Source organism: Halanaerobium sp. ST460_2HS_T2, assembly GCF_003337665.1.
In the GTDB taxonomy this organism is placed as follows: Bacteria; Bacillota; Halanaerobiia; order Halanaerobiales; family Halanaerobiaceae; genus Halanaerobium; species Halanaerobium kushneri.
Genome location: NZ_QPJF01000007.1, coordinates 57672 through 115342 on the forward strand (window position 1 = coordinate 57672; position 57671 = coordinate 115342).

52 protein-coding genes and 1 riboswitch (2 of these 53 cut by a window edge) are annotated in these 57671 nt (G+C 34.4%); of the genes, 8 read left to right on the forward strand and 44 right to left on the reverse strand.

What is annotated here, in order from left to right; genetic code table 11:
• Positions 1–843, forward strand: partial view of an MBL fold metallo-hydrolase gene (locus tag DFR80_RS04810; protein WP_076545562.1) — the 3' portion only. 273 nt of this gene lie to the left of the window's left edge; only the last 843 of its 1116 coding nucleotides appear in the window; the start codon falls outside the window, past its left edge; the stop codon is at positions 841–843.
• 22 nt (positions 844–865) lie between these two features.
• Positions 866–1084 (forward strand): DUF3006 domain-containing protein, encoded by a 219-nt coding sequence (locus DFR80_RS04815; protein WP_076545563.1) that lies wholly within the window; start codon positions 866–868, stop codon positions 1082–1084.
• 73 nt (positions 1085–1157) lie between these two features.
• On the opposite strand, the gene DFR80_RS04820 is transcribed toward DFR80_RS04815, so the two are convergent.
• Together DFR80_RS04820 and DFR80_RS04825 are read right to left on the reverse strand one after the other, a co-directional pair.
• Positions 1158–1670, reverse strand: a complete 513-nt coding sequence (locus tag DFR80_RS04820; RefSeq protein ID WP_076545564.1) for a hypothetical protein — start codon at positions 1668–1670, stop codon at positions 1158–1160.
• Between the two features lie 11 nt (positions 1671–1681).
• A riboswitch (cyclic di-GMP riboswitch) is annotated at positions 1682–1757 on the reverse strand.
• A 164-nt stretch (positions 1758–1921) separates the two neighbouring features.
• The gene (locus tag DFR80_RS04825; protein ID WP_114489346.1) at positions 1922–3283 is read right to left on the reverse strand and encodes an alkaline phosphatase; all 1362 of its coding nucleotides are present in this window, start codon (positions 3281–3283) and stop codon (positions 1922–1924) included.
• 288 nt (positions 3284–3571) lie between these two features.
• On the opposite strand from DFR80_RS04825, the gene DFR80_RS04830 reads away from it, so the two are divergent.
• Complete coding sequence (locus DFR80_RS04830; protein WP_114489347.1) at positions 3572–4147, forward strand: hypothetical protein; 576 nt, start codon at positions 3572–3574, stop codon at positions 4145–4147.
• Positions 4148–4315: 168 nt separating this feature from the next.
• Here DFR80_RS04830 and DFR80_RS04835 read toward each other — a convergent pair whose 3' ends face one another.
• Positions 4316–5143 (reverse strand): aldo/keto reductase, encoded by an 828-nt coding sequence (locus tag DFR80_RS04835; protein WP_076545567.1) that lies wholly within the window; start codon positions 5141–5143, stop codon positions 4316–4318.
• Positions 5144–5444: 301 nt separating this feature from the next.
• On the opposite strand from DFR80_RS04835, the gene DFR80_RS04840 reads away from it, so the two are divergent.
• On the forward strand, positions 5445–7112 hold the full coding sequence (locus DFR80_RS04840) for a S8/S53 family peptidase (protein WP_158537682.1): 1668 nt from the start codon (positions 5445–5447) through the stop codon (positions 7110–7112).
• 34 nt (positions 7113–7146) lie between these two features.
• On the opposite strand, the gene rihC is transcribed toward DFR80_RS04840, so the two are convergent.
• The 32 genes from rihC to DFR80_RS05000 form a co-directional block, all read right to left on the reverse strand.
• On the reverse strand, positions 7147–8061 hold the full coding sequence (rihC, locus tag DFR80_RS04845) for a ribonucleoside hydrolase RihC (RefSeq protein WP_114489349.1): 915 nt from the start codon (positions 8059–8061) through the stop codon (positions 7147–7149).
• 67 nt (positions 8062–8128) lie between these two features.
• Positions 8129–8890 (reverse strand): nitroreductase family protein, encoded by a 762-nt coding sequence (locus DFR80_RS04850; RefSeq protein WP_084566189.1) that lies wholly within the window; start codon positions 8888–8890, stop codon positions 8129–8131.
• A 21-nt stretch (positions 8891–8911) separates the two neighbouring features.
• Positions 8912–12151: an SNF2-related protein gene (locus DFR80_RS04855; protein ID WP_114489350.1), complete on the reverse strand. Its 3240-nt coding sequence runs from the start codon at positions 12149–12151 to the stop codon at positions 8912–8914.
• 4 nt (positions 12152–12155) lie between these two features.
• Complete coding sequence (locus DFR80_RS04860) at positions 12156–12587, reverse strand: DUF86 domain-containing protein (RefSeq protein ID WP_114489351.1); 432 nt, start codon at positions 12585–12587, stop codon at positions 12156–12158.
• Positions 12580–12972, reverse strand: a complete 393-nt coding sequence (locus DFR80_RS04865; protein ID WP_114489352.1) for a nucleotidyltransferase domain-containing protein — start codon at positions 12970–12972, stop codon at positions 12580–12582. Before DFR80_RS04865 ends, DFR80_RS04860 begins: the two co-directional genes overlap by 8 nt.
• 82 nt (positions 12973–13054) lie before the next feature.
• On the reverse strand, positions 13055–13960 hold the full coding sequence (locus DFR80_RS04870; RefSeq protein WP_114489353.1) for a nucleotidyl transferase AbiEii/AbiGii toxin family protein: 906 nt from the start codon (positions 13958–13960) through the stop codon (positions 13055–13057).
• On the reverse strand, positions 13957–14562 hold the full coding sequence (locus DFR80_RS04875; protein ID WP_114489354.1) for a type IV toxin-antitoxin system AbiEi family antitoxin domain-containing protein: 606 nt from the start codon (positions 14560–14562) through the stop codon (positions 13957–13959). The genes DFR80_RS04870 and DFR80_RS04875 overlap by 4 nt, the downstream gene beginning before the upstream one ends.
• Positions 14563–14727: 165 nt before the next feature.
• A complete protein-coding gene (locus DFR80_RS04880; RefSeq protein WP_114489355.1) occupies positions 14728–15387 on the reverse strand; it encodes a lipopolysaccharide assembly protein LapB in 660 nt (219 codons plus the stop codon).
• Between the two features lie 18 nt (positions 15388–15405).
• Positions 15406–16482: a Fic family protein gene (locus tag DFR80_RS04885; RefSeq protein WP_114489356.1), complete on the reverse strand. Its 1077-nt coding sequence runs from the start codon at positions 16480–16482 to the stop codon at positions 15406–15408.
• A gap of 116 nt (positions 16483–16598) precedes the next feature.
• Positions 16599–16793: a YwbE family protein gene (locus DFR80_RS04890; RefSeq protein ID WP_076545577.1), complete on the reverse strand. Its 195-nt coding sequence runs from the start codon at positions 16791–16793 to the stop codon at positions 16599–16601.
• Between the two features lie 97 nt (positions 16794–16890).
• Positions 16891–17901 carry a zinc-binding dehydrogenase gene (locus DFR80_RS04895; protein WP_114489357.1) on the reverse strand — a complete coding sequence of 337 codons (1011 nt, stop codon included), beginning with the start codon at positions 17899–17901 and terminating at the stop codon, positions 16891–16893.
• 122 nt (positions 17902–18023) lie between these two features.
• A complete protein-coding gene (locus DFR80_RS04900; protein WP_114489358.1) occupies positions 18024–18974 on the reverse strand; it encodes an AEC family transporter in 951 nt (316 codons plus the stop codon).
• A gap of 123 nt (positions 18975–19097) precedes the next feature.
• On the reverse strand, positions 19098–20897 hold the full coding sequence (locus DFR80_RS04905) for an L-fucose isomerase (protein WP_114489359.1): 1800 nt from the start codon (positions 20895–20897) through the stop codon (positions 19098–19100).
• Between the two features lie 94 nt (positions 20898–20991).
• Positions 20992–21426: an L-fucose mutarotase gene (fucU, locus tag DFR80_RS04910; RefSeq protein WP_076545581.1), complete on the reverse strand. Its 435-nt coding sequence runs from the start codon at positions 21424–21426 to the stop codon at positions 20992–20994.
• Between the two features lie 148 nt (positions 21427–21574).
• On the reverse strand, positions 21575–22516 hold the full coding sequence (locus DFR80_RS04915) for an ABC transporter substrate-binding protein (protein WP_076545582.1): 942 nt from the start codon (positions 22514–22516) through the stop codon (positions 21575–21577).
• 58 nt (positions 22517–22574) lie between these two features.
• Complete coding sequence (locus tag DFR80_RS04920) at positions 22575–23546, reverse strand: ABC transporter permease (protein WP_076545583.1); 972 nt, start codon at positions 23544–23546, stop codon at positions 22575–22577.
• A 24-nt stretch (positions 23547–23570) separates the two neighbouring features.
• Positions 23571–25067: a sugar ABC transporter ATP-binding protein gene (locus DFR80_RS04925; RefSeq protein WP_114489360.1), complete on the reverse strand. Its 1497-nt coding sequence runs from the start codon at positions 25065–25067 to the stop codon at positions 23571–23573.
• A gap of 52 nt (positions 25068–25119) precedes the next feature.
• Positions 25120–26112 carry a LacI family DNA-binding transcriptional regulator gene (locus DFR80_RS04930; RefSeq protein WP_076545584.1) on the reverse strand — a complete coding sequence of 331 codons (993 nt, stop codon included), beginning with the start codon at positions 26110–26112 and terminating at the stop codon, positions 25120–25122.
• A gap of 433 nt (positions 26113–26545) precedes the next feature.
• Entirely contained in the window at positions 26546–27217 is a 672-nt protein-coding gene (locus tag DFR80_RS04935; protein WP_114489361.1) for a transaldolase family protein, read from the reverse strand.
• Between the two features lie 14 nt (positions 27218–27231).
• Positions 27232–27741, reverse strand: a complete 510-nt coding sequence (gene rbsD, locus DFR80_RS04940) for a D-ribose pyranase (RefSeq protein WP_076545586.1) — start codon at positions 27739–27741, stop codon at positions 27232–27234.
• 100 nt (positions 27742–27841) lie between these two features.
• The gene (locus DFR80_RS04945) at positions 27842–28804 is read right to left on the reverse strand and encodes an aldo/keto reductase (RefSeq protein ID WP_076545587.1); all 963 of its coding nucleotides are present in this window, start codon (positions 28802–28804) and stop codon (positions 27842–27844) included.
• Between the two features lie 85 nt (positions 28805–28889).
• Positions 28890–30416: a xylulokinase gene (gene xylB / locus DFR80_RS04950; protein ID WP_114489362.1), complete on the reverse strand. Its 1527-nt coding sequence runs from the start codon at positions 30414–30416 to the stop codon at positions 28890–28892.
• Positions 30417–30473: 57 nt separating this feature from the next.
• Positions 30474–31391 (reverse strand): ribokinase, encoded by a 918-nt coding sequence (rbsK, locus tag DFR80_RS04955; protein ID WP_199505776.1) that lies wholly within the window; start codon positions 31389–31391, stop codon positions 30474–30476.
• Between the two features lie 15 nt (positions 31392–31406).
• Positions 31407–32372: an ABC transporter permease gene (locus DFR80_RS04960; RefSeq protein ID WP_076545589.1), complete on the reverse strand. Its 966-nt coding sequence runs from the start codon at positions 32370–32372 to the stop codon at positions 31407–31409.
• Between the two features lie 23 nt (positions 32373–32395).
• Positions 32396–33892, reverse strand: a complete 1497-nt coding sequence (locus tag DFR80_RS04965) for a sugar ABC transporter ATP-binding protein (RefSeq protein ID WP_233493726.1) — start codon at positions 33890–33892, stop codon at positions 32396–32398.
• Between the two features lie 33 nt (positions 33893–33925).
• On the reverse strand, positions 33926–34594 hold the full coding sequence (gene deoC, locus DFR80_RS04970; protein ID WP_076545590.1) for a deoxyribose-phosphate aldolase: 669 nt from the start codon (positions 34592–34594) through the stop codon (positions 33926–33928).
• A gap of 123 nt (positions 34595–34717) precedes the next feature.
• Entirely contained in the window at positions 34718–35725 is a 1008-nt protein-coding gene (locus DFR80_RS04975; RefSeq protein WP_199505778.1) for an ABC transporter substrate-binding protein, read from the reverse strand.
• Between the two features lie 278 nt (positions 35726–36003).
• Positions 36004–36729, reverse strand: coding sequence for a GntR family transcriptional regulator (locus tag DFR80_RS04980; RefSeq protein WP_369862606.1), 726 nt, complete (start codon positions 36727–36729; stop codon positions 36004–36006).
• Positions 36730–36848: 119 nt separating this feature from the next.
• Positions 36849–37394, reverse strand: coding sequence for a 6-phospho-3-hexuloisomerase (gene hxlB, locus DFR80_RS04985; protein ID WP_076545592.1), 546 nt, complete (start codon positions 37392–37394; stop codon positions 36849–36851).
• Positions 37395–37398: 4 nt separating this feature from the next.
• A complete protein-coding gene (gene hxlA / locus DFR80_RS04990) occupies positions 37399–38061 on the reverse strand; it encodes a 3-hexulose-6-phosphate synthase (RefSeq protein ID WP_076545593.1) in 663 nt (220 codons plus the stop codon).
• Between the two features lie 221 nt (positions 38062–38282).
• Positions 38283–38927: an HAD family phosphatase gene (locus DFR80_RS04995; protein WP_076545594.1), complete on the reverse strand. Its 645-nt coding sequence runs from the start codon at positions 38925–38927 to the stop codon at positions 38283–38285.
• A gap of 45 nt (positions 38928–38972) precedes the next feature.
• Positions 38973–41663 carry a cation-translocating P-type ATPase gene (locus tag DFR80_RS05000; protein ID WP_114489364.1) on the reverse strand — a complete coding sequence of 897 codons (2691 nt, stop codon included), beginning with the start codon at positions 41661–41663 and terminating at the stop codon, positions 38973–38975.
• 200 nt (positions 41664–41863) lie between these two features.
• Between DFR80_RS05000 and DFR80_RS05005 the strand changes: the two genes are divergently transcribed.
• The 4 genes from DFR80_RS05005 to DFR80_RS05020 are packed head-to-tail and all read left to right on the forward strand — an operon-like array spanning position 41864 to position 46662.
• Positions 41864–42634: an outer membrane lipoprotein-sorting protein gene (locus DFR80_RS05005; RefSeq protein WP_114489365.1), complete on the forward strand. Its 771-nt coding sequence runs from the start codon at positions 41864–41866 to the stop codon at positions 42632–42634.
• A gap of 44 nt (positions 42635–42678) precedes the next feature.
• Positions 42679–43749 (forward strand): hypothetical protein, encoded by a 1071-nt coding sequence (locus tag DFR80_RS05010; protein ID WP_114489366.1) that lies wholly within the window; start codon positions 42679–42681, stop codon positions 43747–43749.
• Between the two features lie 17 nt (positions 43750–43766).
• Entirely contained in the window at positions 43767–46067 is a 2301-nt protein-coding gene (locus DFR80_RS05015) for an RND family transporter (RefSeq protein WP_076545598.1), read from the forward strand.
• Position 46068: 1 nt separating this feature from the next.
• A complete protein-coding gene (locus DFR80_RS05020) occupies positions 46069–46662 on the forward strand; it encodes a TetR/AcrR family transcriptional regulator (protein WP_076545599.1) in 594 nt (197 codons plus the stop codon).
• Positions 46663–46829: 167 nt separating this feature from the next.
• Here the strand turns inward: DFR80_RS05020 and DFR80_RS05025 are convergent, their stop codons facing one another.
• The 9 genes from DFR80_RS05025 to DFR80_RS05060 all read right to left on the reverse strand — a co-directional run.
• Complete coding sequence (locus DFR80_RS05025; RefSeq protein ID WP_076545600.1) at positions 46830–48098, reverse strand: dicarboxylate/amino acid:cation symporter; 1269 nt, start codon at positions 48096–48098, stop codon at positions 46830–46832.
• Between the two features lie 176 nt (positions 48099–48274).
• Positions 48275–49597, reverse strand: a complete 1323-nt coding sequence (locus tag DFR80_RS05030) for an amidohydrolase (RefSeq protein ID WP_076545601.1) — start codon at positions 49595–49597, stop codon at positions 48275–48277.
• A 28-nt stretch (positions 49598–49625) separates the two neighbouring features.
• The gene (locus DFR80_RS05035; protein WP_076545602.1) at positions 49626–50090 is read right to left on the reverse strand and encodes a hypothetical protein; all 465 of its coding nucleotides are present in this window, start codon (positions 50088–50090) and stop codon (positions 49626–49628) included.
• Complete coding sequence (locus DFR80_RS05040; protein WP_076545603.1) at positions 50090–50950, reverse strand: DUF3100 domain-containing protein; 861 nt, start codon at positions 50948–50950, stop codon at positions 50090–50092. The genes DFR80_RS05035 and DFR80_RS05040 overlap by 1 nt, the downstream gene beginning before the upstream one ends.
• A gap of 379 nt (positions 50951–51329) precedes the next feature.
• A complete protein-coding gene (locus tag DFR80_RS15555) occupies positions 51330–52871 on the reverse strand; it encodes a TIM-barrel domain-containing protein (protein WP_327077775.1) in 1542 nt (513 codons plus the stop codon).
• Positions 52872–52880: 9 nt separating this feature from the next.
• On the reverse strand, positions 52881–53699 hold the full coding sequence (locus tag DFR80_RS15560; protein ID WP_199505780.1) for an alpha-glucosidase domain-containing protein: 819 nt from the start codon (positions 53697–53699) through the stop codon (positions 52881–52883).
• Positions 53700–53716: 17 nt separating this feature from the next.
• Positions 53717–54496 carry a hypothetical protein gene (locus DFR80_RS05050; RefSeq protein WP_076545683.1) on the reverse strand — a complete coding sequence of 260 codons (780 nt, stop codon included), beginning with the start codon at positions 54494–54496 and terminating at the stop codon, positions 53717–53719.
• Between the two features lie 5 nt (positions 54497–54501).
• Positions 54502–57174 (reverse strand): TIM-barrel domain-containing protein, encoded by a 2673-nt coding sequence (locus DFR80_RS05055; protein ID WP_076545682.1) that lies wholly within the window; start codon positions 57172–57174, stop codon positions 54502–54504.
• A 107-nt stretch (positions 57175–57281) separates the two neighbouring features.
• On the reverse strand, positions 57282–57671 hold the 3' portion of the coding sequence (locus DFR80_RS05060; protein ID WP_076545681.1) for a sugar ABC transporter substrate-binding protein. The gene runs 867 nt beyond the window's last position; the window shows 390 of its 1257 coding nt (coding positions 868–1257); its start codon lies off the right edge, out of view; it ends in the stop codon at positions 57282–57284.

Consider the following 57671-nt stretch of genomic DNA (forward strand, 5'->3'; position numbering starts at 1 on the left):
CATGCTGATCATATAGGGGGGCTGGTTGATATAATTAACAGCTTTGAAGTGAAAACTGTACTGGACAGCGGTAAAATACATACATCTCAAACTTATGAGAACTATCTGCTCAAAATCGATCAGGAGAATATTAATTTTAAAACACCCCGACGTGGGGATCAATTTGAAATTGGTGAAAGTAAAATTACATTTCTTCATCCTGAGGAATCATTAGAGAATTATAGTTTAAATAATTCCTCGCTGGTCTTTGTACTTGAATATGATACCCAGAAATTCTTATTTACTGGAGATATAGAAAAAAAAGTTGAAAATAAACTGCTGTCTGAATATCCTGAACTTCAGGTGAATTTGATCAAGGTACCTCATCATGGAAGTAAAACTTCCGGTTTAAAAAGCTGGATTAACAGTTTAGAACCTGAACTGGCAGTTATTCAGGTAGGGGCTGATAATCATTATGATCATCCAGCAGCAGAGATTGTGGAACTTTATCAAAAATTAGGAGCCCGGGTTTACAGAAACGACTTAAATGGTAATATTGTAGTTACAGCTGATGGAAACAATTATACAGTCAAAGTTGATCAAATTACTGATCTAAAAAATAGCAAAACTTATTCCGAAACTAAATCAGCTGCTGCTGAGAAATATAACAGTTTAATTAATATTAATACAGCCAGCGAAACTAGTTTAGACAGGCTCTGGGGTATTGGACCGGCAACAGCCGCAAAGATAATCAGTTATCGAGAAAAGAATGGCTATTTTAAAAAAATTGAAGAAATTAAAGAAGTCGATGGTATTGGTGAAGAAAAATTTAAACACTGGCAGAACAAAATTACTGTAAATTAAAAAATAAAGAAAGGATGATTTGATGAAGGTAACTGTTGATAAAATTGAAGCAGAAAAAGCAAGATTATTGATTCGCCCGGAAGAAAAGTTAGACTTTTATCTTCCCTTAAGTGAGCTACCAGAAGGAACTGAGGAAGGAAGTATTTTAAATATTGAATTTGAACTCAACAAAAATGAAAAAAAGGCTGCCCAAAAAAGAGTAGGCAACCTTTTAAACAAACTGAAAAACAAAAATAATTGATTTAATATAATACCTCCAGGTAGAAAGTCTAACTAAAAGAACTATCTACCTGAAGGTATTTTGATTACTTATTTTAGTATAAAACAGGAGTAATACTGTGTCTTAAATCAAGTTCCAAATTATTAACTGAAGCTCTATAATCAGGATCTAAAATAAACTTTAAATCAAAACTTATCTGTCTGACACCTTTTTCTCCTCTAAATTTAGCTGTGGTTGAATTCAATTTTTGCCACTCAAAATCACTTTGATCAGCTTTTTTTATCATAACAGTGGTATTTAAATTTCTATTATTTAACCGGAGATACCAATCAGCATTACTTAGAATTTCAATACTTAATCCATCTTCGATAATGATTTCTCTACTTCCACTGTAATTTGCCATCAAAAAAGTATAGTCGATATCAGCTTTATCAACTACTTCTACTCTCTGAAAAACCGGAATCCTGGCTTCAGTCTGAACACTTCGTTCAATTAAATTCTTCTTTTTAGCAGCAGCTTCAACATAATCAGTAGTAAGAAAAAAATTCAGAAATAAAATCATAAACATTAAACTAATTCCACTTATCACTCGAAATTTAAGCTTCATTTTATCCTCCTTTTAGCAGCCGGCTATCTCAAATTGAGATCCTCAGCTTTGTGTCCTTACCTCACGATAAGTTTACCTTTATTAAAAAGAGTTTCTAACTCTTTATTAACCTTAATTATATCAAGATTAGTAAATTTTTGTCAAGTTATAATTTCTGACAGCAATCTTATATAGTTATAAAATTTAAAAGTGGCAGATTAGAATCTGCCACTTTTGAGTAAAACTATTATTTTATAGATTATCTATTTATTTTACGGACGCATTGCTTCAAATAGTACTTTGGAGAATTCAGTATTTTGGATAACTCCATTGAAATCTTCAGTCTCAGGTCCAAAAGCGAAAATTGGAACTGAATTAAGTGTATGTCCACCAGTATCAGATTTTGCCCGTACATCTGCAGCAACTACGCCAACATTATTTTTTTCAGCAATAATTGATCCGATTTGCCAGCCTACTTTATATTGATAATAAAGTGAACCATCATCTTCATTTACAATATTACTATTAAACTCTCTAGCTTCTTTTTCAGTTAATTCAAGATTAGCATATTCTTTAAATACGCGCTGAATACTATCAATTGTATATGCATTTCCAGATTCAGTTTCAACTAATTTACCAGCCATATATTCCGGAGAGACTTCAATATTCATTAGAGCTTCTTTATTAATAGGTTCAGTTACAGAAAATCCTAAAGTTTCATGGTCTGCAACAACAACCACCATTGTATTCCCATTTTCTCTGGCCCAGTCAACAGCATATTTTATGCTTGCATCAAAATCAAGAGTTTCTGCTACAACTCCCGGTACATCTGCTGCATGAGCTGCATGGTCAATTCTTGCTCCTTCTGCCATCAAGAAAAATCCATCTTCATCTTCAGAAAGAACATCAATCGCTTTTGTAGTCATTTCTAAAAGACTTGGTTCTTTTGAATCTAGATCATCACGATCCTTGATATAATTCATATAAGAATCATTAAACAGGCCAAGCACTTTACCATTCATTGGCATTACTCTTTTTAATTGTTCCTTATCTGTTACATACTGATAACCCATTTTTTTAGCCTTTGCTATTAAATCTTCGCCGGCTTCTTCTTTCATAAAATCTTCTCGTCCACCACCAAGAACAACGTCTACATCGTTATCTAAAATCTGTTTTGCAATTTCTCCCCCCATACCGCGATCTTTAACAGAGGCAGCAAAAGTAGCTGGAGTAGCATCTGTAACCATATTGGTACTTATAATCCCTGTCGCTTTGTTTCTTACTTCAGCAAAATCCAATACAGAATCCAACTCTGCTCCATTTTTATTCATAGCCACAGCACCATTGTATACTTTATTACCTGTAGCCATCGCTGTACCAGCGGCAGCAGAATCAGTAACCCCTTCTGTAGAACTGGTCATCATAAGACCAACATTGGGCATCTTCATCATTTCAAGTTTATAATCCTTGTCTCCAGCCATATATCTAGTCATGTCCATCTGGCCGATTCCCATACCATCACCAATCATTAAAATGATATTCTTTACCTCAGCCTGAGCCGCTGCAGTAAAAACAAGAGAAAAAATCAGAAATAATGAAGCTACCACCATTAATCTTTTTGACTTTTTAAGCATAAATCTTAACTCCTCCTTTAAAAATTTTAGTTTGTCAGACGACTGATGTCTGTCTATTATATTTTATTCAATACAAATATTAAAAATCCTTCTTTATTTTCAGATTTTTTCATTTATTCTGATTAAATATTCTTTTTGAATATTTTTTTCTGATAATAATTCAAATTTAATCTTGTGAAACTATTGACAAGTAATAACTTAAGTGCTATAATTTTTATTGTGATATATATAACATAACAATTTATATTTTCACATCTTATATCTAAAAATTTATTAGGGGGTAAAAAAATGAAAAAAAGTTTAGTTATCTCAATGATTCTGGTTTTAGTCTTAGCATTCTCAGGAATGGCTTTTGCTACAGCCCACACTCTTAATGTTGTTGGTGGAGGAGAAAAGCAGGAAATCTCTACCGGCAGGACAATTGATGATTACGTAAATTCTTTATTAGAATTAGCTGATGCTGATGAAGCTGGGGATATCTTCTATCCAGAAAGAAATGAAGTTAAGTACCCATTTGTACCTCTTTACAAAGAGGGAGAACTTATTGGTTATGGTAGCTGGGTAAATACAATTATCTATTCTCATCCAGAAGATTTTATTGCTGTAATTGGTATGGCAAATAATTCTAAGACTGAAGAAAGCATGGCGGTAATCAAAAAATGGAAACCTCTTGATGCAAATGACCATCATCCAGAAATGAAGCAGGAAGAGTTTTTAAGCAGATATTATGGTTTAAGTCTTAAAAGTTCATTTGATCCAGAAGTAGACATAATTTCTGGTTCTACTATTTCATGTCACACATTCTACTTTGAAATGAAAAATATGCTGCTCGTTTTTGAAAACTTTGGTCCTGAAGCAGAATAAATTTTAATTAACTTAACTAGCCCACTTTTCAATAAAGTGGGCTTTTTCTAAGAATATATTTCACTCCATAGTAAAATTCTTTTCAATAAAAAAAGATATTAGAGAGCAGCAAAAACCGCCCATCTAATATCCAATCTAAAGCAATATTTAAGCTCTTATTTAAAATATTTAGGAACTAATTCCATAGGTTTCATCATCAAGAGTGATCATGTAAACTCTTTTCTCTGTATCAATATTATCAATTTTTGCCATATCATCTGCTTTGAGTTCCCAATCAAAGAGCTCTAAGTTTTCAGCAATGTGAGCTTTACTTTTTGATTTAGGAAGTGGTACAATTCCCTTCTGCAGTTCCCATTTTAGGACAATCTGAGCAGGTGATTTATCATATTTATCAGCAAGCTCTAAAATTGTCTCATCTTTTAATACCTCAGTTCTGGCAAGTGGTGCAGATGCTTCAAGAATAACGTCATTTTGATCACATACTTCAAGCAGTTCTTTTTGATACAACCAGGGATGAAATTCAACCTGATTGACAGTAATTGGTACCTGAGTAATCTTTAAAGCAACTTTTAATTGATAAACCGAAAAATTACTGACTCCAATATTTTTAACCAGACCTTCATCAGATAAATACTTCATTGCCTGCAGAGTTTCTCTTAAAGAGATAGCAGGATTTGGCCAGTGAATTAAATAAAGGTCCAGATAGTCAGTTCCTAATTTTTTTAGAGATCTTTTACAGGCCTTAATAACACTTTCATAATTTAAATTAGATGGTAAAACTTTTGAAGTAATAAATAACTCATCTCGGTCATAATTTTTTAACACTTCACCAATTCCAGCTTCATTATGGTAGCCCTCAGCAGTATCAATGTGATTATAACCTTCCTTAAGAGCAATTTCAACTTTTTCTCCCACATTTTCTTCTGCAATATCCCAGGTTCCATAAGCAATTACTGGAATCTCATCACCTGTCTTCAATTTGCGTGTTGGAATCATCTTTATTCCTCCTTTAAATTTCTTGTCTTTTTAAAACTAATCCACGTCCTTAAATTTTCAAAAATTTTCTTTCCTATTATATTATATTAAAGATAGTAAACCGATTTCCTTGTTTGGTTTTTAATTTTTTTATATTAATCATTTGATTTAATCTATGTTATAATTAGTCTAGCTAATACTGAAAGGAGGAACTGCTATCAAAAAACCACTGATTTTTCTATTAATTATCCTGGTTATCTTTATTACCTCCTTTTTTCTAAAAGATAAGTTATTGAGCAGCAATTCGGTTAAAATATTTATTTTGGATTCTGAAGTTGAAAAAGAATTTCTCAATAGTCCTGCTCTTAAAATTCAGCCAAATAGCTCTCACGGAAGCAAGGTAGCAGCCATCATCCGCAGTCAGAGTCGGGTCGAAATCAGATCTTTTTCGGCAGAAAATATTATCAAACGAATTGATAAAAACAGTTATTTAAATGCTCTAAATAAGATTTATAATTACACCAGACTGCATCCAGAAGAAAAAATTGTGGTCAATATCAGTCTCGGTTTTGAAGAGAGTGAGTTTCAGACAGAAATCATTAAGCAAATAACGGCTCTTAATAATATTGCTCTGATTGCAGCTGCCGGAAATGATAATAGACAAAAGCTCAGTTATCCTGCTCTTTTTAATAAAGTTACTGCAGTTGCTGCCCTGGAGAATAACAAAAAAATGATGGGCTCAAATTATGGTAGCAAAGTTGATTTTTCGGCTCCTGGGGTTATCGAAATCACTCAGAGAGATTATCTTCCTGCTTTAAATTACAGCCGTACTTATAAAATTAGTGGAACTTCTTTTGCTGCTCCTCAACTTACTGCTCTGCTGGCCAATCTTTTAAGCCTAAGGCCGGAGCTTAGCATTGAAGCCGGTCTAAAAATAATTGAAGATACTACTGCTGAAATTAATGATCCCCTCTTTGTGGAGGAAAAACTTGGAGCCGGCAGAATTAATAGCTTTAAAGCTTTAAGCCAGGCCAGCGGCCTCTATCTCTTGCTGCAGTTAAGTATCTACTTTTCTTTATTCCTTGCCATCCTGTTATTTTTCTATCTCTGCTGGCAGAAATATGGTCTGAGCGGAGTTTTCATCTTTTTAATTTGCTCAATCCTGGCCTATTTACTCCAGCCCCTACTGCTGCTTTTCTACTATCAGTTTGGGCTTTTAAAAATTATTATCTTTCTGGCAGTGCTAGTTCTGCTGTATTATCTCCTGCTCAAATCAATTTCTTTTTACATTAAGCAGAGTCATAACTTTTCTTTAATTATAAAACTGGCACCTTATTTAAATCAAAATTTACAAAAACAGGTGAGAGCTGGATTAAACAGACTTCTCAAGCAGGAAAATCATGAGCAGACTTTAGAATTTGAAGCAATGATTAAGAATCATTTGAGACACTGCAGCTCCAGTAAAAAATGCACCATTTATTTAAAGCTGGCAGCCCTGCTCAATCCAGTTCCGGTAGATTTGATTATTAAGAAAGCAGTTAGATTTAATCTCAATTCTAAATTAATAGCAGAAGAACTGGAAAAGCAAGAAAACTATAAAAAGCAAAAATCAATTATCAGTGCAGAGCTTTTAAAATTAATTATTGAAGCTCCTTATCCAGTCAAAAAGAAATCAGCAGTGGTGGCAGTTGATTTAGCTGAACCGACAGTTTTAGTTCCTCTAAAAAATCTGCTGCTTAAAAGAAATGAGCTGAATCTTAGTTCTGAAGCCCAGTATTTTCTGCTTGATATTCTGGGGATATTTGGTACTGAGGCTTCTGATCTGGCTGAGCTGCTGGAAGAAATAATATCAAAGAGCAGTGATCCCTGGCTTAAATATCATGCTCTTCATGCTTATACTAAAATTGCTGTTGATAGGGAAAGCTATCAGAAATTTATAGAAAAAATGAAGACAGAAGAAAAAGAGCCAGTAACCCTGGCTCTTGACTAATAATAAAATATCCAATTTTGACTTCTCTAAATATTTATTTTAACTTCGAAATCTCAGCAGTCACCCAGTCTCTAAATTTCTGCTGATCAATATCAACAGCCAGCTTAACATTCTTTTTCTCACTATAGCGAGAATAAAGATCGGCAACAGTAGTACCTGCAGCCGGACCATCTAAAGCCACCTCCAACTGAGTTTTTTGATAATCAAAAATCTCGGGTTCTAACAGATAGCAGATTGTACAGATATCATGCATCATTAAACCCGGACCATAAATATCTCCACCTCGATAGTGGCTAAAAAGTGAATGTAGCATCTCTCCGGCTTCTCCAAGTTCTTTGATTTTTTCAATATCAGCCTTACTCAAAAGAGCTCTGGTTGTAACCCGAAGTCCAAAAATAGTAACCGGCAGACCTGAGTTAATCACCATCTGTGCTGCATGGGGATCAACCTTAATATTAAATTCAGCTGCTGTATTGGTATTACCGCCAATTGTGGAACCGCCCATAATTACAATTTCCTCAATCTTGTCTTTGACCTCTGGATACATGCTGAGCAGTAAAGCAGCATTGGTCAGCGGACCAATTGTAATTAAGGTAACCTTATCCTTACTCTTTAAAATCATTTCCTTCATAGCAACTGCTGAGTGCTGAGGCAGAACATGACGTTCACTTGTAGGAAAATCATAGCCGTTCATCCCTGTTTCTCCATGAAATTGACTGGCATCCTCATATTCTCTCAGCAGAGGCAGAGAATTACCGCGGGCCAGAGGAGTATCTTTTTCAAAAAAATCTAAAATCTTTTTTGCATTTTCTGTTGTATAATCTAAATTAACATTTCCAGCAACTGTGCTTAACATTAAAACTTCAAGCTCAGGATTATTTAAGGCAATGCTCAATGCTGCCGCATCATCTATCCCCGGATCTGTGTCAATAATAATCTTTCTTTTCACTAAATCATCTCCTGTCAACTAATTCTATATTTTTTGCTAGCAGAATTTAATCTTATCAAAACTAAGTCTATATTTTAACTGTACCTAAATAATTATATCCCTCTACCAAAGCAGGATCATAGGAATACTTTTCAAATTTAAATTTATATCCATGCTCTTCGGCCGCCAGCCAGAGGTGAGATAATGTAATACCCATATCAATTCTATTCATTTTTTCATAAAAAAACTTTTTGATAAAATTGGGTTGATGTTGAAAAACATGAATTTGTTTCGCCCCTACTTTAAAATACCAGGGCTGACCATTTGTGGCCGAAGGAGCAAGTCTGGCCGCCTCTAGAAGATCATAGTAATCACTACCTGATTTTATTTCTGAAAGTGTTTTGCGCTCAAAATCTTCAATCGAATCTCTGTGATTATCTTCAGCAGCTCTACCAAAAACTAAAGTAATTACATATTCTAGATCGGAGTCTGCAATAATTTCTTTTTTTGGCTTGGCCATTCCAAACCAGCAGCTGCCAAGATTATTTGCTGCCAGATAAAGATCAAGCTGCTGCAGAATAAAGCCGGCATTTAAAAGGTAATCTCCCTTTTCTTCTGAAAAAAACTGCAGATAGTGGGGGGCCTTAATTGGAATCAAACTTTTAACCTGATCTGAATCGACAATTTGGGCTTCAAAGTTAATTTCTGAATCTAAAGCTTTTGCCTCATTTAAGAAATCCATAATAGACTGAAGTTGATCACCACTTAATTTATCCTGGTGGTACTTTCTAATTGATTTCCGCTTAAATATTGTCTGATAAAGTTCTTCTTTAGAAATAAGTTCTTCCATATTCTGCGCTCCTCATTATTTTTATTTGTAAGATAATAAGTCCTGAATATCTTCCCAGCTGATAGCTTTAATCGGATTGACATTATTTTCAATAACATTATCAAATAGGTCCTGTTTGCGCTGCTGCAGTTTTAACATCTTTTCTTCCACAGTTCCCCGGGTAATTAGCTTATAAACCATTACCCTGTTTTGCTGACCGAGGCGGTGAGCACGATCTGTTGCCTGTCTTTCAACCATCGGATTCCACCAGGGGTCAACATGGACCACCATATCGGCTGCCGTCAGATTTAAACCAACTCCTCCAGCCTTAAGACTGATTAAGAAAACATCGATTTCCGGGTCATTGTTGAATTCCTTTACCCGCTCCATTCTGTTTCTGGTTGATCCGTCAAGATAACGGTAGTTAATACCCTGCTGATCCAAATCATTTCTGATCAGCTTCAGCATTTTTACAAACTGGCTGAAAATAATCAGCTTGTGACCCCCACTTAAAGCATCACTGAGCAGTTCCCGCAGCGCCTCCAGTTTACCGGAATTATGAGCTTTTCCTTCATCTCCCAGCACCAGTGATGGATGATTGCAGATCTGTCTTAGTTTTGTCAGAGCAGCCAGCACATTAATTCTGGACTGATTAAAACCTCTTTCAGCCACAGTCTGCTCCAGTTCTCCTCTAACTTCAGCAAGTACTGTCTGGTAACTGTCTTCCTGGAGCTGGGTCATACTGACAGGATGAACATTAATTATTTTTTCCGGCAGTTCTTTTAAAACCTCTTCTTTGCGTCGGCGCAGAATAAAGGGAGCAACTCTTTCTTTTAGCTCCTTTAACTTGTCTTTTTCATTATTTTTGCTGATCGGAGTTATAAATTCTTTTCTAAAATAGCTGTAGTTGCCGAGATAACCGGGCATCAGATAGTCAAAAATCGACCAGAGCTCTTCAATTGAATTCTCCAGTGGAGTACCGGTCAGGGCCAGCCTTGCTTCTGCTTCAATATTTTTTACAGCTTTTGCCCTTTTAGTGCGGTGATTTTTGATATGCTGGGCCTCATCTAAAATTGAAATAGAAAAAACTTTTCCCTCAGCATTTAATTCCTCCACATCTCTGCTGATCGTCGAATAGGAAGAAATAATCAGATCGTAATCGCTGAAATTATCCCGCATCTTAACCCGCTCGGAGGGTGTTCCATAATAAACAAGGGTTTTTAAATCATCAAAAAATTTATCCGATTCTTCCTGCCAGTTATAAATTAAAGTCCGGGGACATAGCACCAGCGCTGGTTTTTCCGTCTTCAAACTTTTTAAGAGAGTCAGCATCTGCAGAGTTTTACCAAGTCCCATATCATCTGCCAGAATACCGCCGAAGCGATATTTGTGCAGAAAGCGGAGCCAGTTATAACCGTTTTTCTGATAGTCACGCAGTTTATCTTTGACTTCAGTCGGAATTTCTCTTTCTTTAACGACCTTGGTTCCGCTGATCTCAGCTTCCAGCTCATTAAAAACTCTATTTCCTTTAAATTGAATTCCGCTCTTTTCGACCAGATTTTTGTAATATAGAAGATTATGATAGGGGGCTCTGTAGCCTTCATCCCTGGCTTCAGCATCGCTCAGCATCTGCTCAACCTTTTCTTCTTCGGCTCCACTCTCTAAAATGAAATACTGATTATCAAGCTTGATATAAGCTTCTCCTTTTTTATTGTAGGAGATCAGCTGCTGCAGCTCCTGGCGGCTGTAAGTTTTGCCTCCTAAGTTATAGCTGATTGAAAAATCAAACCAGTTGATCCCCTCACTGTCATCAATCTCAACAATTGGCTCCAGTTTAACTTCCTTAATTTCAATCTGATCAAAACTCTGACTGCTATCCACCTGCCAGTCCTCAGGTAGATGAGTAATCCCATCAGTAATGAATTCCTGAATATCAGCATTGTCTTTGATAATAAAATGCTCAGGTCGAACCTTGAAATTATATTCATCCAGAAAATCGATCACCTCTGCCAGTGCTTTATTGTCTCGACCATACCAGAGCAGAGGATCATTATCATCTTTTTTATAAATATTTTTATCAGTATCCAGCCCCAAAAGCTCTGTGTTGCTGTATTCTTCACCTGCAAATTCAACTTCCAGCTCACAGCTGATCTGCTGACTTTTGTAATCCAGCTTTAATTTAACCTCCGGACTCTCCTTAATTAGTTCATATTGCTGCAGTTCTTCCGCAGTTTCCAGTTTTAGGTTTTTTTCCAGGGTCGGCATGATTTCAAATAAAAATTCTCCCTGCTTCTGAACCGGAATTAAATAACTTGTAGGCAGTTCAGAAAAATTATAGAAATCAACTTTATGAATTTTATTGCCAATCAGAGTCCAGCGGCACTGCTCCTCACTTCCCTGATAAATTGGAAAATCATTATCCTTAAGTTCAATTTTTATTTCTTCTAAATCACCGCTGAGCCTGAGCTCCGGCTGCAGGGTTTTTCCTTTTTTAATAATAACTCCATTTTCCTCCAGCTCCAATTTAAATTTCTGGCTCAAATCCAGCAGAAAGTCAAGGTTTTCTTCATTTTTATTTAAAAGTAGAGAACTGCCGCGTCCCTTGCTTTTGCTCAAAGCCGACAGTTCTTCCAAAAGCTCAAGTTCCTCCCCGTAAAAATACTTCTGGAGCAGGCCATCTCGATAATAAGTATAACTGTAATCATCATTCAAAGAATTGACAACTTCCTCCAGCTCCTGCTGACTGAGGTAATTTGAATTAAAAATAAGCTTAAAATTTTTCAAATCCTGATTTAAAAATCCTTTAACACTGTAGTCGAGTTTGGGTACTTCAGTCTGATCATAATTTTTTGTTATCTCCAGTAGGTTATTAAAACTGCGGTCAGCAATCCGCTGTTCCACAATATCATAATCAGAATCGTCACTGGAAAATCTAAGTTCTGATATTTCATCTTCCTCAAACTGAGGCTCATAATTAACCTTGGCCGAACGAAAATCCTCTTCCATAAATTTATTGAGTACAGCCACCTCATGTTTGCAGTATTCTTCCCAGTCATAGGGGCAGTCACAGCTACTTTCTACTTCAAGGCTGTCCTGATGCAGCCTGATTTCCGAATTCACCTTATAGCGTCTGGAACCGGAAACCTGAGCCGAAATCTGGTAAAGGTTGGGCTCCAGCTTATTGATTCTGTACTGCAGTACCCGGCCCTGATTGTAATAATTAATCCCGCGCCTATATATTTTATTTGAAACTAAATCTTTAATTATATCTTTATTGAGCATAAATTTATTTCTCGCTTTCTCTGCCTTCAGCTGCCATTTTTTGAAGCATCTTTTGAGAAAAGTCTTTAATTTCCTCAATTTCATTTTCTATTATTGCCTCCACAATTTTCAGGTTCAACTTCTGATATTCATGGACTGCAATATTTCTAAAACCGACCATAGCTTTTAATTTTTCTGCTTTCTTCTGACTGATTATCTTATTTTGAGCCAGTAGTTCAAAGGCCTCCCGACTATTTTGAGGTACTCCAAACTCCTTTTCTGCTACAATATGCATCGCAATATCAATTGCTGCTTCTGAGAGCCGCTGAATATTTAAAATTATTGAATCCTGTTTTGTATAGTTTTCAAGATTTTTAGGCTCATCCTGATATTCCTCATTAATCCTTTCAAGACAGCGCTTAACTGTTTGAGTTTTATTAATCAAGATATCATTCATTCTCAGCACCTCCCACAATTTTATCTATTATTTCTTTTCTCTCTTCATTTAAGCGGGCATATTTTTTTAATGTCAGCATTTCAAATTCCTGCTGCTGTAATTTATTTTTAGCATATAGCAGCTTGCCCTGAATAATCTGAACCTTAAATACTGTAGAGGCCTTTTTTAGGTCAATCAAATCAACCTCAATATTTAATTTAGAAGCCAGTTTTTGAGCTATTAAAAAGCGCTGATAATCATCTATATCTTTGGAGCTTAAAAATGCCAGGTCCAGATCACTATCCGGACGCTCTTTCCCCTTTGCATACGAGCCAAAAAGATAGATCAATTCAGCCTTTAGCCCTTCTATTAAAAATGATTTTATCACTTTGAAGTCAACTTTCATTTTTATGCCTCCAATTTAGGTCTATATTTCATTATATTATATTTAGTCGGGCAGAACAATGATAATTAGGAAAAAGATTGGCTTATTTTTCAAACCAGCGCAGCTTTTCTGGATCCCAGGTAGAGTTAATTTCTTCCTCTTGAAGAATTGAAACATAGATCGGTCTTAAAAAATCTTCTATATTATTAATAACATAAGTAAAAGATAAATCTTCTTCTTTAATTCTTTTTAAAAATAACTGCCACTGTCTATTTTTTTGAGTATCATTTTTAAATTGTTCAGAAAAAATAATCAGTTCTGCATCTAATTGAGTATCTCTTTTTTTAAATGTTTTCTTAATTGATTTTCTTAAAATTTTTGCTTCATATTGTTTTTTTGACATAAGCTTAAAAATATCATAAAAATCTTTCATCCTTGAATTTAAAAGTGCCAACGAAACCATTGCGTCAAATTTTTCTGCAATTACAGTTTCTAAAGAATAAGCTATGATTTCTGGTTCATCAAAATCTAACAATCCAGGATATTTTATTTTTTCTGGTTTAGGAACTACTATATCTCCAAAACCAATATCGATTTGAAGATGCACTCTGGCATTTCCAATCATAGCAATTATTTTAATCCGCTGTCCCTTATAATCTGCCCCTTCGATTATTGCCCTACTTTTTATCTTATTCAAATCAAAAGATATACCATCTTCAACATTAATTTCCATAATTTTTTTAATGATCTTTTCTATATTAGCCGAATTGTTATCCTGTTTTTTTAATAAAAAATCTATATCTTTTGTCGGTCTTCCTTTAAATTGATCCATAGAATAAAGAAGTAGTCCACCTTTTAGCAGGAAATTATCATTATATTCTGACTTAGAGAGCCTATATAAAAACCTTTCCTGTGCATATAACTGCATAGCCAGATTAAATGGAATATTTAATTCTTTTGAAATATTTTTTAACCTTCCCAACACCGAAGCAGCAAGGTTTTTACTCATAATAACACCTCCAAATATTTTGTCAATTTGCTTTCTGCCGATGTACCGCTGGCATAATTCATTAATTTATTAATATTTCTATCTGAGCGGGAAATATACACTTTTAGACTCTCAATTAGAATATCTTTAGGAATTTCATAACTATACCTAAAAGAATCAGAAAGACTTTTTTCAATATCATAAATCTTAATATTATACTCATCAATTTTTTCTTCTTTAATCCCTTCCTGATAATACTTTTCGGAAAAATAATATAAATTAATTGGTGGATAACTAACATTTTTTACTTTTTTTTGGTTTGGAATTGCTACCTGATATTCTAGAGGAGTATAAGTTGTGAGTTCATAATATGAAAGAGCAGATGCTAGACATATTACTCCATCAGGAATAATCATAGCTACATCAACCAGTTCATTTAAAGAGTTAAATTTCTCATTATTCCATTTATAAAGTCCTCTTTTCAACTTTATAACTTCATCATTATTTAAAAGATCACTTAAATATTTTCGATGAATACCTTTTTCACTCAAATCTCTTGCACGAAGATAACCCTTATTTTCATAAAATAGCCTTTTAATTTTATTTTTTGTATCAGGCTTCATTTTAACCACCACCTTGAACTAATATACTGTATTTTTATAATTATTACAGTTGATTTGTTCATATAAACTAATTATACTCCTTTTTCTACTGATTAGCAACATAGATTTGCACTTCTTTGTAGGTATAAAGTGTATTCGTACCTACTTTTTAGTGCATTTATTTTACTATCTTAAAACCTGTTTTAAATTCCGTTTAAAAACTTCATTTTCTGGCTCTCTTTCGATTGCTTTTTTAAAAAATTCTGCCGCAAGTTCTTTATTGCCTAGATTATTATTGTAAATTGCCCCAATCTGATTATAGACATAACCAGTTTTATCATAATGTTCTACTGCTTCAATTAAAAGCTTAACTGCTTTTTTCCAGTTTTCTTGCTTCTGTTCTTCAATCGATTCTTTAAGCAGCTTAAAATATTTTAGATAATTTGCTTTAAGTTCTTCACTACCGCAGATTACATCTTTTTTTGTCTGGTAAATTTTCTTTTCCGGCTCCAGTTTCAGCGCTTTTTTAATTGCCTTCTCAGCACTATCCCACTTCTGCTGCAGGATATTGACTTCAGCCAGGGTGGCCCAGAGATAATCCTGTTCGGCTTCAATCTCAATTGCTTTTTTTAAGTATTTTTCTCCCTTATTTAATTTATCCTGGCCAATTAGAGCTCCGGCCAGATTAAAATAGAGCATTTCCTGATTGAGATGGGAACTGTCCTTCAGCGGCAAGAGGATCCCTGTCGCTTCTTTATAATAACCGTTATCCAATTTTTTAATTCCTGCTTTAAAAGCCTTTTTGTCCTTCATTTTTTGAAAAAATCCTTTAATTTTATTCAGCATTTTATCACCCTTTGTTTATTATTTTTGATTCATCTTTTTAATAAGTTCAAATAATCTTATATTTTTATAAATTTTTTCTCTGCCTAATTTTTCAGAACTTAAAAACCCCTTATTTTCAAGGGTTGAAAGATAATTAGAAGCAGTTTTACGTGTTACCCCAAGTCCCTCCTGAATATATGAAATTTTTGTATAAAATTCTATAAATAAAAGTTCCAAAAGTTCTCTTGAATAAATTTTTGGGACCTTTTGCTGCATCTCGAGAGCAGTTTCTTCAATTAAAAGATTAATTTCTTTTAAGATATTTAAGCTTGTCCTGGCTGTTTCTGCTAAAGCTTTTAAAAAATATATAATCCACTGATCCCAGCTTTTATTTTCTCTTACTTCTTTAAATAAAGTATAATATCTATTTTTATTTTCAAGAATATACTTACTCAAATAAAGAATGGGACTGTCTAAAATATCTTTTAATACCAAATATAAAATATTGATAATTCGACCCGTTCTGCCATTTCCATCGTAAAAAGGATGGATTGATTCAAATTGATAATGAATAACTGCCATTTTAACCAGTGGATCAACTCCATCCCGGTCATCATTAATATAATTTTCTAGATTATTTAGCAGTTCTCTGATTTTTGATTCTGATTCAGGAGGAGTATAGATTACTTCTCCAGTTTGAGGATTTTTTATAACTGTTCCTGGAACTCTCCTAATCCCAGCCTTATTATTTTCGATAGTATTCTGAATCTCTATAATCATATTCGTTGTTAAAAGCTGCTTTTCTCTTATTAACTCAAATCCCCGCCAGAGAGCTCTTCTATAATTCACTACTTCTTTAGCATTGGGATTTTTATAATTATCTTTGCTAATTGCCTTAAATAATTCAGCATGAGTAGTAATAATGTTTTCAATCTCAGAACTATCCTTTGCTTCATTTATTGTGACAGAATTTATTAAAATATTTTTATTGGGGATCGTCTCTGAAAACCCCTTCAATTCAGCCAGAGCTTTATGAGAATGAATTAATTGCTTTAAAATTTGGCTCTGGTCTGGATTAAGTTCTGGAGGAAGTAATTTTAAATCATTGGCGGTCATATTCAACATCTCCTTGACTCAATTATACAGCTAATTAATTCTTATTACAATAAAACATAAGTAAAAAGCCAAAAAAATTACCCATATCGCAGAGACATGGGTAGTGATTACTTATTTTATTCAATTATTTCTTTAACTCTGCCAACCCTACCATCTTCTAGCATAACTTTAATTCCGTGCGGATGAGTTGCAGAATTGGTTAAAATTCTCTTCACAACACCCTCGGTTAAATTTCCACTGCGCTGATCCTTTTTCTGCACAACTTTAACCTTTAAACCTTTTTTAATATCTGCTCTTTTATTTCCGGCCATCATATCACCTCTAACTGCTTCTATTTTAATAACTATAGACAGTATAGCAATAATTAGTTTAAAATTAAAGCTTATTGGGAAATAGCTTTAATTTTAATCAGTCAATATTGATCAGGGTTTTAATTGTTTCATTATCTAAAGTGAATTCAAAAGCTTTCTGAACATCAGCCAGCATAAACTCTCTGCTTATAAAGTCTTCGGCATTGATAACTCCCTTTTTAATATTTTCTAAGGCAGCCGGAAAGAAGCGGTTTGGTATCGCGTGAGTTGCTCTAATCTGCAGTTTATTAAGATGAATATCATTAAAATTAAGCTCCACATTTTCACGGCCGTCAAAGCTAAAGCCAATATAGGTTAAAATTCCACCAAAGCGGAGAATCTGAACGGCGTCTTTAATTGTATAAGGGGGAGCAGTAATTAGAACTCGGTCCAGTTTTAAATTTCTCTCTTTAAAAAACTCAACTGTATCTTCTTGATCAACCTCTATAATTTCATCCACTCCAATTTTTCGTCCCAGCTCCAGCCGCTTTTTGCTGTGACTGCGGCCGGTGAGGTAGATCTTATTGACTCCAATATGTCTAGCATATGCAGCAGCCATTAAACCAATTGGTCCCGGTCCAAAAACAGCAATATCCTGTCCTGCTTCTACTTCAGCTGTGGCTATCATTTCTAGAGCCACCGTAAAAGGCTCCGCCAGGGCAGCTGCCTGAAAAGAAAGATCCTCAAATTTATAAAGACTTCTGGCTGGAACTGCAACATATTCCTGGAAGCTCAGCCGCTCTTCCATTAAAAGATTTCTAATATCTGAACAGTATTCCAGCTGGCCATTTTTGCAAAATTTACAGACTCCACAGTTTGTTGCATTGTCAATTACAACTCTATCTCCCTGTTTAAAGTCATATTCCTCACTCCTGTTTTCTACTACTTCTCCGCTTAATTCATGGCCCAGATGATGAGAAAAGGCATTTTCTTTAGCAAAAATATGCATGTCCGTACCGCAGATTCCACCTGATTTAACCCGAACTAGAACCTCTCCGGCCTGCAGTTCAGGCTTATCCATCTCAACTACTTCTAAGTTTTTTAAAGATTTTAAACGTGCAGCTTTCATTTTATCATTCCTTTCCCTTCTAGAAGTTTAATAAATAATACTCAGATAGATGACTGCCAACTAGCTGAGCCTCACTATAGAATTATCATCTAAAACATTATGTTATATAATTTATTATGCAGTTATATAATGAAACTGATTAAAACAAAAATAGCAATTGATAAGAGTGTATGCAGTGATAATGCACTATTTATATAAAGCCTATTTTTTAAATCTTCTTTTTTTATGAAAAGAGGTAAAATGAAAGGTGGAGGTAAAATTAAAACACTTAATAAGGCTCTGGAATACATCTGTGATAAAGAAAGTAAATCTGTAAATATGTACTTAGCAATCAGCAGACCAAAAATTATATAAAAAAACAATCTAATTATTACTATCCCAAATGAAAGAGATATATCCTTCAATTTAAAATCAATTTCATAACCAATAACAATTAAAATTAAAGGGATGGTTAAACTTGCCAGTAAATCTAAAGTATTTATAAGAGAAGTATAGAATAATGTTTCTCCAATCAGCCGAGTAATACCTGTAATGTTAATAAATAAAGCAGAAATAATTGAAATTATTACAGGTGATGAGATAAATGCTTTAAAAAGATTTTTAAAACCGTCATTATGTTTGTCATTTTTAAGCTGTAATAAAAAAGCTAATAAAATAAACCAGACATATAATTCCTGTCCAATATCAACTACCCCCATGAATTTAACATTATCCAAGCCATAAATTGTTCCAAACAAAGGAATTCCCAGCATTCCAACCTCAAAGCCAGTAAAAATAAGTGGTAAATATGGATCATTATTATTAATAAAAATTGCAAATAGTTTTCCTAAATAGAGCATAACCAGATTGATTATAACAATTATTAAAATGATCCAGATAAAATTTAATTGTATATTTAAAGTCAAAAAAGATGTAAACAAAACAGCGGGTAAAGAAAAATTAATAATTATTTTTTTGATTTCAACTATTGAATCTGCTTTAAGAAAGCTATTTCTTTTAAGTAAGTATCCTAAAATTAGCAGAATAAATATTGGAGCCACTTTTGGACCAATTTCTAAATATGAATTTCCCATTTGTTCACCGCCTATTTCTTATTTCAAATTATAATAACCAGCAGATCCGCTAATAAACTCCAGACCTGCTGATTATTTAATTTTATTCTATTTATATCTCAGTAGAATAATTTTGATGTCTGATTAGCCATAGAGAGGTCCAAAATTCTTACAGGCTCTATAATCAGCACTTTCTAAATCCTTGGTGCCAAAAAGGTTCCAGGCATCCGGTCTAAAGATTCTTTCTTCTCCGACATTATGCATATTGACTGGTATCCTGAGCATTGACGCCAGGGTAATTAACTGATCTCCTATATGTCCATAACTAATTGCTCCATGATTTGAGCCCCAGTTGTTCATTACTGAATAAACATCTTTAAAAGCTCCTTCTCCTGTCAGATTTGGCACAAACCAGGTTGTCGGCCAGGTTGGATCTGTTCTCTGATTTAATACTTCATGGATTTCAGGATCTATATCAACTGTGTATCCCTCTGCTATCTGCAGCACAGGACCTAATCCTTTGACGGTATTCATTCTGACCATTGTTACAGGCATACCACCTTCAGATAGAAATTGAGAAGAATAGCCTCCCCCTCTAAAGTAACCTAAGTTTGCAGGGCGCCACTCTGTAGCCTCAAGGCAGGTATCTACTTCTTCTTCACTGATATTCCAAAATTCTTTCATTACTGGATTTCCGTCTTCATCTTTCATCTTACCGGTTCCATCAAGAGTTGTTGAGCCTGAGTTGATTAAGTGGATTATTCCATTTTCAGCTCTACCAGTTAGTTTTTTTCCTGTTACTCTTTCAACAGCCTCTGGACTCCAGAAGGTTCTTACATCTGAAAAAATCTGAGCTCTATTTGTTAGAAGATGGTTAAAAAGCATCGGCACTGCATTTAAGCTGTCATTTTCAGTAGCCATTATATAAGCTTCTCTAATTCCATTCCAGTCAAAAGATGAATTAAGAATTGCCTCCATAAAGTCTCCATTAGGGAAATAATCTGTCCACTGCCGCTGTCCCTGGAATCCTGCTGCGATTGCATTATGACCCATAGCTTCCTCTCCATAACCAATTTCTTTTAATTTAGGATTACCAACCATTAAGTCTCGAGCTATCAGAGTCATTTTAACTACAAATTCCCACTGCTCATCTTTTTCATCTCTACTGAACTGCTCTTCCTCAGGATTATTATCCTTACCTTCGGTGCAGTTTTCTTTGACCCATTCCATGGCTTTTTCAAACTCTTCTTGATCATATATTTCTTCTTCTATCCTACGAGTAAACTCACTCATATCTATATATTCATTTCTCATACCTAAGTAATCCTGAAAAACCTCTTCATCTACTATGGAGCCTGCTATACCCATTGAAACTCCACCCATCGATAGATAAGACTTGCCTTTCATTGTTGCAACTGCCAGGCCAGCTTTGACAAATTTAAGTATTTTCTCTTTAACATCTTCTGGAATACTCTCATCTCCAGCGTCCTGTACATCCTCACCATAAATTTTAAAGACAGGCAGGCCCTTTTGATTATGTCCTGCTGCCGCTGCTGCCAGGTAAACAGCCCCCGGTCTTTCGGAGCCATTAAAACCCCAGATAGCTTTTGGTCTGAGAGGATTCTGATCGATGGTTTCAGTTCCATAGCACCAGGAAGGGGTTACACTTAAGGAGACACCAACACCTTCACGCTGAAACTTTTCTTCAGCTGCTGCTGCTTCTGCCACTCCACCAATAGTACTGTCAGCAATCACACATTCAACCGGCATTCCATTAGGATGTCTTAAATTTTCCTCTAAAAACTCAGCTACTCTTTCAGCCAGCCCCATCGTCTGGTCTTCTAAGGATTCCCTGACTCCTCTTTCTCTTCCATCAATGATTGGTCTAATTCCTATTTTAGGCATTGAACCTATTAGTCTTTTTTTACCTTTAAAATCACTCATTTTTTGCCTCCCTCTCATTTTTTGCAATTAATTATTAGCTTTACTCAAAAAGTTAAAAAATTATGGGCTTCATTATTTATATTAAACTTTAATTCTAATCTGTTATTATCCCTTTTTTTAAAATAATATTAGCATAAAGAGCCATTTCTCCTGTTGCAATTACTGCATAAGCTTTTTCTGCTCTTTTATAAAAATCAAATCGATCTATCTGTTTAAATTCAATTTTATCATTAGAATTATTATTAACTATCTTATTATATTTATCCCAAATCTGAGGTTTTAAGTCTTTATCTTTAACTGTAGTTTCCATCAAAATCACTGGATTATCTACATATGAATCCAGAGGAAATAATTTTAAAATAGCACTGAGCACCTCTGGAACCTTATGTCCATCTAAACGGACAACTCGCTGGCCTTTACTTTCAGCCGGAAAATTTCCATCTGCAATTACAATTTCATCTCCATGACCCATTTCCATTAAAATCTTTATTAATTCAGGACTGATAATTTTAGAAATTCCTTTTAACATAAAATAACTCCTTTTTCTGGGAAACATATTTTTTCAGAGCTGATAACTACTATGTATTTTAATAAGCCGGGCAAAATAATTAACCCGGCCTATTAAAATAAATTATTGATCAATTAAACTGATAAAATAAAGCTAAAGCGTCCTAATTTTATTCATATAGTAAAGGTTGTAGAATTTCTGAATCCATATTTCTTGCATTATAATAATAAAATCCTGTATCAATCATTTCTGGTAATTCTTCACCATTCATTGCTTTAACAGCTGCTTCTACCGCTCTATAACCAATACCGACAGGGTTCTGAGTAATAGCACCATCCATAATTCCATTTCTAATTGCATTAAGCAAAATACTTCCGGAATCAAAACCAACTGTTGCTATATCTTCCCTACCTAATTCCATTATACCATTAACAACACCTACAGCTGAACCTTCATTTGCACCAAAAAATCCATCTAAATCGGGATTTGCTTCCATAATACTCTTAGCTAAATCAGTAGATTTTAAGTGATCTCCTCCACCATATTGAACATCAACAACTTCAATTTCTGGATAGCGATTTTTCATTCTATCCAAAAATCCATCTCTTCTTTCTACACCAGTAACACTTGTCTGATCATGAACAATAACTGCTACTTTACCTTGATATCCAATTAATTCTGCCATTTTATCTGCTGCATAAGCTGAAGCTGCATAGTTATCAGTAGCAGCTGTGGTTACAGGAATATCACTATCAACACCTGAATCAAATGCAATTATTGGAATTTCTTTAGACTCTGCTTCTTCAATTAGAGGTAATGCTGCCTGAGTATCCAAAGCTGCAAAAACAAGTGCATCTGGATCTTTATCCATTGCTGTCTGCAGCATATCAATCTGAACTGCAACCTGAGATTCGCTTTCAGGACCTTCATAAGTAATTTCCACATTATAATCTTGTGCAGCTTCTTCTGCCCCCTGTCTTACTGCCTGCCAGAATTGGTGTTGAAAACCTTTAGAAACAATTGCCACATAAGGTTTATCTTGAGCAAAAGCCGTCCCAGTAAACGCCATAAAAACCGCCAACAAAACTAATAATAATGATACTTTTTTCATAAATATAACCTCCTATTATTTTTTTATAAAGCCTTTATATAGGCTTAATAACATTAAATTAAGCAGACTGCTTTCTTCTTAAAATGTCTGTATATACTGCAATAATTACAATAGCACCCGTAATAACTGTCTGCCATTCCTGCGGTATAGACAAAATTCTTAATCCATTTGTCAAAACACTCATAATAAAAGCACCAATTATTGTTCCCAATATTGTACCTTTTCCTCCACTTAAAGAAGTACCGCCAATTACAACTGCAGCAATTGCTTCTAATTCATAACCAGCTCCCAGAGCAGGTTGAGCTGAATTTAATCGGGAAGCCATAATTACACCAGCCAGACCATTAAAAAAACCGCCTAAAGCATATATAGCTATTTTCCATTTATCTACATTAACACCTGATAATCTTACTGCTTCTTCATTGCTACCAATAGCATATGTATATTTACCAAATACAGTTTTATCTAGTATAATACCTGCAATAAATGCAGCACCCAAGAAAACAAAAACTGCATGTGGAATATTCATGAATTTTCCCATTGCAATTTTTCTAAATACCGGGGTTTGCATAAAATAAATTGGCTTAGTACCAGAAATAACAAGATTCAGACCTTCAGCAACCATCATCATACCAAGAGTTGCAATAAATGGTGGTATTTTGAGTTTAGCAACTAAAGCACCATTGACAGTTCCAGCTAATGTGCCGGCAAGTAAACCTCCAAGCACTCCCATCCAGAGTGGTAATCCCATAAAAGTAATAATAACCCCTGTCATAACAGAGCCAAATGTCATTACAGTTCCAACCGAAAGATCGATCCCCCCCGTTATTATAATAAATGTTACACCAATTGCTAAAAGACCTGTTACTGCTGTAGATATAAGAATTCCAATGAAATTAGAAAATGTTGCAAAATGAGGTGAAGCAAATGAAAATACAATTATCATCATAATCAAACTAGAAAATGCAAGTAATTTTTGTTTTGAATCGGCTGAAATTAGCTTTTTCTTTTCTTTAGCATTAGCATCCATTCTATTGCCTCCAATATCTTATTTTTATTTACGCATTGTTGCAAATTTCATAATTTTTTCTTTCGTAGCTTCTTCAATACCAAGTTCTCCGGTTAATCTTCCCTCACACATAACTAAAACTCGATGGCTCATACGTAAAATTTCTGGTAATTCCGAAGAAATCATAATAATGGATTTTCCTTCTTCAACTAAATTATTTAAAAGTTTATAAATTTCATTTTTAGCACCAACATCAATTCCTCGAGTAGGTTCATCAAATATTAAAATTTCACTATCTTTATCCAACCATTTTCCAATAACAACTTTTTGTTGATTACCTCCGGATAAATTTTTAACATCTTGTTTTAAATTTGGAGTTTTAATATTTAACTGCTGTACCTGATTTTGAGCAAATTTCTTTATTTTATTTTCCTTCATAAATCCAAACTTATTCATATATTCATTCATATTTGCTAAAACAATATTAGTTGCTACATCACGGCCTAAAGCCAATCCATAACGTTTTCTATCTTCTGATAGATAACCTATACCTACTTCAACAGATTTACTGGGACTATCAATATTGACTTTTTTACCATGAATATAAATTTCTCCAGCATCAATTTCATCAGCACCAAATATAGCTCTTGCAACCTCTGTTCTTCCTGCACCGACCAAACCTGACATACCCAAAATTTCTCCCTTTTTTAAATTGAAGCTAATATCTTTAAAAGCACCTTTTCTTGTTAGATTTTTAACTTCAAGTATAACTTCATTTTCATTTTTTGAATTTTTATTACTCGAAGTCTCATATACTTCTCTTCCAACCATCATATTAATAATATTATCTATCTCAGCCTCTTTAGTCGCAACTGTATCAATATATTTTCCATTTCTCATAACTGTTATACGATCTGTTATTTGCTTTAATTCTTCTAGCCTATGTGATATGTATATAATTCCTACCCCTTCATTTCTTAATCTTCTTACAATTCTAAATAGATCTTCAATTTCCGAATCAGTCAAAGAAGCTGTAGGCTCATCCATAATTAAAACTTCTGATTGATAAGATAAAGCTTTAATTATCTCAACCATTTGCTGTTTTGCAACAGTCAAATCTTTTACTTTTGCTTGTGGATCTAAATTAATATTTAACATATCTAAAAAGTCTTTTGTTTTCTTATTCAATTTCTTCTTATCAATAAATAACTTATTTTTCTTTTCTTCTCTGCCTATAAATACATTTTCAGCCACAGTAAGATGAGGCATTAAATTTAATTCTTGATAAATAATACTTATTCCCAAATCTTGAGCTTTTTTCGGAGAATTAATCTCTACTTTTTGATTCTTATGAAAAATTTCTCCTGCATCTTCTTTATAAACTCCTGTAAGAACTTTCATCAAAGTTGATTTCCCTGCTCCATTTTCACCAACTAAAGCATGAACTTCACCTTTTTTTAAGTTGAATTTACATTTATCAAGTGCTTTAACACCTGGAAAGGATTTTTCAATGTTGTTCATTTGTATTAAATCATTTTCCACTTATTTGTCACCCCAATCTCAAATAATTATTTCAATATTAAAAAAATTATTTTTAAGTAGATTTTCTGATACACAATTCACTTTTTAGATAAATCTGCTCACTTTTATTATCCCCTCCTTCAATTTTATCTAATAATAAGTCCATTGCTGCTGTCCCCATTTTACTCGCCGGCTGAATTATAGAGGTAAAAAATGGTGAAATAACTGTTCCTGTGTCAAAATCATCAAAACATACAATAGAGATATCCTCCGGCACCCTATAATCTAAATCTTTTAGAGCATTATAAACTCCAACTGCCAAAAAGTTATTAGCTGCAAAAACTGCATCCGGTAGTTTTGATGACTGCAACATTTTTTTAGTTAAGTTATAGCCAACTTCTTTTATTGGCTTTGTACCAATTTTTATATAATCATTTTCTACATCTAAACCTGATTCTTTTAAGGCATTTATATAACCTTTTTTTCGATCTTTATATACTGACAATTCTTCTGAGGCAGAAATAAGGGCAATTTTTTTCTTCCCCTGCTCAATTAAATAATTAACAATCCGAAATGCCTCTTTTTTATTATGAATCCCGACATGACTTTTTTTGGCCCCCTTAATATTTCGATCAATTAAGACAAAGGGGATATCATTTTGTTCCAGAGGCTTAATAATATCTAAATCTGTTGAAATCGGATCAAGAATCACACCATCAACTCTTTTTTCAATAAAAGTATTAATATATTGTTTTTCTCTTTCAGAATCCTCATTTGTATTTCCATATATTACAGTAAAATTTTGAGAATTGGCTCTTTCTTCAGCACCTCTAAAAATATTCGCAAAAAAACTATTTGTAATATCTGGCAGTATTACGGCAATAGTATTTGTTTTTTTACTAACTAGACTGCTTGCGTTACTATTTGGCACATATCCTGTTTCTTTTAAAAGTTTTTCTATTTTTTCTTTTGTCTCATCTTTAACATAAGGATGATTATTAATTACTCTAGATACAGTTGTAATTGAAACACCTGCTTTTCTCGCTATATCGTATATTGTTACCATCTGAAACCCCTTTCAGATTTTTTATTAAAAAATTAAATAGTTTTATATTTTTTCTTAATTTCAAAAATATAACTTATTTTATTAAATTATTAAAATTGTTAAATGTTTTGCAACTATTTGAATTGTATAATAAATTAAAAATAATTTCAAGTTTTTTCTTAACTTTTTTTGTTTAATTCTTTTTTATGTTTGTATTATTAGCTGATTATTTTTTTATAAAAATTTATAATTCTTTTATTTTTTATTATTTTTACTTTTAGTCATTTTACATAAATCAAAATTGATGATATTTTAGCCTGATAAATCAATTTTCCAGCCGGAAGAATAACAATCCTGCCTAAATTTAAGGGCAGGATTGTCTGAATTACAGCTTAGCAAAAAAATAGCAATTTCAGTTCTGAAATTATTTCGATTAAAGACTGTAATTTAAATTCTATTTTAATTTTGAGTCAAGATTATAATTTTTAAATTTATTGATCCAGTCATCTCTAAACATTTCTACAGCCTGATCAGTCAGGGGATGTTGATGAGATTGAATAAGTATTTCCGGACTCAATGTCATCGCCTGAGCACCAGTTCTAATCAGTTCTTTAACCTGGTTAGCATTTTTTATACTGGCTGTAATTATTTTTGCTGAAAAGTCGTTAAGCTCAACCATCTCCTGCATTTCTCTGACCATTTTAACACCAGACTGTTCTACTCTATCCAGCCTGCTGACATAGGGAGCCAGATAAGCTGCTCCTGCTTTGGCTGCACTGAAAGCCTGAGTCACAGTAAAGATAGCTGTTGCGGTAATTTTAATTTTCTCTGTGTCAAGTTCCTTTATTGCCGCCAGTCCCTGCTGACTGACCGGAATTTTAACCACAATTTTTTCTGAAATTGAATGCAGTTTTTCAGCCTCTTTAATTATTTCTTCCTTTTTTTCTGATAAAACCTGAACATGAAGATGCTTTTTGCTTAACTTTAATAGTTCATCCAGTAGAGGAAATAGTTCTTTATCTTCAGCAGCAACAATAGATGGATTAACTGTAACTCCATCCAGAGGAAGCCACTGATTTAATTCTTTTATTATTTCTACATTTGCACTATCAACATAAAGCTCCATAGATTACCTCCTAGCTATTCTTCCTCACTCTTATAAAACATATCTCTCTTTCCTGTTTCTTCAATATCTTTAATCCGCTTTTTATAAAAATCAGGCATTTTTAAACCTTCCTTTTCAAACCAGGCATAAGGATCTGTTCCTGCCTGCAGCACAATATTTCCCCAGGGATTATAGTCGCCGGTTCTGATTATTGCCCGCGCTTCATAGGCAATTTCATTTAAAATTCTTTCATGTGAAATTTCTTCAAAGTCGACTTCCGGAAAGATTCTTTCCAATTCAGCATAGAGAGGTGCGTTATTTTCAGGTACTTCAAAAGCAAACATTACCTTTTCACTAATAAATTCCTCATTGATAGTACTCAAAACTGTTGGCAGATCAGGAATTCCTTTTTTCAAAGAGAGGTCAACACAGTCAGCTTCTTCTGGAATCGGAAAGCCGGCATCACAGACTAATAAATACTGTCCATGCCCCAGACTGGCCAAAATTCTGCTAATTTCACGGTTTAAAATACCCTTGCGTTTCATAATATCATTCCCCTTTCGATAAATTAGACTCTCAGAATAATTTTCTTAAAATTATTTATGGCTGAAACTAATATTCAGATAATCAAAAACTTAAATCAACTTATTCCTCTAGAATATTGTCAATCTCAGTTCTTATCTCCGGATCCAGCTCCCAATCAAAGGCTCTGACATTTTCTCTAACCTCTTCCACATTAGTTGGGCCGGCAATAATTGTCGAAATTCCTTTTTTAGCAGCAAGCCAGTTTAAAACCAGCTGCACCATCGGTTTTCCTAACTTTTTAGCAATTTTTCTAACCTCAGCCGCTTTTTTTAGATTATGCTGAAGCTTTTCACCTCTAAGTTCGGGATTGGCTGTTCTTACATCACCATTATTAAGTCTTTCGATTTCAAAACTGTCGGTTAATAATCCCTGACAGAGCGGACTGTAGGGAATTACACCCAGTTCATTTTCTGCAGCATAGGGTAAAATTTCTGTCTCTGTTCTGTAGTTTAGGGGTAAATCGTGATAGTGATCAGAATTTCTGTCTATCATATTATATAGAACCTGGTCACTTACAATTTCCCCATATTTTCGGGCCTCTTTGATCAAAAATACATTATAATTACTTAAGCCTATATTGCGGATCTTTCCCTTTTCTTTTAGCTCGTTTAAGGTAGAAATTGTTTCTTCTAAAGGGGTATTCGGATCGGGCCAATGCAGCTGATAGAGGTCCAGATAATCTATATCCAGCCTGCCTAAAGTCAAATCAATTTCTTCTAAAATACTCTTACGCGAAAGATTGCGGGTTATTCTTTTGGAATCATCCCAGCGCAGTCCGCATTTGCTGGCAATATAAATCTGATCTCTTTTTCCGTTGATAGCTTCACCGAGCACTTTTTCTGCATGGCCAAAACCATAGACCGGAGCCACATCAAAGAAATTTACCCCCAGCTCAATCGCTTCTCTAATTGTTTCTACAGAACTTTTATCGTTAGCTTCTGTCCAGTCATTCCCCACCGGCCAGCAGCCAAAGCCCAGAACTGAGACTTCTAAATCAGAACTACCTAATTTTCTATAAAGCACTTTAACCCCTCCAATTTATCAACACTAAAAATTAAATTCTCAGCTTTTTAAAATTATTTCGATCCAAATTCCAGTTTAAGCAATCCTAATCAATTTTCGAAAGGCTGTCATAGACCCCGACAAGAGATAAATAGGCATCTTTAAAGACCGGATAAAGCTTTTTGTACTTCTCCACATTCTTTGGATCTGGCAACTGTCTTTCCACTATCGGATTTAATTCTTCTGCTACCTCAACTCCGGAGAAAATTCCGACTCCAACTCCCCCGGCAATTGCTGCCCCAAGAGAAGTAGCTTCTTCCAGAATTTCTGGCATTAAAACTTCCTTATCATAGATATCGGCCATTATTTTGCGCCAGGTTCTGCCCTTTGCTCCACCACCAATAACTCTAATCTGAGAAAAATCAATTTCATTTTCAAAGATTTTACTGATTATTTTAAGGTTGAAAGTAACTCCTTCCAAAACTGATCGGATTATATCTTTTCTGTCGTGTCTTAAAGTCAGACCAATAAAGGCTCCCCTGGCATTTGGATTCCAGTGGGGACTTCTCTCTCCCATCAAATAGGGTAAATAAAGAAGGTTATTGGCACCGGGATTTGAATCTTCTACTGAAAGATTCATCAGCTCATAAACACTAAGATCTAAATTCTGAGCAGCCTGCTCTTCTACCTGACAGAGAGTGTTTTTTAACCAGTTATAGGAGGCTCCGGCCGACTGCATGGTTCCACAGGGCATATACATTTCAGGGTCCATATGGATCCAGTTAAAAGTTTGCTGCTCTGGATCTAAAATTGGCTTTTCGGTGGCCAGGGCAATCCAGGAAGATGAACCAATATAATTATAGGCACTTCCCTCTCTGACAACTGCAGCTCCAACTCCTGCTGCCGCCCCATCTCCAGAACCTAAAACTACCGGTGTACCTTCCTTAAGGCCTATCTCTTCGGCAGCTTCTTTTTGGACTTTACCTATAATGTCAAAAGATGATCTCACCTCCGGCAGTTTCTCCTTATCCAGGCCAACTGCAGAAATTATTTCGGCTGACCATTCTTTTTTATTAATATCATAGAGGTTCATACCTGAGGCATCAGAGTAATCTGTTACAAATTCACCGGTCAGCTTATTAACTATATAATCTTTGGCATGAACAAACTTATATGTTTTCTCATAAATTTCGGGCTGATTATCCATAATCCACATTATTTTTTCTACCGAATAAGCGGGGCTAACTCGATGCCCTGTTATCTGATAAACCTTTTCTGCTCCTACTTTATCTCTGAGTTTATCTGCCTGCTTTGTACTTCGCTGGTCAGCCCAGATAATTGAACGACGCAGAGGATCTCCATTCCTATCTAAGGGCAGACAGCCCATCATTTGAGCACTAAAACTAATGACAGCAATTTCTTCTTTTTTAATTCCGCTTTCAGAAATCAATTTCTTTGTTGACTTACAGACTGCCTGCCACCAGTCAGCCGGATTCTGTTCCGCCCAGTTAACCTCTGGATAAAAAGTTTCATATTCAGATAAATGACTGCCAACAAGCTGACCCTCACTATTATATAAAGTTGCTTTATTTCCTGTTGTACCAAAATCATGGGCTAAAATATATTTCCCCATAATATAATACCTCCTGTTTGATCAGATAATGTTTAAAACTTTTTATTTAGCATTTATCTATTCAAAGTATTTTTCAAAATCTTCTCTGCTGTAAAAAGATTTCTGGGTGCCTGTATTAAGAGTTGAGAGGGCAGCATATTTATTGGCCATCTCCATAGCTTTTAAAATATCTTTTGTTTCTGCATAGAAATTTGCAAAACTGCCAATAAAAGCATCTCCAGCACCTGTTGTATCCTTTGGTTCAATCTGATAAGCGGGAACTAATTCTGTAATATCTTTTGAGACCAGCAGTGAACCCTTTTCTCCCATAGTTACAATTATTTTTTCAAGTTCCTGGGTTAAAAGTGACTCCGCAGCTTTTTTAATATTTTCCAGACTATCAACCGGCATTTTGGTAATTGTTTCTAATTCTGTTTCATTGGGAATAAAAATCGAAGCTTTTTTGACATATTTAAAGTCCAGTTCTGCAGCCGGAGCCGGGTTTAAAATAACCGGTATCTCATTTTCAACTCCAAAATCGATAGCATGATATACTGTCTCCAGCGGAATTTCTAACTGCAGTAGAATAAAGTCACTGCCCAGAATTTTATCTTTAGCTCTATCTATATCAGCTGGCTTTAAATGGGCATTGGCTCCTTTGACAATTAAAATTCTGTTATTACCATCTTTATCAACAAAAATTGGAGCAACTCCACTGGTAGTATTTTTAACCACTTCAACATATTCTGTATCAATACCGAAACTCTTAAAATTCTTAATTACTTCTCTACCAAATAATCCATCTCCAACTTTGGAAAGCATCACTACCTCAGATCCAATCTTAGCTGCCGCAACAGCCTGATTGGCTCCTTTACCACCAAAGCCAAGATCAAAATCAGGAGCTTCAATTGTCTCTCCCAGACGAGGCATCCGATTAATGTTTGTAATTAAATCCATCATATTGCTGCCGATAACTGTAATTTTTGTTTTAGACAAATTGATCCCTCCTGCCTATTGTTTTTTCCGTACCTGATCAAATAATACTGCCAGCACTATCAGTAAACCTGTAGCCATTCTAAGCCAAAATGGGTCAACACCAAGTAAGTTTCCACCATTGCGGAGAGTTGACATAATCAGGGCACCAATAATGGTACCTAAAACTGAACCTTCAGCCCCGGATAAACTTGCTCCCCCAATTACAACCGAAGCAATTGCATCCAGCTCATACATATTACCAGAAGTAGGGATTCCAGAAGATAAGCGAGAAGTAAGCATAATTCCGGCTACCCCGGAAAGAAAAGCATTTAACATATAGATTGCATAATAATTTACCCGCATATTAATACCGGATAATCTTGCTACTTCATCACTGCTTCCAATTGTATAAACATTGCGGCCAAAACGAGTTCTAGTTAAAACAAAAAAGGCTGCTGCAACTACTACTATCAAAACAATTGTCAGCATTGGAATTCCCAGAAATGTAACCTGAGCAAAATTGATAAAAGACCTGGGCAGTCCGGTTAAAATCTGACCTCCACTTAAAAGCAGGGCAAGGCCTCTTGCCATACTCATCATACCTAAAGTGGCAATAAAAGGAGGTACATTACCCTCATAGATAAACATTCCGGAGACAGCCCCTAAACCCAGACAAATTAAGAGAGTAATTAAAACTGCTAGCAGAATTGGAGTCCCATTAATTAAGAGCATACTTACTATAATACCACTTGCGCCAACAATGGAACCTACAGATAAATCAATACCACCAGAAATAATTACAAAAGTCATACCGGTAGCTACAACTGCAATAACTGATGTCTGCCGTACCAGGTTAAAAATATTATTATAGGTAAAAAAGTATGGACTTAAAATAGACAATATTCCCCACATTACAAATAAAACCAGAAACAAAGTGGCTTTAGAAAGATTGTTTTTAAAATAATTAAGTAACTTATTATCTTGTACTGTTTTTTCTTCCACTTTAAATACACCATCCTTTTAATTTATACAGTAGCTAATTGTAATAATTTTTCTTCAGTAGCTTCTTCTCTATCTAAAATACCTGTAATTTCACCTTCTGAAATTACAGCAATCCTGTCACATACCCCCAATAATTCAGGAAGATAAGAAGAAATGAATATTATAGCTTTATCATTTTTTAATAAGTCAGCCATCAATTTATAAATTTCTTTTTTTGCACCAATATCAATACCTACCGTTGATTCATCAAAAAAGAGAATTGAAGCATCAACATTTAACCATTTTGCAATAACCACCTTCTGCTGGTTACCTCCACTTAAAAACTTTACTTTCTGTCTTATCGATGGAGTTTTAATGTTTAGTTCATCAACATTTCTTTTAGTTTCTTTTTCTTCTTTCTTTTTATCAAGAACTCCCAAATTGCTTGAATAAATTGAGCTAACTAGAGTACAGTTATCCTGCACACTCAGCGGTAAGGCCAGTCCCTGTTTCTGTCTGTCTTCTGGAATCAATCCAATTCCTGCTTTAATAGAGTCAATTGGCTTTCTAATTTTTATTTCCTTTTGATTAATCTTAATTTCTCCCGAATCAATCTTATCAGCACCAAAAATTGTCCGTAGAAGTTCAGTTCTACCGGCTCCAATTAAACCAAAGAAGCCCAGTACTTCTCCCTTGTGTAGTTCAAAAGAGGCATTTTTAACATTTTTACCACTATTGAGATTATTCACTTCCAGAATCTTTTCGCCTTTTTCAATCTCCTCTTTATAATATAAATCACCAATTTCTCGTCCAACCATCATAGTGATTAAATCATCTTCTTTAACTTCCGAAATTTCTCTGCTTCCAATATACTTGCCATCTCTAAGAACAGTTACCCGATCACAGACCTCAAATACCTCATCAAGTCTGTGATTAACGTATATAATGGAAACTCCCTTTTCTCTCAGGTCCAGCATTGTATCATGAAGTTCCTCTGTCTCCTTTTCAGCCAGTAAAGCGGTTGGCTCATCAAAGATCAAAATATTTGCCTCATGAGAAATAGCCTTTGAGATAGCAACCATTTCCTGCTGTACATTAGTTAAAGTATCTAATCTTGCTCTGGGATTGATTTCATCTAAATCAAGTGATTTAAGTAATTTTGCTGTTTCCTGATACATATATTCCCAATTAACTATGCCATTTTTTGTTGGCTGCTGACCTAAGAATATATTTTCTGCTACAGACAGCTTGGGAGCAAGCATCATATGCTGATAAACTGCTGCCAGGCCGTGTTCTTCAGCCATGATAGGATTATTAATTTCTACTTTCTTTCCGTTTAAAAGGATATCTCCACTTTCTGAGTCTTTTTGATGAACCCCCATTAATATTTTAAGCAGGGTCGATTTACCCGCGCCATTTTCTCCTACCAGACCATGTATTTCACCTTTTTTTACTTTAAAATTAACCTGATCAAGAGCTTTGACTCCCGGGAAAGTTTTAGTAATATTTTCCATTTCTACTGCATATTCTTCTTGAGACAATGACTTTCCTCCTTCCATCAATCATAATAATTTTTATTCATCCAGTTCTGCAATAATCTTGAGACCTGAACTGCTTCCAATTCGGGAAGCACCCGCTTCTATCATTTTTTTATAATCAGCCAGTGTCCTTACTCCTCCAGCCGCTTTAACTTTCTTTTGATCACCAACAACTTCTTTCATTATTTTTACATTTTCTGCTGTTGCCCCTTCGGGACCAAAACCGGTAGATGTTTTAATATAATCAACTTCCTTAATTTCCAGACAAATTTCTGCCAGTTTTCTTATTTCATTTTCTGTTAAATAACAGGTTTCAAAAATGACTTTAAAAGTAATATCTTTACAGACTTCAGCTACCTGTTGAATATCGTCTTTAACTTTATTCCAGTTATGATCTTTTACAGCAACAATATTAACTACCATATCTAATTCTGTTGCTCCCAGTTCAATTTCTTCTCTGGCTTCAAATACTTTTGCGGCTGTTGTATTATAGCCGAGTGGAAAACCAACTGTACCATCAATTTCTACACCTGTCCCTGCCAGCTTTTTAGCTGCATATTCAACAAAATCAGGAGCAATTGCTACAGAAGCAAATCCATATTCGGCTGCCTCCTCGCATAATTTCTCTATATCTGCCATTCTTCCATCTGGATTTAAAAAGGTATGGTCAATTGTTTTAGCGATTTCTTCTTTGGTAAAGTTCATTAAATTACCCCCTCGATCATATTAAATTAAAATAAACAAAATTTGTGCAATATAATTTTTAAAATGAAAAAAATTTAATTAAGTTATACCGCCCGATGCCGGGCGGTATAATTTGTTTAATAGTTATTCTGCTAACACCGCTTTTGCTCTCTGATCAGGATTTAATAAATTCTGAATTTCTTCGTCATCCATATTTTCTCTGGTTACTGCTGTAACACCAGTATCAACATATGCTGGCAGTTCTTCGCCTTCAATTGCTCTTACTGCATAACGAACTCCATCATATCCCATTCTAAATGGATCCTGAACAATTAAAGCATCAATTGTACCTTCTTCTAGAGCTCTTTTTTCTGCGTCATCAGCATCAAAAGCAACTACTGGAATTTCCTCGGCAATACCTCTTTCAGCAATTGCTCTGGCAACACCAGCACCAGTATGGTTATTATCGGCAAAAAATCCAACCAGTTCTTCTGGATGACTTGTCAGAATATCTTCCGCAGTACTTAAAGCTTCTGGAATTCTATTATCAACATAGCGGGTTTCTAAGATTTCTAAACCAGGAGCATATTCGTTTAAACCAGTGATAAAACCTTCATCACGATCTGAAAGAACCTGAACTCCAGCCATAGCACTTATTAAACCAACTTTACCAGAATCTACTGATTTACCATGCTCTTTGGCCATTTCAACAAACATTTCTGCAGCCAATTTACCACCAACAATATTGTCAGTAGCAAGGTGAGAATGAACTTTATCAGTATTTACTTTGTTGTCAATTGTAATAATTTTAATTCCCTGATCATAAGCTCTCTCAAGAGCAGGAACACTTGCATCCGAACTTGTTGAAGCCATTACAATTGCATCAGGCTGTCTGGTAATAACATTTTCTAAAATAGCAACCTGCTCGGCAATTTGCGATTCAGAAGTAGGTCCGTGGGTGGTAATTGTAACATTATCAAGTTTCTCGTCTGCTGCTTTAGCACCTGTAAGCACATCCTGCCAGAAACCAGAATCTGTAGCCTTAATTATTACGGCTATATCATATTCCTGAGCAAAAGTACCTGCAGTAAAAACAAAAGTAAAGACCACAATTAACGCCAATACTGTCAACATTCTTGAATTTTTAATCATTTGAAAAAACTACCCCCTTATTTTTTTGAAAATATTCTGACTTATAAGCCTAATAATAATGCTTTGTTTAAAGTTCGCCCCCTTTCAAAATTAGTGAATATTTCGAAAAGTGATGTAAAGATGTAATTACAGGTTAGCCCAAAAAAATATTTTGCTACCTCAATTATTATTATAAATTATTTCTCTTCCTGTTGCAAGAATTTTATGAAAATAAATTATATTGAAAAACTAATTTTTATTAAGATAAATTTTTTAAACTCCAGTTGAAGTTAAATTAGCTAATTTTCAACTATTGAATAGATCTTACCATAATTACCTCTAAATTTAGATTCAAAATAATCAAATAACACACCATCCTGGGCAATAGAAACGGTATTAATCACCTGCAGTGGATCTCCTTTTTGTTGATGCAGAAGCTCAGCTTCAATTTTGTCTGCCAGGCCTGGATAAAAAACCACTTCAGAACGCTGTAATTTATAACCACAGTTTTCAGCAATTACTCTGTATAATGATTTATCTTTTAAATCAATTTCCATTAACTTCGGGCATAATTTATAGGGAATGTGGTTTGTAATTATTACAATCGGTTCTTGATCGATTTTTCTTAATCTTTTAATTTTAATTACTTCTTCATGTAATTTAAGCTGTAATTTCTCACTTAACTTTTTACTTGCCTTAATTAAATTTTTTTCTAAAATATCAGTCTGGGGGTCATAACCTCGTTGAATTAACTTATCATAATAAGTTACAATATCCTGCATTGAACCATAATTAAACTTCTTATTGGCAACAAAAGTACCTTTACCTTTCTCTTTTCTTAAAGCACCATCGCTGACAAGTTCGCTGATTGCCTGCCTGACTGTAGGCCTACTGACTTCAAAGATACTGCACAACTCCATCTCAGACGGTATGGATTCGCCAACTTTAAAAATCCCTTCGTCAAGTGCCTCCTGAATACTTTCTTTTATCTGATAATAAAGAGGTACCGGACTATCTTTATTAATCTCTGACCAAAGATGCTAACTCATATTTAATCTCCTTTTACTAAAATTATTATCTAATTTGCTTACTAATAATAATCATATTTTATTTAAAAAGTCAAGTTAGTAACAATTTGCAAAATTCATTCAAGATTTGCATGTCTTTGATATAATTTGTCATTTTTAATTTCTCTTTGTTCTACAATACTGATAATTAAATTATCGCCCAAAATAAGTAGAGCCTCTTCAAAATAGCTGCCTCCTGGAAGTGATTTTTCCTTTTCAGAGATTACTCTATTGACTGGAATTTCAACAATCTGGTCTGATATTTTAGCAAGAGTTGAATTTTTACTGGCAGTAATCAAGGCTATTTTTCCACCGATATTTTTAGCATTTTCCGCAAATAAAATTGTACTTTTTGTCTCACCCGACCCACTTGCAACTATTAGTAAATCATTTTCTCTAAAAGCAGGAGTATTAGTTTCTCCAACCAGATAAATCTCAAAACCATACTGCATAAAACGCATAGCAACTGCCTTAAGCATAAGTTTTGACCTGCCTGCAGCAGCAAAAAATAATCTTTCTGATTTGTAAATTAAATCTTTAAACTCATTTATTTCTTTTTCTTTAAGCTGTGAGAAAATTAATTTAAGATCTTCCAATACCTGCTGACTCTTATTAACTAACATCAGCTCACCTCACATTATTTAGAATTTTATTCATTTTTCTGGCAATAGATGCAGGATTATTTGAACGATAAATAGCTCCACCAACAATTATTGTATCAGCAGTACTTCGACAGGCGGCTTCAAAATTATTTAAATTTATCCCACCTGCTACAGCTTTTTTTGTTTTAATATTTTCTATAAGTTCTAATTCTTTGAGTGGATCTGTACCATCTCTTTCGCGATCCGTCGCCCGGTGAACACTAATATAATCTGTTTTGAGGTGTTCTACTTCCTGAGCCCTTTTTTTAATATTTTTAATAGCACACATATCTACCAGCACCTTTGCATTAAAAGTTTGAGCATTTTTTATAGCTGCCTTAATTGTTTCATCATTGGCGGCTGCCAGAACAGAAATCATATCAGCTCCTTTTTTAAAGGCAAGCTCAGAAATAATATCTCCACCATCCATTATTTTTAAATCTGCGAAAATAATTTTATCCGGATAAAGCTCCTTTATTATCGGTATAATCGAAATTCCTTCTGAAATTAATAAGGGAGTTCCCAATTCAATAATATCAACATATTTTCCAACCTGCTGTAAAAGTTTCAGACTTGATTTTAATTCGGTTAAGTCAACAGCTAACTGCAGTTTTTTAATTGATTCTCCTCCTCTCTCTTTCTTTTCCATAAATGATTGGTCTAATTCCAATTTTGGGTATTGAACCGATTAGTCTTTTTCCAGCTTTCTTATTCATTTAAATTAACCTCCCAAAATTTACCAATAAATTAGTTGGTAATTTGACATTAAGATGTCTTAAAAATTTCTCATCTTTAGTTTTATTATATTAAAAAAAATACTCAATTTGCAAAAAATATTTTTATATTCAAAATTATTTGATAATTTTCAACCTATTCCAAAACCTGTTTTAATTCAGTTAAACTATTTAATTTTTTATAGACAAGTTTCTCAATTTCTGCTGCTGGCTCTACTAAATCAGGAATCATAATCACTCTAATTCCAGCTTTATTTGCTGCCATAACTCCATGAACAGAGTCTTCAATAATCAAAGCTTCTTCAGGACTAACTCCAAGTCCGTTAACTGCCTTAATAAAAATTTCTGGGTCCGGTTTACTTTTTTCTACTCCATCTCCTCCAATTATATAATCAAATTTATCTCTAATAGCAATAGAATCTAAATAAAATTCAATTTTTTCTTTAAAACTGGAAGAAGCAACTGCAAGCCGATAATGCTTTTCTTTTAAATAAGCAATAATTTCTATGAGTCCTTCTTTAGCTGGAACTCCATTTTCCCTTACGTATTTTTTTAATAATCGATTTTTCTCTTCTCTCATTTCAAGATAGGGAAAATCTTGTCCATGGGCTTCTTTAAATGATTCTCTGGTATCCTCCAGATCCAAACCAACCAGCTCATCAAAAAAATCACCTGCAAAATTATATCCTCTTTCTGCTGCCAGTTCCTGCCAGAGTTTCTTAGAAAGTCTTTCAGTATCAAACATCAAACCATCCATATCAAAAATAACTGCTTTAAACATAGCTTTGATCCCTCCAGTTTTAAATTGAGATAACAGATATTAGAATCATTTTTTATCTCTACCAGCAAAAATATTCATTAACTGAATCAAAAACATTGGCAGAATAATTGCTGCAGCTGTTGGCAGCAGCAATTCTATTGGAATTGCAACAGTAGAAAGTATCTTCTGCAGTGGTCCTAAATAAATAGCTGCCAGTTGAAATACAATTCCAATTCCTACTGCAAGCCAGAGATAATAATTTTCTAAAAGTGTTTTATCAAAGGCCAGACCTGACTTGCGGCGGGCATTGAAAACATGAAACAACTGGATAAACGAGAGGGCAGCAAAGCTTAAAGTTCGGCTGAGTTCCAGACTGTAGTCTGTATTTAAAGACCAGAGATATAAGAGCATCGGACCTGCTGCCAAAATAAGACTGTGCAGGCTAACCTTCTTCTTAAATGCCCTGTTCATTATATTTCTTTCGGTTGTGGCCTCCCTCTCCATAATATTATTCTCTTCTTTTTCCCAGGCCAATGAAAGAGCCGGAAAGACATCAATTACTACATTAATCCACAATATCTGCATCGCCAGAAGCGGCAGGGGTAGATTGAAAATGATCCCCAAAAAGATATAAATAATTTTACTCAGATTATTGGAAAAAAGAAAGTAGATAAACTTCTGGATGTTATCAAAGATAACTCGGCCTTCTCTAACAGCTGTAACAATAGTGGCAAAATCATCATCTAAAAGCACCATATCCGATGCCTCTCTGGCAACTGTGGTACCTCTTTTCCCCATTGAAACTCCAATATCGGCCTTTTTAAGAGCGGGTGCATCATTTACTCCATCACCTGTCATCGCAGTAATCTCTTCTTCCTGATTCAGAGCATCAATGATCTGCAGTTTGTTTTCTGGAGTAACCCGCGAAAAAACGGAATTGTTTTTAATCAGTTCTCTTAATTCTTCAGCAGAAGCCTGAGAGATCTGCTGACCGCTGATTACACTATCGCTGTCTGTAATCCCTACTTCCCTGGCAATTGCAGCAGCTGTATCCATCTGGTCACCGGTAATCATCTTAGTTTTGATTCCCGCTTTTTTGGTCTCTTTAATTGCCTCTTTAACCGACTCTCTTGGCGGATCAATAATCGCAGACAGGGCCAGAAATGTAAGCGAACTTTTGATCTCAGTCTGCAGCTTCTCTTCTGAATCTAAATTTTTGCCTTCTTTATAAGCAACTCCCAGAATGCGGAGGCCTTCTTCACCGAGCTTCTTATTTTTTTGCTGAATTTCATTTATTTTAGCAGCAGTTAATTCTTTTTGCTCACCGTTAAGCATAATTGAATCACACATCTCAAGTACCACATCCGGTGACCCCTTCAAATAGAGATGTTCTTTTCCTTCAGGCAGAACATAGCTAACTGCCATATACATATAATCTGAGTTAAAAGGAATTTCAGCCAGTTTCTGGTATCCCTTATTTTTTAGACTTTCTTTAGAAAAGCCAGCCTTTCTTCCAGCTGTCAGGAGGGCTCCTTCTGTTGCTTCTCCCAGCACCTTATAAGCTCCATCTTCTTTAGTTAATTCAGCTGAAGTACAGAGCAGTCCGGACTTTAAAGTCAGCTCCAGTCCCGCTTCAACTGCCGGTTCAATCTTTTCTCCAGCAAGCAGAAAATCTCCTTCCGGCTGATAGCCTGTTCCACTGATCTCAATTAGATGGTCATTTAAGTAAATTTTTCGGAGTGTCATCTGATTTTCAGTAATTGTTCCGGTCTTATCGGTACAAATGGAGGTAACTGAACCCAGTGTTTCAACTGCCAGAAGTTCTCTCACTAGGGCATTATGTTCAACCATCTTCTTCATCCCGATGGCCAGGGTCACAGTTGCAATTATCGGCAAACCCTCAGGAACTGCAGCAATTGCCAGGGCAATTCCAGTTTTAACTGTATCGTAGACCGGCCGCCCCATAAAAATTCCGAGTATTGTCAGAACTGCAATTACTGCCAGAGTAATTTTAATCAGTGATTTTCCAAGTCTCTCCAGTCTCTTTTCAAGCGGAGTTTTTCCCTCCTTGGTTTCATCCAGCATGGCGCCAATCTTTCCGATTTCTGTCTCCTCGGCAATTGCGGTGACTACAGCCTTACCCTTACCGCGAGCAGCTGTTGTTCCCATGTAAACCATATTATTTCTTTCGGCCAGAGTCTTTTTAGAATCAAACTGAGCTTCTGCCTCTTTGGCAACACTTTCCGATTCCCCGGTCAGCGAAGCCTCATTAACAGTTAGATTATTAGTATCAATCAATCTTGCATCTGCCGGTATCTGATCCCCTTCTTCAATAAATATTATATCTCCCGGTACCAGATCAACAGCTTCGATTTCTTGCTTTTTCCCATCCCTAATTACCAGTGCCTTTTTGCTCAAAACATTTTTTAAGGAAGCCACTGCTTTCTGAGCACGGTATTCAGTCACAAAACCAATAATTGTATTAAAAACAATGACAGCCAAAATTGCATAGCCTTCCAGAGTATCCCCAATCAAAAAGGCAAGTACAGCTGCAATGATCAAAATTATGATTATCAAATCTTTAAGCTGATTTAAAAGAATCTGCCAGACTGAAACTCCTCTTTTTTCTTGCAGTTTATTTAAACCAAATTTTTCTCTCTTTTTCTCAACTTGAGTTTTATTCAGACCCTGATCAGAATCTGAATTAAGTGAATTTAAAATAGAAATTTTATTTTCTTTATAAAATTCCCGACTCAACTTAAACCCTCCTTAAATTTTCTCAATTCTAAAATCAATAATTAAGCTTTGATTATTAATATATTTCTTTAGTAATAGAGAAATTCCTCTAAGCAAAATAAAAAGGTTGACAAACTAACGACCGTTCGTTAAAATAAAGATAGATAAATTATTCTGACTTTAGCTTAAATTATTATCAATCAAAATAGGAGCTGATTTAAATGAAAAAAATATCCACGATTCTGCTTTTAGGTCTTTTTATATTAACTCTTTCTTTTGCCGCAGCTGCTCAGGATTTAAGTGGTGAAGAAGTTCTAACAAACATTGAAAATGCCCGTCAGGCCGAAACAGCTTCCATGCAGATGACTATGGAGTTATATAATGCTGCCGGTGATATGCGGAGCCGACAGCTTAATAGTCGTCATAAAGAAGGTGAGGTAGAAAAATCTTTAATAGAATTTACCTCTCCTGCTGATGTTGCAGGGACAGCATTCTTATCTCTGGAAGATAATAGCAGTTCTGAAGAAGATATGTACCTCTTTTTACCTGTTCTTGGTTCAGTCAGAAAAATCTCTGGTTCACAAAAGAATGGCAATTTTGTCGGATCTGATCTAAGCTATATTGATTTAACTGTTTTCAGTGGAGCTAATTATAAAGATAATTACCAGGCCGATGTTTTAGACAGCAGCAATGAAGAATATCTTTTAAAACTTAATCCGACTGATCCCGACATTAACTATAAATATGGTAAGATGTGGGTCAAAACTGATATTTGGTCCCCAAAAAAAGTTGAATTTTATGATCAATCCGAAGAGCTTTTAAAAACAGTCCAGCTGGAAGACTTTAAAAAAATAGATAATAACTGGATTGCTCAAAAGATAACAGTTAAAAACGAACAAAAAGGAACTAAAACAGTTATGAAAATGACAGAAATCAAGTTTAACATTAACCTTGATGACCAGCTCTTTACTACCCGCTATTTAGAAAGATAATAGTTTAATAGCAGAATTTAACGAAATAAAATGGGGTGCTAAAAATGAAAAAATATCTATCTTTAATAATTTTAATTACTCTAGTAACTTTATGTGCTTTCTCAACGGCTGCAGCTGAACTTCCTTTTTCTCTTTCAGGGGATTTTAAGACAAAATATATCTATGATCTTGAAAATGAGAATAATCTGGATCAGACAGAATTAAACCTGGAAATTGAAAAAGATTTTTCCTATACAGGTGGCTTTTATCTTAATCTGGGGCTTGAAAGCTATTCTGAGTATCTAATGAATAATAAAAATAGAGAAACAGAACTCTCAATTAAAGAAGGGTACTTCGATTATTATACAGAAAACATTGACTGGAGAGCCGGTAAACAAATTTTTAACTGGGGCAGTTCCTACAACATTAAACCCAGCAATTATTTCAATCCAATTGACATCGGTGCAATTAACCCTTTAGAAAACAGAGAAGGTATTAATGCACTGCAGGCTAAATATTATTTAAATAATGTTCAGCACTTTACTGCTGTAGTTGGCTTAAGAGAAGATATTAATGATTTTCAGCAGGCCCTTAAATTTACCAAAAGACGCTGGCATGGTTTTGACTTTTCTCTTTCTCTCTTCAGGGGTAATGAATTGGAGAAATATAATCAAAATGAATATCCCAAAGTAACTAAAGCAGGCTTTGATATCACAGGTGATATTGGCCAGAAAAACATCGGTATTTTTTCAGAAGTGGTTTACAATGATTTCAAATCTCCCATCTTTAATGATGGGCTGGAGACAGTTGTCGGCTTTGATTACAAGTTTGGAAATAACCTCTATCTCTTAGGTCAGTATTATTATCAGAAAAGATTATTTGAAAATATCGATGACTCTCAAATTATCTCTCTTCACGCTGAAAAACCTTTCTGGCAGTTTCACAGCTGGGAGGCCAATTTGCTCTATGATCTCAATTCTGAGCTCATTGTTTTAAGACCTAAGATTATCTATTCGCTCACTGAAGCAATGGAAATAGAAGCAGGTGCAGTTCTTAAGGCTAATGATGATCAGAGAAGTCAGTTAGCCAGAGCAAATGAAGAGCTAATCTATCTGGGAATAAACAGCTACTTTTAAGGAGAGGGTGTTAAAAAATGATAAGAAATATAATTAAAAAAGCTGCCCAGGCTGCAGTTGAACATCCCTGGATAATCATTATTATTTTCTTTTTGATCACGACTTCTGCTGCTTTTCAACTGCAGAATATCCAGCTTGATACTGCAATTAAGAGTTTAATTCCTTCTCATATGCCCTCCCGCAGCAGAATTGAAGGAATCGAATCTATTTTTGGCGGTACGGAAATGGTAATGATTACAGTTGAAGCAGATGATGTGTTAGCAAAAAGTGTTTTAGAAAAAGTAAAATATATTTCAGACAGCTTAGAGAAAATCAAAGAGATAGATAAGGTTAATTCTCCCTTTACCCTAAATGATATTGAAGGTAAAGATAATCAGCTTATTATAGAAACTGCAATCAGAGATATTCCCAGTACTGAAGCCGAAAAATCTGAACTTAAAGAACGCCTTTTAAGTAATGAACTGGTTATCGGGAATGTAGTTTCCAAAGATTTCAAAGCGATTTCCATTGGAGCAGTTCTCAAAGAAGATGTTCCAGACTCTGTAGTCTTAGATAAAATTGATCAGGTAATTGCTGATGCAAAGAATAAATTTTCGGATCAAAGCAGCTTAATGAAGGCCGGCCTGCCGATAGTTAGAGCCTTAAATGCAAAACTAATCCAGCACGATATGAGGCTTTTAATGCCGGTTGGCTTATTAATTATGTTGATTTTTTTATTCCTGGCTTTCAAACAGCTCCGGGGAGTGTTTTTGCCCTTTTTGGTTGTTGTAATGTCAATAATTTTTTCACTGGCCCTGCTGCCTATTTTAGGATGGAAGTTTCAGCTAATTACAATAATTTTACCAATAATTATGATTGCCGTTACAAATGACTACGGTATTCACATTATTGCTGCCTATCAGGAGCTGGCCTTAGATGAAGAAGGCGAAAAAACAGGCCCCAGAAATGTTGAATTAGATAAAAAAATAAGTAGAGATGCTGTAAACAACCTCGGGCTGCCGGTAATAGCAGCCGGAATAACAACGATGATTGGTCTTTTAGCACTGATCAGTCATATCATTATTCCAGCCAGACAGCTTGGAGTTCTGGCAGCAGCAGGTATTGCTTTTTCAATTGTTGCCAGCATCTTATTTATCCCGGCAGTTCTTTCCCTTTTAAAAGTAGCAACACCTCTTAAAAAAAGTGAGGAAGATCAGGGGATATTAGAAAAAATACTCCGTAAAACTGCCAATCTAGTTATTGAATTTCCCAAAAGAATTATTATTGTTACTCTAATTATCTTAATTATGATCAGCAGTGGAATTTTCTTCTTAAAGATCGACACAAATCCAATGAGCTTTTATGAAAAAGATTCTGAAATAGTTAAAGCAACTGAGCTGGTTAATAATAAATTTGGAGGAGCAAACACAATCTCCATAGTTGCAGAAGGAGATATTATGGAACCTGATATAATGCAGAAAATCAGTGAATTTGAAGAAGATATTGCTACTTATGACACGATTGGTGAAGTTACTGCCGTTTCCAAAATTATGAGAAAAATGAATAGAGAGCTGCATAATGGTGACATAAACTTTGATAAAATACCGGATTCTCGTAATGCTCTGGCCCAGTATTTTCTGCTCTTTTCAATGTCTGGTGACCTGGATAAACTGGTCGATTTTAACCGGCAGCATGCGCTGATCACAGCCCGGATGCCGACAAATAGTACAGATGAAATAAGCCGTACTGTGCATTATTTAAGAGAGGAAAGCAAAAAAGAATCTGCTTCTATCTTTACCATGGTTGGGGGTTTTGGTGACCTTTTATCTGAGATGGTAGATGTTGTAATCAGAGGTCAGGTCCTGAGTCTTTTGATATCCATTATTTTGGTTGCCATAGTTGTAATGATCCTCTTCAATTCATTTACAGCCGGCTTCTATTCAATATTACCTCTACTGACTGCAGTTATTTCTCTTTTTGGCTTAATGGGATATTTAAGTATTGAACTAAATATGATCACAGCAATGTTATCCTCAATTATGATCGGGGTTGGTATCGATTATACAATCCACTTCCTCTGGCGCTACCGCAAAGAGAGAAAATCTCTGGAGGCAAAAGATGCGGTCTTAAAAACACTTTTAACATCAGGCAGAGGAATTGTTTTTAATGCACTCTCAGTTATAGTAGGTTTTTCTGTTTTATTAATCTCCGGTTTTTTACCGGTTAAATTCTTTTCCTTTTTGGTTACAGTCTCTGTTGGCAGCTGTTTAATTGGCTCACTTTTAATCCTGCCGGCCTTAGTTTTGATTTATAAACCGGCCTTTTTGGAGGTGAAATAATTTGGCAGATACTAGAGAAAAGATACTGAATTCTGCTTTAAATCTCTTTGCAAAAAATGGTTATCACGGAACCTCGATCAGGGCAATAGCAGATAGTGTAGGTATTCAGAAAAGCTCAATCTATAATCACTTTTCGGGCAAAAAAGCTATTTTTTCTGAACTCTTTAAAAAGCTGGCCCCGATTGACATGGAAGAAGAATTTTATAAGTCTAAAATATTGAATGAAAATGAAGACCCAGTTGAAATTCTTCACTTTTTTGGCAGATTAATAATTGATGAGATGAAAGATAAAAATAAATCTAAGTGGCTAAAAATTATGCTCCGGGAACACAGCCATCCTGAAGTTAAAAAGAGAATGAAAGAGCGACTCGAAAATAATGTCAGAATTGGAGAAAGGTTTTTCAAAAAAATGAAAGATAAAGGTGAAATAAAGAGTGATCTAAACTGCTTTCTGCTGGCAAATGAATTCATTGGCGGCATTGTATTTTTTAGAATGCGTTATCTACTCTTTGAACTGGACAGTTTTGAAGAATTGGAAGCTGAAACCGAAGAACATATAGACTTTTTCTGGAAAAATATAAAAAAAGAAACTTAGTGATATTTAAAAGGCTGAATTTTATATTTTAAATTATTATATCTCAATTATATAAAAAATCCCTTACTCAAAGGAGTCTCTGCAAATTCTACTCTTTAAGAAAAGGGATTTTTTATTATTTATATATTTTTTTAACTTAAAACATTATCAATTCAAATAAATTAGCACTACTGCTTCCAGCTGCCTGAGCTAAAATCAATTGCATCATTCCACTTTGCAACCAGAGCAGTTACAGCCAAATCTCCAGTTACATTGTTAACTGTTCTAAAGCGGTCTAAAATTGGATCAATCCCCGCAACAAAACCAACTACTGAAAGTGGAAGTCCAAGCTGAGTTAAAACAAGGGTCAGCATAATCAAACCACTACCTGGAACACCTGCTGTTCCAATACTAGCCAGCACTGCTGTTACAACAACTGTAGCCTGCTGGGCAATAGTTAAACTCTGCCCGATTAAATTGGCAGCAAAGATAGCTGCTACCCCCTGATACATTGCAGTACCATCCATATTAATTGTGGCCCCAAGCGGTAAGGTAAAACTATAAATTTCTTCATCTATTCTTAAATTATTTTCTGCATTGGCCATGGAAACCGGTAGAGTACCACTGCTCGATCTAATACTTAAGGCAGTAAGCATCGCATCTTTAACGCCCGCTAAAAAGCCCATTGGTCTCTGCTTTAAAAGTCCGCTGACTATTACCAGCAGATGAGTAACAGCAATGTGCACAATTACCGCTATTAAAAGAGAAAAAATAAGTTTACTAAAGGGAACTAGTGCGTCAACACCTGTTTTGGCAAATACTGAAGCCATCAGCGCAAAGACTCCAATAACTCCAAACTCCATAACACCCCAGACTATTTTAAACATCGCTTCTGCACCAGCCTCAATCATATTAAAAATACTCTCTACACCTGATTTAATATTACCTTCTGCATTTTCCTGAAGTACAGCTAGAGCCAGACCAAAGACTATAGCAATGAAAATTGTCTGCAGGACATTACCCTCAGCAAAGGCTGCAATAGGATTACTGGGCACAATATTCATAAAGACCTCAGCCAGTGAAGGCGCTTCCTTAGTCATAATCTCTGCTTCCAATGGTAAAGTAAGTCCTATTCCCGGAGCAATTAAATTTGCTGTAAATAAACCAATTACTATTGCAACAGCAGTTGTAATTAAATAAAGGGCAACAGTCTGGGCACCTACCTTTCCTAACTTAGATGGGGTTAAGCTTCTCATTCCAGCTACAAGGGTTAAAAAGACAATTGGAATAATTATCATTTTTAAAAGTTTAATAAAAAGTGTTCCCAGAGGTTCTAAAACAAGTACTGATTCCCCCAAAAACAATCCCAGCAGTGAACCCAAAATAAATGCAATTCCTATCCTTAAAACCAGCGGCTTCGATTTATAAAGCTGCCAGAGCGTTTTATTTGATTCCATTTTAAATCATTCCTTTCTTCTATTAAAAAATCAATAAAATAACCTTACTAATTTTACCACTAATACATATTATAATAATTCTTTAGGTATTTAGCAAGCAAAAGCGGCAGTGAATTAACTCTGCCGCTGCTGAAACAATTTTTATTTTTAAAATTTTAATTGATTAAGATTAATCATTAGCTTTTAAAGATTAACTCTGAAGAAAAATCTTCTAAAAGTTCAAGGTACTCTTCCTGACTGAGTTTGGGCTCAAAGTCTTTTATTATTTCTTCAGCTTTTTCAGCCTGATTATAAAGCAGATCCACTATAGTCATTGCCAGGGCTTTTACAGGTAAAATATAGGCAGTTTGCTGATCCTCAGTTTTAAAGTCCCTAGTGTGCAGGTCTCCTATAACACCACCAAAAAACGGATGTAAAGAGGGCATCAGATGTGAAATATCTCCAAAGTCAAAAGACCCGGTAAAATCACCACCGACTGCAAGCTCACTCTGATCAATCAGCTCTAAAAGATTTGATTTTAAAATAGCATCTAAATCCTGATTATTTAAAAGCGGCAGATAACCGGGAATATCTTTGATTTCAACCTCTGCCCCCACCGCCATCGCTGCTCCTTTGAGAGAGCGATCAACCTTCTGATTTGCCTTTTTCATTGCTTCAATATTTCTGGCCCTGACATAACTTTCCAGCCGAACATCAGCCGGAACAATATTAACTATATCTCCACCTTTGGTAATAATAGGATGTACCCTTACTCTATCTTCTTCAGCAAAGGTCTCCCGCTGAGCATTAATATTATTAATTGCTAGAACTGCGGCATTTAAAGCATTTACTCCTTTTTCTGGAGCTGAGCCCGCATGCGATTCCTTTCCTATAAATTTAATCTTTTTACCAATAAAACCATTCCCTCTGGGTGCAATCAGAGCCTTTTTTGAGTCCAGATTAAGGGAATGCATCATAATTGAAATATCTACATCCCCAAAAACTCCTCTTTTAACCAATTCCTGTTTGCCACCAAAATAGCTTATTTCCCCAGCCTCTTTGAGCTGATCTCTATATTCAAGCTCAACAAATTCTTCAGCTGGAGTAGTAATAAAATTAAGACTCCCGGCCAGTTCAGATTCTACTCCGGCTTTTTTTAAGGCAGCTGCAACTCCATACATTACCCCAAGCTGAATATTGTGACCACAGGCATGGACAGCCTTAGTCTCAGGATTAGAATCAGGATGTTCAGCACAGGTAATCGCATCTAACTCACCCAAAACAGCAATTTTAGGACCCGGATTTTCCATTTTAAAGTGAGCATTTATCCCACTTAAGTTTTCATGTTCTTTAAAATCAATTTCCAATTCTGCAAAGGCTTCAGCCATAATTTTAGTGGTTTCTTCTTCTTTGTAACCGAGCTCAGGATTATTATAAATCTTTTCCACCAGCTCAATGATCTGATCTTTATTTTTTTCAATAACATCAATTATCTTTGCTTTTATCTCACTTTTCTGCAAGCAGAACACTTCCTCATTATAAATATTTTTAAATAATACCCTGCATCTTCAGAACTATCTGGGCAATAATAGCAGAGCCAAAATAAGTACCTATAAATACTGCAATAGCAACTATAAATACCTTCCAGCTTAATTTTTTCAACTTTTGAATCTTATTACCAACGGAAATCCCGGCAAAGGCAAGAATTGGAGTTGTTGTTCCCAAAAAGTTGACTTCATTTGTAAACTTCAAAAATATATCTGATGTAGGCATAAAAGGCATACTTAAAATCAGGGCAATTAATGAGGCCCAGGCAAAAGCTGGAAACTTAAGCTCAGGAAAACTATCTTTAATAGTCAGTGCAATAAAAGAAATTAAGATGACAATTAACATACCTGGTAGTGCAGGCATCACATTTACTCCATAACCAATTCTCTGTCCAATTAAAATTAAAACTCCAACAATAATCAGCATCTTTAAATATTCTAAACTTCTATCAAAGTTAAGACTCATTATTTATCACCTCTGTTCTTTTTTGAAAAAAATGGATACAGTTTGTCATAAAGAAAATTAACAAGCGGCAGTCCTAAGAAGATAACAGAATATAAACCTGTCACCCCTGTCAGCATATTACTTGTTGCTGCATAGGCCAGAATTCCATCCTTCATCTCTGGAACTGCTTCTGCAAGTGCTCCCGAGGCCGCAGCCATCATTGAACCGCTTCCCATTCCGCTGGCCATTGCCAGGGCAAGTGGGTGGAGTCCTGTTGCTGCTGAATAACCACCTAATAATCCAAAAAAGATTGTCCCAAATACTGTTCCCATTAAATATGTACCAAGTACACCAGTTCCTTCCGGAGATGAAATCCCATACTTTTCTCCAATTACTCCCAGAGTAGGTTCTCTAGAAATGCTTGCTGTTGCACCCACAGCTTCCCTTTCCATCCCCAAAAATAGAGCCAAAGGTAGAGCAATAAAGACTGTACCTAAATTACCTAATTCCTGCAGCAAAAAAGCAGGCCCAGCTTTTACAACTTCAACAATATTTGGTCCCACAAGTGTTCCGTACTTAACTCCTAATGGCAACAGAGCAATCATTACATATGATCCCGCCATCTTTACCTCATCCATAGAAATAATCTTTTTTAAACTTTCCATTTTACTGCCCAGCAGATCAGGAGTTATCAACATTCCAATAACGACTGCAAATAACATCGGTAGTAAAACAACCCTACCCGGACCCAGTCTAAAGGTCTTGGTTCCAAACATTTCGGTAATTACAACAATTACTAAAACCGTTAAACAGAGTTTTAAAAATGAATTAAAATTGCTTTGTCCCATTTTCTCTTCTTGCTTCTCAGAGTTTTTTTTCATTTCTTTTTACCCCCATCTTAAAATTTTTGTTTAAAGTTTATTTAATTTGTATTATATTTTGCTCCTTTGCCAATGTCAAGGTTTAATATACTAAAATGATAAAGCAATAAATTTATAAGATACTTTTTATTAGAACAAAGAAAAATTATCAATATATGTTTTAAATAACATTTGTAGGTTCATCTTATTTCCATTGATAAAACTCTTATTGCTTCAGATTTTGATAACTGAACTCCTAGTTACCACAACCAAAAATACTCTTACACAAACATTATACTTATTCATCTTTTAAAACCTGATGAGAAAAGCGTCTATAACATAATAAACTTTTTTAATAAAAAAATGCCCGCCAAAAAGACGGACATAAGTTATTCATTATTTAAGTTTTTAATAACTCAATTTTGCAAAAGTCTCCTTCAATATTAAAAGTAACACTTTGACTTCCTTTTTCAAAATTAATTTTTTGTTCATCAACTTTTATCTCAGTAATTTCAGTATTAAAAAACTCAACTTCAAAGCTGTTGTAAAATTCATTATATCCTTTATTTTCAAATTCCAGAGTTACTTTATAATTTTGATCATATACATTTTGAGTAAATTTATATAAATTATACTTACCTTTCTGATATTCAAAGCTTTCTCCATCATCCTGATAATGAAGATAACTACCATCACCAGGATATATTTTAAGTTTAAGTTCATCCATTTCCTTTTCTCCAATATAATTTTGAGCTTCATAGTTTGGAATAATACTGCCCTTTTTAATGTACATCGGCAGAGTATCAAGATTAGATTCTTTTAGAATATAATTATTACCCTGATGTTCTTTTCCAGTCCAGTAATCAATCCATTTACCTTCTGGCAGATAAACTTTTCTATACTTCTGCCCCTGCTGAACTACTGGAGCGACCATGATATTTTCACCAGCTAAAAACTGATCATTTAAATTATAGGTGTTATTGTCACTCTGATTATGGAGAAATAAAGGTCTCATAACAGGTAATCCCGTTTTTTCTCCCTGCCAGAGCAAATCATAAATATATGGAATAAATTTATATCTTAACTTAATATATTTTTTAGAAATTTCTTCAACCTCCTGATCAAAAGCCCATGGCTCCTGATCTCTACTACCAGTACTGCTGTGGTTCCGAAACAGTGGAGTAAAAATACTTGCCTGATACCAGCGAGTCAGTAATTCGGCAGAAGAATCAAAACCGAAACCACCAATATCTGTTCCAGAAAAGCTGAGTCCGCTGAGTCCCATATTCATCAGCATCGGAAGGGCCATCCGCAGATGTTCCCAGAGGCTCTGGTTATCACCTGTCCAGAATGTAGAATATTTTTGAGTTCCTGCATAACTTGCTCTTGTAATTACAAAAGGTCTTTTATCAGTTAAATTATTTAAACCCTCATAAGTTGATTTAGACATTAAATGGCCATAAATATTGTGGGCCTCTTTGTGCTCTATTTTCTTTCCATCATTATCAAAGAGTACATTTTCCGGTAGAGGACCATTAAAACTTGCAGGTTCATTCATATCATTCCAGATACCGTCAATACCAATTTCTAATAATCTTTTGTGATTATCCGCCCACCAATTCCTGCAGTCTGAATTAGTAAAATCAGGGAAAACACATTCACCCGGCCAGACTTCATTTACATATGGAATCCCATCTGGATCTGTTAGATAAAATTCGTTTTCAAGACACTGGTCAAATACCTGATATCCTTTTTCTTTTTTGATACCGGGATCTATTATTGTTACAACCTTAAAACCTTTTTCATGCAGATTTTCAATCATTTCCTGCATGTTATTAAATTTATCTTCATCCCAGGTAAAAACCTTATAATCATCCATATAATCAATATCTAAATGAATTACATCACAGGGTATGTCTTTTTTTCTAAAGTTATCAGCAATTTCTTCAACTCACTCTCGACTGTCATAACTCCAACGACTCTGTTGATTACCAAGTGTCCATTTTTGCGGCAGAGGAGTTCTTCCTGTTAGTTTGGTATAGGACTCTATTACTTTTTTAGCTGAAGGGCCATTAATAAAATAGTAGTTTAAACTACCTCCCTCAGCTGCATAATAAAAGTAGTCATTATTTTCTTTGCCAAAATCAAAATAGGATCTAAAGCTATTATCAAAAAACAAACCATAAGCATAATCATCTTTTAAACCAAGCACAAATGGAATCGATTTGTATAAGACCTCAAAACTTTCTACATGAGGAGAAGGGTCATCAGTATTCCAGAGTTGGTATCTGTAGCCTCTATTGTTTAAATGACCGGTTCTATCTCCCAGAGCATAAAATTTTTCTGCAGCAGTAATTTCTTTTAAAACTTCAACAGGCTTGTCCTTTAATTCTTCCTGCAGTTTATGACCTTCTTCTTCAGCAAGGTTACTGTTATTTCTTCTAATAAAGGGGTCCCTTTCTCCTGAATAGTCTCTAGAAATAGGGTTATGATTTAGATCATAAAAATCTACTTTAAAATTATCTTCTATCTCTATAATGAGTTCTGCTGTAGTTATCAGCAATCTACCCCTTTTATTATTAATTTCAAAGTCAGTATCTGCAGTAGTTAATTCATAATCTTCAACAGCATAAGAATTATAATCCTTATAATCTGAATCAAAAAGATGAATTATTCCTGCTTCAATTATTTCAACAATATAGATTTTAGATTCATATATTAGTTCAATCTGATTATTTTTAAGCCGATAGTCTTTTAATTTCCCCGCCAAATTTATCACTCCTAAATTCATTTTTTAATGTAATTATTCAATATTTTAATAGTTTTTTGCTCTGACAAATCAAGAACTTCTCTCAGCTGAGCCTGCAGAAATTCTAGTATATTTTCAGCAGCAGAAATTATTTCAGCATCAATAATTTGATTAATCATTAAAGCTAAGTCAGGATAATTATATTCAAATCTTCGGAAAGGATCAAGGTTATCTAAATTATCTATTTCATTATTATCGATATTCTTTTCGATTAATAATAATAATTGCTTTAATCCTTTTTCTTTAATAAAGTAGTGAGCACTTATCTTTTCTCCCCTTTTATATCTACCAATCCCAATGAAGAGATCTGTCAATAGATTTCCAAGCAAAACTTTATTCTCTGTTAGTAATTTAGAAGTCCTGGAAGTCTCATTTTTTATTTCTTCAATATAATCGCTAATTCCATTTTTATCAATTAAAAGCCGATAACTATTAATTTTAAGTTTTTTGAGGTCTTCTAATGTAAAAACAGCATATTCAATTAAATGCATATTTTTTAATATTATCTTTCTACTGTTTGCCGCTTCTTTATAAGTGAAAACAGCTTCATACTCTTCTGGAAGCCAGAAAAGTTTGTCTATATATTTATCCTGATTTCCTGCCTTTACTATTATGGAAAAATCATGATCAGACCAGAGATCTGGATCATGATCTTTCTCAGCCATAGAACCTAGTGCCAGTAATCCTATAACATCAGCTTCAGATTTTAGATTCTGAGATAATTCTTTTGTAAATCTATGATAATCTCTTAATTTCATATTAATCACTCATTAGTAATTTGATAAACAAAAAAATCACTATCATTTTTCATTGCAGATACTAAATTATTATCAAAGCTATCTTCTTTGGTAAGTATATATACTTCCTTTAAATCAGCATCATTAAAGTTCACTTTTATTTTATTAGCTGTTTGAGTTAATACTAGCTTATTATTCAAGTCATCTTCAAATGTATATTCTTCTATATTTCCATTTACCCAGAATGCAAGTTTATTATATTCATCTAATTCATTACCTATATATTTACCCAGCTCAAAGTCCTCATTCAAGTTGAGTGGAACAACGGAATTATTTTTTATAAATACCGGAATTTTTTCTAAATCAGCTAAATATTTAAGATATTTATTACCCTGATACTCTTGGCCATTCCAGAAATCAATCCATTTACCTGCTGGTAAATAGATTTCACGCTGTCGGGAATCTTTCTCTATAATCGGAGCAACCAGAAGTGATCTGCCAAATAAGTACTGATCTTCAATATTAATTAAATTTTGATCTTGAGGGTAATCATAAACAAGGGGTCTCATCATTGGCTCATAATTATTTGCTGAATTAGATGCTTCCTGATAAATATATGGTATTAAATTCATTCTCAAATTTGCATAATCTCTATAAATATTTAGGACTTCTTCACTTTCTGTTCTCTCTGCTATATTCCAGGGACTGCGATCCCAGTTATCTGTTTCAAGATAATTTTCAGAATGGAACTGCATTACCGGACAGAAGACTGCCATTTGAGTTGAACGGATAAATAATTCAGCTGTTGGAATTTCGCCAGAAAAGCCTCCAATATCCCAGCCCCAGAAAGGGTTACCAGAGATATTCATTGAGAGCCCGGCAACAATCATATTCTTCAGTGTTTTAAAATCTGAAATTTGATCTCCACCCCAGTAAATGGGATACTTTTGTGCTCCGCTAAAACCAGCTCGACTAAAGGTTATTCTTTCCTCGCCTATAAAGTCATTATAGGCTTTAATATAGCTGATCGGATATTCATTTCTCATTTCCATTCCAGTTTTACCATCAGCAAATTCAATATTCTCATCAAAAACAAATTCTCCGCCATCGGTTTTAAATCCATCTACATTAAGCTCTTCAGTTAAATATTTTCTTTTTTCAAACCACCATTTAACTGCCTCCTGATTATTAAAATCTAAAAGCAGACTCCCTTTAAACCAGCCATCCGGTATTCTATAGGGACTACCATCTTCATTTAAAACACAGTAATTATTTTCTATAACAAATTTTTCATCATTTAAATGCTGTCTGTTATTATTTTCTGGTTTTCTGATAATTGGAATCTGCCATAAAATAAATTTAAGATTATTGTTATGAATATTCTCTACCATAGATTTTGGATCAGGCCATTTACCATCCTTACTAAATTTGAAATCATCATAAGTAAAACTCTCTTTTCCCTCTTTTAAATCATATTCAGCTTCATTGAAAATATAGAATGTTGATTCATCACTCCAGGCTTCTGCCACAATTACAGTTGCGGGAATCTCAAAATCATTCATTAGCTGTATCTGTTTGGAAATAATATCCTGACTGTTCCAGCTATTACCTGACATCCAGGGCCCAAAAACCCATTTAGGTGGTAATTTTGCTTGTCCCACTTTTTTTAAATATTTCTTTAAAATTGATCTGGGTTTGCCGGTGAATATATCAAAATTCAAATTTGTTTTATTATTGTTTAGTTTAGTTTTGATTTGCAAAATTTTGTTTTCCTGATTTAAAGAGAATTTGATATAATTTGGAGTGTTAATATTTAGCCCAAAACCACTTAAAGTAAAGAAAAACGGTACTGGAATATATGTTTTATCCTTTTGATATAAATATTCGTTATAAACACAGATATCCGGTTCTAATCCTTTTTGGTTTAGACTATTGTATCTTTCTCCAAAACCAAAAAAATCTTCTGCCTTATTTTCAAAATTAATATTGAGCTCAAATTTCCCATTAAAGTAATTAGTTAATTCAAAGGCTGGCAAAATATTTTCAGCTGTCTTTAATAAGATATCTTCTTTTTGCCTAATAATTATATTCATTGGTTCTTTACTGACCTGAATTTCTATTCCAGTCTCGTCATCTTTTAAAAAATACTGCCCATTTCTTTTATCAAGTTCAACTCTTTCTTCACCTTCTATTACTATTTCCTCTAAAGATAAAGAAATTCGTAAATTCCCCTGATCAAAATAAAAATAAATTCTGGGGACCATATTTGATGTTTCTGAAAAGATGACTTCTAAAAAATTATTTTTTTGATTATAATTAACTTTTTCAATTGAATCTAATTTATATTTTTTGGCAGTAATAAATTCAAATTTATTAGATTTAATATTAGACTTTTGATTCTTAACACTAATATAATATTCAATTTTATCTTCAGCCGAAAATCTACCCAGCTCAAATTTGTAATATTTTTTATCATTTACGTGATCAATTACTATTTCAGATTTTATATTTTTCTGTTCTTTCCCATTTAACTTCCAGTTTAAAAAAACATCTTTTTCAGTCAGATTATCTGGTTCAATTATTGCTTTAATAATTACAAAATCATCTTCAACAGGTTTTCTTGGTATTCTTTCAAAATCAAAATTCCTATAAGGATCATTAAATCCTTCCGGTATATGTTTAATATTATATTTCTGCATAATTAATCTCTCCTAAATTTCTTGAATTATTAAGAGGTAGTATAAAAGTTTATAAATCTATGTAACCAATATACTACCTCAACTATAATATATCTTTTAAATTATCATTAATTAATTTCTATAGTTGATTCTAATTGTGTCTGAGCTTCATTTAAAGCTTCTGCGGGAGTTTTCAATCCATCTCTAGCTGCCTGTATTTGCTGATTAATAATATCAGACATCTCAGCAAATTGTTCAATCACAGGTGGAGTTACTAAATAATTAAGTGATTCAAATACTGCTTTTCTATTTTCAGGGGGGGTTATTTCTGTATAATCACTCAATATCTCCTGATCTGTAATTGCAGGAAGTTCCCAACCACTTTCAACTCTGATTTCTGCTGCCTCTTTGCTTGCTGATAAAAAACTCATCCATTTAAAAGCCTCAGAAGATTTATCAGTTTTTTTATTCATTACCAGACCATTAGCAAAAAAGTGAGTAGCTTTTTGAGTATTTCC

Coding starts and splice junctions, on each gene's coding strand:
- DFR80_RS04815 (WP_076545563.1), top strand. CDS start 866: ATGAAGGTAACTGTTGATAAAATTGAAGCAGAAAAAGCAAGATTATTG.
- DFR80_RS04920 (WP_076545583.1), bottom strand. CDS start 23,546: ATGGATGCTAATGCTAAAGAAAAGAAAAAGCTAATTTCAGCCGATTCA.
- DFR80_RS05025 (WP_076545600.1), bottom strand. CDS start 48,098: ATGGAATCAAATAAAACGCTCTGGCAGCTTTATAAATCGAAGCCGCTG.
- fucU (WP_076545581.1), bottom strand. CDS start 21,426: ATGTTAAAAGGAATTTCTAAAATTATCAGTCCTGAATTAATAAAGATT.
- DFR80_RS04975 (WP_199505778.1), bottom strand. CDS start 35,725: ATGATTAAAAATTCAAGAATGTTGACAGTATTGGCGTTAATTGTGGTC.
- DFR80_RS04855 (WP_114489350.1), bottom strand. CDS start 12,151: ATGCTCAATAAAGATATAATTAAAGATTTAGTTTCAAATAAAATATAT.
- DFR80_RS04880 (WP_114489355.1), bottom strand. CDS start 15,387: ATGCTGAATAAAATTAAAGGATTTTTTCAAAAAATGAAGGACAAAAAG.
- DFR80_RS05005 (WP_114489365.1), top strand. CDS start 41,864: ATGAAAAAAATATCCACGATTCTGCTTTTAGGTCTTTTTATATTAACT.
- DFR80_RS04905 (WP_114489359.1), bottom strand. CDS start 20,897: ATGAGTGATTTTAAAGGTAAAAAAAGACTAATAGGTTCAATGCCTAAA.
- DFR80_RS04870 (WP_114489353.1), bottom strand. CDS start 13,960: ATGAGTAAAAACCTTGCTGCTTCGGTGTTGGGAAGGTTAAAAAATATT.
- DFR80_RS04875 (WP_114489354.1), bottom strand. CDS start 14,562: ATGAAGCCTGATACAAAAAATAAAATTAAAAGGCTATTTTATGAAAAT.
- DFR80_RS04865 (WP_114489352.1), bottom strand. CDS start 12,972: ATGAAAGTTGACTTCAAAGTGATAAAATCATTTTTAATAGAAGGGCTA.
- DFR80_RS05015 (WP_076545598.1), top strand. CDS start 43,767: ATGATAAGAAATATAATTAAAAAAGCTGCCCAGGCTGCAGTTGAACAT.
- DFR80_RS04885 (WP_114489356.1), bottom strand. CDS start 16,482: ATGACCGCCAATGATTTAAAATTACTTCCTCCAGAACTTAATCCAGAC.
- hxlA (WP_076545593.1), bottom strand. CDS start 38,061: ATGGAAAAGAAAGAGAGAGGAGGAGAATCAATTAAAAAACTGCAGTTA.
- DFR80_RS04890 (WP_076545577.1), bottom strand. CDS start 16,793: ATGGCCGGAAATAAAAGAGCAGATATTAAAAAAGGTTTAAAGGTTAAA.
- DFR80_RS04895 (WP_114489357.1), bottom strand. CDS start 17,901: ATGAAAGCTGCACGTTTAAAATCTTTAAAAAACTTAGAAGTAGTTGAG.
- DFR80_RS04935 (WP_114489361.1), bottom strand. CDS start 27,217: ATGGAGCTTTATGTTGATAGTGCAAATGTAGAAATAATAAAAGAATTA.
- DFR80_RS04835 (WP_076545567.1), bottom strand. CDS start 5,143: ATGATTCCAACACGCAAATTGAAGACAGGTGATGAGATTCCAGTAATT.
- DFR80_RS04930 (WP_076545584.1), bottom strand. CDS start 26,112: ATGGTAACAATATACGATATAGCGAGAAAAGCAGGTGTTTCAATTACA.
- DFR80_RS05040 (WP_076545603.1), bottom strand. CDS start 50,950: ATGAAAAAAAACTCTGAGAAGCAAGAAGAGAAAATGGGACAAAGCAAT.
- deoC (WP_076545590.1), bottom strand. CDS start 34,594: ATGAACTTTACCAAAGAAGAAATCGCTAAAACAATTGACCATACCTTT.
- DFR80_RS04860 (WP_114489351.1), bottom strand. CDS start 12,587: ATGAATGATATCTTGATTAATAAAACTCAAACAGTTAAGCGCTGTCTT.
- DFR80_RS04830 (WP_114489347.1), top strand. CDS start 3,572: ATGAAAAAAAGTTTAGTTATCTCAATGATTCTGGTTTTAGTCTTAGCA.
- rbsD (WP_076545586.1), bottom strand. CDS start 27,741: ATGAAACGCAAGGGTATTTTAAACCGTGAAATTAGCAGAATTTTGGCC.
- DFR80_RS05050 (WP_076545683.1), bottom strand. CDS start 54,496: ATGAAATTAAGAGATTATCATAGATTTACAAAAGAATTATCTCAGAAT.
- DFR80_RS04820 (WP_076545564.1), bottom strand. CDS start 1,670: ATGAAGCTTAAATTTCGAGTGATAAGTGGAATTAGTTTAATGTTTATG.
- DFR80_RS04995 (WP_076545594.1), bottom strand. CDS start 38,927: ATGTTTAAAGCAGTTATTTTTGATATGGATGGTTTGATGTTTGATACT.
- DFR80_RS04915 (WP_076545582.1), bottom strand. CDS start 22,516: ATGAAAAAAGTATCATTATTATTAGTTTTGTTGGCGGTTTTTATGGCG.
- DFR80_RS05010 (WP_114489366.1), top strand. CDS start 42,679: ATGAAAAAATATCTATCTTTAATAATTTTAATTACTCTAGTAACTTTA.
- xylB (WP_114489362.1), bottom strand. CDS start 30,416: ATGGGGAAATATATTTTAGCCCATGATTTTGGTACAACAGGAAATAAA.
- hxlB (WP_076545592.1), bottom strand. CDS start 37,394: ATGTTAGTTAATAAGAGTCAGCAGGTATTGGAAGATCTTAAATTAATT.
- DFR80_RS04850 (WP_084566189.1), bottom strand. CDS start 8,890: ATGGAAGAACTTATTTCTAAAGAAGAACTTTATCAGACAATATTTAAG.
- DFR80_RS05035 (WP_076545602.1), bottom strand. CDS start 50,090: ATGAGTCTTAACTTTGATAGAAGTTTAGAATATTTAAAGATGCTGATT.
- DFR80_RS04825 (WP_114489346.1), bottom strand. CDS start 3,283: ATGCTTAAAAAGTCAAAAAGATTAATGGTGGTAGCTTCATTATTTCTG.
- DFR80_RS04900 (WP_114489358.1), bottom strand. CDS start 18,974: ATGGGAAATTCATATTTAGAAATTGGTCCAAAAGTGGCTCCAATATTT.
- DFR80_RS05055 (WP_076545682.1), bottom strand. CDS start 57,174: ATGCAGAAATATAATATTAAACATATACCGGAAGGATTTAATGATCCT.